Below are 56,629 nucleotides of genomic sequence, written 5' to 3'. Positions count from 1 at the left end.
TTGCGTTCGGCCCAGGGCGACCTGGCCCGCGTGCAGGCGCAATACATCAACGCCCAGGCCAACGCCCGCCGCCAGCAGGAGCTGTTCAACCGGGGCGTTGGCGCCCAGGCCCAACTGGACATCGCCCAGACTGACCTGAAAACCACCCAGGCCACACTCGACCAGGCGAAAGCCTCAGTCAATCAGGCCAACGATCAACTCCGCTATGCCGAATTGCGCACCGACCACGCCGGTATCGTCACCGCCTGGAATGCCGAGGCCGGCCAGGTGGTCAGTGCCGGCCAGCAAGTGGTGACCCTGGCGCGCCCGGATATCAAGGAAGCGGTGATCGATCTGCCGGCCGGCCTTGCCGAGCGTCTGCCGCCGGATGTGGTGTTTCTGGTCGCGGGGCAACTCGATCCGAGCGTGAACACGACCGCCATCGTGCGCGAGATCGAACCCCAGGCCCAAAGCGCCACGCGCACCCGTCGCGCACGCCTGACCTTGACGGAAACGCCGCCCGCTTTCCGCCTCGGCACGGCGATCAGTGTGACCTTGAGCACGGCCATCGCGCCACGCATCGAAGTCCCCCTGAGTGCTTTGCAGGAGGTCGACGGCAAGACCCGCATCTGGCTGCTCGACACTCACAGCCAGACCGTGCAAACGCGCGACATCAGCGTGATCAGCCGTGACGCCGACAGCGCCTTGCTCAATGACGGCGTCAAACCTGGCGAGCGCATTGTTATCGCCGGCGTGAACAGCCTGAAGCCTGGGCAAAAAGTCAAAATCGACGAGGACAGCCCGCGATGAAAAGGAGTTTCAACTTATCCGACTGGGCCCTCAAGCATCAGTCCTTCGTCTGGTACCTGATGTTCGTCGCGCTGCTGATGGGCATGTTTTCCTACATGAACCTGGGCCGTGAGGAAGACCCTTCGTTCACCATCAAGACCATGGTGATCCAGACCCGGTGGCCGGGCGCGACCCAGGAAGAAACCCTCAAGCAGGTCACCGACCGCATCGAGAAAAAACTCGAAGAACTCGACTCCCTCGACTACGTGAAAAGCTACACCCGGCCAGGCGAGTCCACGGTGTTCGTGTTCCTTAAGGACACCACCAGCGCCAAGGCCATCCCGGAGATCTGGTATCAGGTCCGCAAGAAGATCGACGACATCCGTGGCACCTTCCCACAAGGCTTGCAGGGGCCATCGTTCAACGATGAGTTCGGTGACGTATTCGGCTCGGTGTACGCCTTTACCGGCGACGGCCTGTCGATGCGTCAGCTGCGCGATTATGTCGAGCAGGTGCGCGCCGAGATCCGCTCGGTGCCGGGGTTGGGCAAGGTCGAGATGATCGGCCAGCAGGACGAAGTGATTTACCTGAATTTCTCCACGCGCAAATTGGCAGCCCTGGGGATTGACCAGCGCCAAGTGGTGCAAAGCCTGCAATCGCAGAACGCGGTGACGCCGGCCGGGGTGATCGAGGCAGGTCCCGAGCGGATTTCGGTGCGCACCTCGGGGCAGTTCGCCTCAGAGAAGGACCTGGCCAACGTCAACCTGCGGCTCAATGATCGCTTTTATCGTCTGGCGGACATTGCCGACATCAGCCGAGGCTATGTCGACCCAGCGCGGCCCATGTTCCGTTTCAACGGCAAGCCGGCGATCGGGTTGGCGATCGCCATGCAGAAGGGTGGCAATATCCAGTCGTTCGGCAAAGCCCTGCATGAGCGCATGGACGAGTTGACCGCCGACCTGCCGGTGGGCGTGGGTGTGCACAAGGTGTCCGACCAGGCAGAAGTGGTGGAAGAGGCCGTCGGCGGCTTTACCAGCGCGCTGTTCGAAGCGGTGATCATCGTGCTGGTGGTGAGCTTTATCAGCCTGGGCATGCGCGCCGGGTTGGTGGTGGCGTGCTCGATTCCGTTGGTGCTGGCGCTGGTGTTTGTGTTCATGGAATACAGCGGCATTACCATGCAACGGGTGTCGCTGGGCGCGCTGATCATCGCCCTTGGCCTGTTGGTGGACGATGCGATGATCACCGTCGAGATGATGATCACGCGCCTGGAAAAAGGCGAAACCAAGGAACAGGCGGCGACTTACGCCTACACCTCCACGGCATTCCCGATGCTCACCGGTACGCTGGTGACCGTGGCGGGTTTTGTGCCGATCGGCCTCAACGCCAGTTCGGCGGGCGAGTACACCTTCACCCTGTTTGCGGTGATTGCCGTGGCGATGCTGGTGTCGTGGGTGGTGGCGGTGCTGTTTGCGCCGGTGATCGGCGTGCATATCCTCAGTGCCAACGTGAAGCCCCACAATGCCGAGCCGGGGCGGATTGGCCGTGCGTTCAACGGCGGCATGCTGTGGGCCATGCGTAATCGCTGGTGGGCGATCGGCATTACCGTGGCGCTGTTCGTGGCGTCGGTGTTCTCCATGCAGTTTGTGCAGAACCAGTTCTTCCCATCGTCGGACCGCCCGGAGCTCCTGGTTGACCTGAACCTGCCGCAAAACGCCTCGATCAACGAGACGCGCAAGGCCGTCGATCGCCTGGAAGCGATCATCAAGGACGACCCGGACATTGCGCGCTGGAGCACCTATATCGGCCAGGGCGCGATCCGTTTCTACCTGCCCCTCGACCAGCAACTGGAAAACCCCTACTACGCGCAGTTGGTCATCGTGAGCAAGGGCCTGGAAGAGCGCGGTGAATTGATCGCCCGCCTGCAGAAGCGCCTGCGCGATGATTTCGTCGGCATCGGCAGCTACGTGCAGCCGCTGGAAATGGGCCCGCCGGTGGGTAGGCCGATTCAGTATCGCGTGTCGGGCAAAGACACTGACCAGGTGCGCAAACACGCCATCGAACTGGCAACCCTGCTGGACAAGAACAGCCACCTGGGCGAGATCATCTACGACTGGAACGAGCCGGGCAAAGTGCTGCGCATCGACATCGCCCAGGACAAGGCGCGGCAATTGGGGCTGTCGTCGGAAGACGTGGCGCAGTTGATGAACAGTGTGGTCAGCGGCGCCTCGGTGACCCAGGTGCATGACGATATCTACCTGATCAACGTGGTCGGCCGCGCCGAGGACGCCGAACGCGGTACGCCGGAGACCTTACAGAACCTGCAGATCGTCACGCCCAACGGCACCTCGATTCCGCTGTTGGCCTTCGCCACCGTGCGCTACGAGTTGGAGCAGCCGTTGGTGTGGCGCCGCGACCGCAACCCGACGATCACCATCAAGGCGTCGGTGCGTGATGAGATGCAACCTACGGACTTGGTGAAACAGCTCAAGCCTGAGATCGACAAGTTCAGCGCCGGTTTGCCGGTGGGCTACAAGGTCGCCACCGGCGGCACCGTGGAAGAAAGCGGCAAGGCCCAGGGACCGATTGCCAAGGTGGTGCCGCTGATGCTGTTCCTGATGGCGACCTTCCTGATGATCCAGCTGCACAGCGTGCAGAAGATGTTCCTGGTGGCGAGTGTTGCGCCGTTGGGGCTGATCGGTGTGGTGCTGGCGTTGATCCCCACGGGCACGCCCATGGGCTTTGTGGCGATCCTCGGCATTCTCGCGTTGATCGGCATCATCATCCGCAACTCGGTGATCCTGGTGACGCAGATTCATGAATATGAAGTGGCTGGCTATACGCCGTGGGATGCCGTGGTGGAAGCCACCGAGCACCGGCGTCGGCCGATCCTGCTCACGGCCGCAGCGGCGAGCCTGGGCATGATCCCGATCGCGCGTGAAGTGTTCTGGGGCCCGATGGCCTACGCAATGATTGGTGGGATTATCATCGCCACCTTGTTGACGCTGTTGTTCCTGCCGGCGCTCTACGTGGCCTGGTACAAAATCCGCGAGCCCAAGCAAGAGCAGCAGGAAAAACGCGGTTAAAAATGTGGGAGCGGGCTTGCTCGCGAAGGCGGTGGTTCAGCCACTATATCTGGCGACGGACACACCGCATTCGCGAGCAAGCCCGCTCCCACATTTGGAATGTATTGCCAGGTCGGCTCTACGGTTTACGCCAGACGCTGGCTAGCCAAGGCTGCTGCTCCAAAGGCAGCCCAGCCGGGCGGTAGTAATGCTCCAGCTCCACAAAACCCGCCGCCGTCAGCAGTGCTTGCCACGCCGCCAAGTCGTGATAAGACCCATACCGCGGCCCATTCCAGCCTTCCTGGTTTTCTCCGCGTGGATTGGAACTGAACAACACGCCGCCAGGTTTCAGCGTTCCATGCAGTTGCTTGAGCACACGCGGCAACTCCTGTTTGGGAATATGAAACAGCACCGCATTGGCAAACACCCCGTCGAAGCGCTCGGCAGGCAAATCCAGCTTCAGAAAGTCTTGCTGCAACACTTCACAGCCACTGTCTTCCCGCGCCATCTGCGCAAATCGCTCGGAGCCGTCGAGCCCCACGGCGATATGCCCCCTGCGCGTAAAGGTCTGCAAATCCCGGCCCGGCCCGCAGCCGAAATCCAGCACGGTAAACGGCGCTGTACCCTGGATATGCCGCAGCAGCGCGTCGATGTTCTGGCTCACGTCGTGGTCGCGGGTGCCTTCACGGAAGTCCTCGGCCACGCTGTTGTAGTGGCCGAGGGTGGTGGCGGTGATCTGGTTGAGGTCGTCGGGGGCGAGTTTCATGGGGGATGCTTCGAGGGCCAAATGCTGACTATATACCATGTCCAGTCGACTGCGCCTGACGGTGTCAAACCGATTAGATACGCGAAAACGTCACCCAACAACTGTCAGCCTTAACAGGTACAAACGAGTGCTCAGCGCTTGTTCAGCCCCCGCGCCAAGCGGTCCCCGCCCAGCTGAATCACCGCCACCAGCAGCACCAGCAGCACAATCACCGTCAGCATGATCTGCGTATCAAAGCGCTGATAACCATAGCGGTAGGCAATATCCCCCAACCCACCCGCGCCAATCGCCCCGGCCATGGCCGAGGAGTTGATCATGGTCACCAGGGTGATGGTGAAGCCGCCGACGATCCCCGGCAGCGCTTCGGGCAGCAGCACATGCCAGATGATGTGCCAGCGCCGGCAGCCCATGGCTTGTGCGGCTTCGATCAAGCCGTGGTCGACTTCGCGCAGGCTCACTTCGGCGATACGCGCAAAGAACGGCGTCGCGGCGATGGTCAGCGGCACCACCGCCGCCCACACGCCGTAAGTGGTGCCGACGATCAGCCGGGTGAACGGTATGAGCGCCACCATCAGGATCAGAAACGGAATCGAGCGGAACAGATTGACGAACGCTCCCAGTACGCGGTTCAGCGCTGGGGCTTGGTAGATACCACCCTTGTCGCTGGTGACCAGGAACACCGCCAGCGGAATCCCCACCAGCAACGCGATCAGCGACGACACACCGACCATCAACAAGGTGTCGATGGCGCCCTGCACTAAACGATCAAACCACATGGCCCAGCACCTCCACCTGTTGCGCCCAATTCCCAGCGCGGTTGCGCAGTTCTTCAGCCGTGTGCGGCGAGCCGTTCACCGCCAGCAGCAGTTGCCCGAGGGCATGCCCCTGGATACGTTCCACACCGCCTTGCAGCAAGCGCACGCGCCCGCCGAGGGCGCTGAACAACGCGGCCAGGTCCGGCTCGTCGGTATCACTGCCGGTGAATTGCAGGCGCAGCACCACTGCGGCATCGGCGGTCGCCGGTCTGGCCTGCAAACGGCTTTGCAACTCCTCCGGCAGCCCATGTTGCAGCGGTGCCAGCAGGGTTTTGCTGACCGCGTGCTGCGGATCGCCAAACACCTGCCACACCGGGCCTTGCTCGACGATGCGCCCGTGTTCGAGCACCACCACGCGGTCGCAGATTTCGCGAATCACCGCCATCTCATGGGTGATCAACACGATGGTCAGGCCCAGGCGTTGGTTGATCTCGCGCAGCAGGCCGAGGATCGATTGGGTGGTCTCCGGGTCGAGGGCCGAGGTGGCCTCGTCGCACAGCAGAATCTCCGGGTCATGGACCAGCGAACGGGCAATGCCCACGCGCTGTTTCTGCCCGCCGGAGAGTTGCGCCGGGTAGGCCTTGTGCTTGTCCTTGAGGCCCACCAGTTCCAGCAGTTCACGCACCTTCTGCTCGCGCTGCAGCTTGGGGATGCCGGCGACTTTGAGCGGCAATTCGACGTTCTGCCACACGGTCTTGGCCGACATCAGGTTGAAGTGCTGGAAGATCATGCCGATGCGCCGCCGCAGCGCCACCAGGCGGTCTTCGTCGAACGCGCCGATGTCGACCTGATCGATAAGCACGCGCCCGCTGCTGGGTTGTTCCAGGCGGTTGATGGTGCGGATCAGCGACGACTTGCCGGCGCCGCTGCGGCCGATAATGCCGAACACTTCACCGCGCTGGATCGCCAGGTCGATGCCTTGCAGGGCATGCACGGTGCCGTCGTAGGTCTTGCCCAGGTTGATAAAGCGCACATGGGCACGGTTCAAGTCAGGGTGCAGTTCTGTCTGCTCGGCGTCCCTGGGCGGCAAGCCCAGGTCGCGCACTTGGGCGTTGGCGGCGGTCATTTTTTATCTTCCCAGCCGACCTGGTAGAGCTTGCCCAGTGACTTGTCCAACGCCGCACGGACGGCGGGCGAATGCTGGTAGATGTCGACGAACTTGATCACGCGCGGGTCGGTCTTGCTCTTGGGCTGGATCACAAACTGGATCACGTACTCCGGGTGGTCAAGGCCATCGAACAGCAGTGCCGACTCGGCATCGAAGGTCTTGGACAGGCGGATATACGCCGGGTAGCCCTGCACCAGGTCGGCATCGTCATAGGCGCGTACCAGTTGCACGGCCTCGACTTGCAGGATCTTGATCTTCTTCGGGTTGGAAACGATGTCCTCTTCGGTGGCCTTGTAGCCTACGCCCGGTTTAAGGGTGATCAGCCCGGCCTTGGCCAGCAGTTGCAGGCCGCGGCCGCTGTTGATCGGGTCATTGGCAATCGCCACGCTGGCGCCCTGGGGCAGGTCGTTGATGCTCTTGTACTGCTTCGAATACAGGCCGACGTTGTTGATGATGCCCGGCGCGTACGGCACCAGGTCAAAGCCGGCGGCGGCCTTGGCGTTTTCCAGGAACGGGATGTGCTGGAAGTAGTTCACGTCGATATCCCCCGCCGCCAGGCTGACGTTGGGGGCAATCCAGTCGGTGAACTCCACCAGTTCAACCTTAAGGCCTTGCTTGCCGGCTTCGGCAACGGCGGCCTCAAGGGGAATGGCGAAGGCTGCGGTGGTGCCGATCTTCAACGGTGCCTCGGCGGCGAACACCACCGAGCTGAACAAACCCAAGGCCAGTGCCAGTGCTTTGACTGGGTGGGTAAGCAGTGTCTTTTTCATAGTCGATTTCCAGTCATAAGGTGTAGGTACGAGCAATGAGGATCTATTTTTGATTAGTGTCTGTAGGTGGAGCCGGTGTGCTGTTCGGGTAAGCGGGCGCTGCCATGGAAGACCTTTTCGCGCAGCGTGCCGTGCTCATAGGCGGTCTTGTACGACCCACGCTTTTGCAACTCCGGCACCACCAGGTCGATGAAGTCCACGTAGCTTTCCGGCGTGACGATGCGCGTGAGGTTGAAGCCATCCAGGCCGGTTTCGCTGATCCAGGATTCCAGCTCATCGGCGACCTGTTCCGGTGAGCCGACCAAGGTGATGTAGCGTCCGCCCAAGGCGTGCTGTTCCAGTAACTTGCGCCGGGTCCAGTCGTTGTTTTGCAGGTTCTTGGTGGCCGACTGGATCGCGTTGCTCTTTACGTACTGGATCGGCTCGTCCAGCTCGTACTGGGCGAAATCAATCGCGGTGGACGCCGAGAAATGTGCCACGCCGGCTTCCGCGCTGGCGTAGCTCAGGTATTCGGCGTGCTTTTCCCAGGCCAGCGCTTCAGTGGCGCCCACGATTACGTTGAGGCCCATGAACACCTTGATGTCATCCGGGTTGCGCCCGGCCTCCACGGCGCTGGCGCGTACCTTGTCCACCTGGACCTTGGTCGCGGCCTTGTTCTGCCCGCTGATAAACACACATTCGGCATGCCGGCCGGCGAACAGCAAACCACGGTCCGAACTGCCGGCCTGGAAGAGTACCGGCGTACGTTGTGGCGACGGTTCGCACAGGTGATAACCCTCCACCTGGTAGAACTCGCCGTGATGCTCGATTTTGTGCACCTTGCCCGGCTGCGCATACACCCGCGTCTGCGGATCATTGAGTACCGCGCCGTCTTCCCAGCTGCCTTCCCAGAGTTTGTACAGCACCTCCAGGTATTCATCGGCCTGGTCGTAACGGCGGTCATGCTCGACCTGCTCGGTCAGGCCCATGGCCTTGGCGGCACTGTCGAGGTAGCCGGTGACGATGTTCCAGCCGACTCGGCCACGGCTCAGGTGATCCAGCGTCGACATGCGGCGGGCGAACAGATAAGGCGGCTCGTAGGTGAGGTTGGCCGTAAGGCCAAAGCCGAGGTTTCGGGTGACGGCCGCCATGGCCGAGACCAGCAGCAGCGGGTCATTCACCGGAAGCTGGATCGACTCTTTGAGCGGCACGTCGATGGAATTCTGATAGACGTCGTACACGCCGACGATATCGGCGATGAACAAGCCATCGAACAGCCCCCTTTCCAGCGTCTTGGCCAGTTCGGTCCAGTACTCGATCGTCTTGTATTCGGTGGACGTGTCCCGTGGATGGGTCCACAGGCCATGATTGATATGCCCGATGCAGTTCATGTTGAACGCATTGAGCAGGATCTTCTTTTTGCTCATCAGATGGTCCCCCGCAGTGGTGGGTTCTCATCGTTGAGGTAATAGTTGCCCACCGCGTGATACTTCCAGCGCACCGGGTCGTGCAGGGTGTGCACGCGGGCGTTGCGCCAGTGGCGGTCCAGGCCATGTTCGGCCAGGGTCGCCTGGCTGCCTGCGAGTTCGAACAAGGTGCTGCCGGCGGCCAGGGAGATTTCGGTGCTCAAGGCGCGTACTTCGGCGACGGCGATGGAGGCGGCTGCAACAGTCTCGGCGTTGCTGTCGGCCTGGGCGCGGTCGAGGAATTCGCCCGAACGCTCCAGCAGTGCCTCGGCGGCATGCAGGCGGATGCTCAGGTGCCCGAAGCTTTTCAGGGTCAGTGGGTCGTCAGTGGCTTTGTCGGTGCCGGAATCGATCCACGGGCGGGTCTTGGTGCGCACAAAGTGCAGTGCGTCTTCAAAGGCCGCGCGGGCGATACCGGTGTCGATTGCGGCGTGGAGGATCTGCGCCAGCGGGCCGACGGTTGTAGGGCGCTCGAAGGCGCTCTGGAATGGGATCACGTCCTGTGCGGCGACCCACACGTTATCGAACACCACCGAGCCGCTGCCGGTGGTGCGCTGGCCGAAGCCGCTCCAGTCGTCGATCACGCTCAACCCTTCACTGTCACGCGGGACAAAAGCCAGTTGCTGCACGCCCTGTTCATCCACCACCGAGGTGGGGATGCGCTGGGCGTAGATCGCGCCGGTGGCGTAGAACTTGCGGCCGCTGATACGGAAACCGTCACCGTCGCGGGTGATCTTGGTGACGCGGTCGTGGGCAGTCTTGGTGCCCAGTTCCGCCAGGGCGTTGCCGAAGCGTTGGCCAGCGAGGACTTCGGCGTACAGGCGCTTTTGCTGCGCCGGGCTGCCGTTCACGCGCAGCACTTCCAGTGCATAAAAATGGTTCTGCGGGATCTGGCCCAGGGACGCATCCGCCTGGGCGATCAGGGCAATGACCTTGGCCAGGGTGACGTTGGAAACGCCCGCCCCGCCGAATGCCTTGGGTACGCTGATACCCCACAGGCCGGAGCGCGAAAACACCTCCAGTTCGGGCAGGGGAAGGCGGCGCTCGCGGTCACGCTGGGCACTGTCGCGGCGCAAATCTTCGGCCAGGTCGCTGGCGACAATAAGGGCTTGTTCGTCGCTGGTGATGACCGCGACGGGGTGAGAGAAAGTCATGGTGTTCTCCAGATGTCTGGTCGGTCAGATCCAGGAATGACGAGCCGGCAAGGTGCCGTTCAGGCGATAAGCGCCCACCGCGTGATACTTCCAGCGCACCGGGTCGTGCAGGGTGTGTACGCGGGCGTTGCGCCAATGACGGTCGAGGTTGAACTCCGCGAGCGTTGCGCGGCTGCCGGCTAGCTCGAAGAGTTTTTCGCTGACCAGCAGCGACACTTCGGTGGTCAGCACCTTGGCCTCGGCCACGGCAATCGAGGCACGGGCGGCGGACTGCGCAGTGATCGGCGCGGCGCTGACCTGGTCAAGCACCTGGCCAGCCTTGCGCAGCAGGGCCTCGGCGGCGTGCAATTCAATCTTCAATTTGCCGACGTCGGCGATCACATACAGGTCATCGCTGGCGCGTTCGACCTTGGCATCGATCCACGGGCGCGAGTGTTCACGTACGAACGCGATGGTGTCGTCGAGTGCGCCGCGTGCGATGCCGGCGTCGATGGCCGCCTGGATCAATTGGGAGACGGCGCCCTGGATATTCGGTGTCTCGCCGATACGCCAGTTTTCCACGACCTGTTCGGCGTCCACTGGCACCTGGTCCAGTAGCACGGTGCCGCTGGCGGTGGTGCGCTGACCGAAGCCTGACCAGTCGTCAACGATGCGCAGCCCTTCGGTGCCACGACGCACAAACGCCATGACCTGCTTGCCGTCATCGTTTAATGCTTTGACGGCCACCCAGTGCGCAAACAGCGCTCCGGTTGAGTAGAACTTCTGACCGCTGAGCACATAACCATCACCCTCGGCGGTGATGCGCGCCTTGAGTTCCAGGGTGTTTTTGGTGCCGCGTTCCGGGCCGCCATTGCCGATGCGCCAGCCGTCGAGGACGCTCTGGAACAGCAGCTTTTTCTGGCGTTCGGTGGCGGCACCCTGCAGCAGGTGCAGGATGCCGAAGTGGTTCTGCGGGATCTGCCCGAGGGCTGGGTCTGCCGCGCTGATGATTGCGAACACGTCGGCCAGGGTCACGAAAGACACCTGCGGGCCGCCGTACTCACGGGGAATGGAAATACTGCCGAGCCCACTGCGGGTGAACTGTTCGATCTGTGCCCATGGCAGCTTGCGTTGCTGGTCGCGCTTGGAGGCTTGCAGGCGCGCAGCCTGGGCCAGTTCATGGGCAGCTTTCAGTGCCTCAGCATCGTTGCGCAGCACGGTGGCCGGCAACAGCAGGGGAGCAACATCCTGATCGCTCTGGGGGGGTGTTTGAGCCAAGTTAGACATCAGCGCCGCTCCTTGGCTGCACGTAATGCCCTGGCGTTGTGCACCGGGGTGATCCTGACCATACCGACCTCGCATTCAATGAAATAAAAAAGAAAAATCAGCGATGTCCGGTGGTCCGGTGCATATACCCTAAGCTTGTTAAATATATAAATAAACTAACTTTTGGGAATATGCATAGAAGGTCTGTTACCCCGGCTCGCAGGGCGATCCCGGTGTCCGCGGTTGATAGATCAGCACCGTCCCGGCCACAGCGGGCGGCACCCCGGCGGCAATGCGTAGGGTGCGCGAGGGCGCCCAGCGAGAATTGTTGCCGACGCGATCCAGAACGCAGTACGTCACCTCCAGTCGGCAGTCGTCGCCGGCTTCGGTGATCACTGATGAAGGCACCCATACCTGCACCGCCAGACCGACTTCAACGGCCTGGATCTTCGGCAGGTCCAGGCGCACATCGCCCCAGCGCAGGGTGATCGCATCGCCAGTGTCCATGTTCAGGTAGGGCGCGATGGTCAGGGGAATACCGCGCCGTACCTGACTGGCGTTGACGCCAAAGCGGCGGATGGTGTCGGGCAAGCCCACGGGGGCGAGGTTCTGGTTTTCGTCGAGGTACTGTGGCGACGGTTGGCCGCCCGGACAACAGGTCTTCACACGTACTCGCCTGACGGCAGAGCGGGCCGGGCACTGGCCGACTTGCATCACTTGGTAATGCACCCGGGCCGGGCCATCCAGCACGAAACTCTCCGGCACCCGCAGGTGCGTGAACGCGCCGACCTTGCAGGCCGTTATCCGACGTGAAGCGGCGAAACAGTTATTCCAGAACAGCTCGATCAAGTCGCCTTCGTCCATGCCGGGATAGGGTGCGATGTCGACCTGCAGGTGGGTGGCAGCCAGGGCATTGATGCCATTGCCGATGGCCTGAGGCAGTGTCGGCGCGGTGAGCAGGGGGTGCGTCATAAGTAATCTCCTTGATGCAGCCAGCAGCATTCGCTCCGGACCTTTGGCGCAGGTAAGCGCAGTGGGCCGAACAGAACGATTCAGTGAATAGCCGGGATAGGATCCAATCCTCTGGGCGCTAGATAAGAGGGTTGGGCAAGGAGCGTCAATGGCGGCAAAGGGCTAAACGGCGGGTTGGAGCAGATTCAGAAGGGTCTGACTGGGAGCGGGCGTTTCAGATGGATACGACGGGGTGTTTTACAACGTGCAATGAGGCGTTTCTGTAGGAACACGCTTGTGTGGGAGCTGGCTTGCCTGCGATGCAGATACCTCGGTTTATCCGTCATACCGAGGTGTCTGCATCTTAGGCAAGCCAGCTCCCACAGGGTCGGTCAGTGAGCCAGGAATTTGCTCAGGAACTGCTTGGTGCGCTCTTCCTTGGGGTTGGCGAACAATGCCTTGGCTTCGCCTTGTTCCACGATCACACCCTTGTCGAAGAAGATCACCCGGTTGGCCACATCCCGGGCAAAGCTCATCTCGTGGGTGACGATGACCATGGTGCGGTTTTCTTCGGCGAGGCTGCGGATGGTTGCCAGCACTTCACCCACCAGTTCCGGGTCGAGGGCCGAGGTGGGTTCGTCGAACAGAATCACCTCCGGCTCCATCGCCAGCGCACGGGCAATCGCCACGCGCTGTTGCTGGCCGCCCGACAGGCGCCGTGGGTAGGCGTCTTCCTTGCCCGCCAGGCCCACCCTCGCCAGCAACTTGCGCCCCAAGGCGTCAGCGGCTTCACGCGGCATCTTCTTGACCACGGTGGGGCCTTCGATGACGTTTTCCAGCGCGGTGCGGTGGGGGAACAGGTTGAAGCTCTGGAACACAAAACCCACGTGCTGGCGCAGGCGCCGCACCAGGCTTGCCTGCTGGTTGACCGGCTTGCTGCTGTCGATCTCGATGTCGCCCACCTTGATACGCCCGCTGGTGGGTTGTTCGAGGAAATTCAGGCAGCGCAGAAAGGTGGTCTTGCCAGAACCGCTGGGGCCGATGATGGCGACGACTTCGCCTTCCTTGACCTCCAGGTCGATGCCGTTGAGCACCACCTGGCCCTTGAATTGTTTGGTCAGTTTTTCAACCACGATCATGCTTCAGGACTCCAGGTCATGCCGGTTGACCCGGTCTTCCAGGCGATTCTGCAAATGCGCCAGGATGCTCGCCAAAATCCAGTAGATCAGGGCTGCGGAGAGATACATGGTGAAGATTTCGAAGGTCCGTGCCGACACCAATTGCGCCTGGCGGAACAGCTCGGGCACCTGGATAGTGGCCGCCAGCGCCGTGTCCTTGACCAGCGAAATGAAGCTGTTGCCCAGCGGCGGTAAGGCCGTGCGCATGGCCTGCGGCAGGATGGCCCGGCGCAGGGTCTGCGCGCGGGTCATGCCGATACTGGCCGCAGCTTCCCATTGGCCGCGCTCGATGGAACCGATGGCGGCGCGCAGGATTTCACAGGCGTAGGCGGCCATGTTCAGCGAAAAGCCGATCATGGCGGCGGGGATCGGATCCAGCTCGATGCCCACTTGCGGCAAGCCGTAGTAGATCAAGAACAGCTGCACCAGCAAGGGCGTGCCGCGAAAGAACGACACGTAGACTCGGGCGAGCCAGCTCACCAGCTTGAAGCGCGACAGGCGCATCAAGGCCAGGCCGAAGCCCAGCAGCAAACCGAAAAACATCCCGCCGAGGCTGAGGATCACCGTGTAATACGCGCCCTTGAGCAGAAAGGGCGCGGAGTCCAGCGCGAGTTGGAAACCTGCTTCCATTATTGAGTGACGTCAGCGTTGAAGTACTTCTCGGACAGCTTCTTCAAGGTCCCGTCGGCGCGCAGTTTGTCGAGGGCCTTGTTCACGGCGTCGAGCAGTTCTGGCTCGCCTTTGCGCAGGGCAATACCGGCTTCCTGACGGGAGAAGGCGTCGCCGGTCACCGAGGTGTCCTTGGCTTTCTTGGCGTATTCCAGGGCGGCCAGGCGGTCGATCAGGATGGTGTCGATACGGCCGATACGCAGGTCCTGGAACTTGGTCGGGTCGTCGTTGTAAGTCTTGATGATGGCTTTAGGCTGATTGTCCTTGAGCCATTGCTCGTAGTTGGTACCCAGGCCCACACCGACTTTCTTGCCAGCCAGGTCGTCAGCGGTCTTGATGGTGCCGACGTTCTTGGTCAGGACCAGCGCCTGAATACCGGAGACGGTGTAAGGCTTGGAGAAATCGTACTTTTTCTTGCGCTCTTCAGAGATGGTCACTTGGTTGACGACCGCATCCAGACGCTTGGATTCCAGGGCGGCGAGGATGCCATCCCATGGGGTGGCCTGCAGCTTGACCTTCACGCCCAGCTCCTTGGCCAGCGCTTCGGACAGCTCCACTTCGAAACCGCTGAGTTTGCCGCTTTCATCGACGAAGCTGAACGGTGGGTAGGTGCCTTCCAGGCCGATCTTGATCTCGCCCGCTTTCTTGATGTTATCCAACTGCTCGCCAGCCACTGCCTGGCCCAGCAGGCCAGCCCCGAGTGCCAGGCCCAAAGTGCCAACCAACAACGTGCGACGGAATACAGAAATAGTCATGAAGAGCCCCTGTGTTTTTTATGTTGAGCGAAGCAGGTGACGCAGTGGTCGTATCCTGCCTTAAAGCGCGTAGCGCGTCTTCGCCTACGGCGCGACTATAAGGCCGGTTTTTAAGACTTGAAAATAATATAAAATAAATCAGTTATTCGCTTTAAGAATAACTGGGTCCGTTTTTTTAGAATGCCGAGTCATAAGCGAACAACGCTGGCGCGCCACCGGTATGCAGGAAAATGATCGGCCCGTCTTCAAATCGCTGACGCCCGATGCCATCCAGCAAGCCGGCCATGGCCTTGCCAGTGTAGACCGGGTCCAGGAGCAGGCCTTCCTGGCTCGCCAGCAGCTTGATCGCTGCCAAGGTGCCGGCGTTCGGTTCACCGTAGCGCGGGCCGAAGTACTCGTCCCACAGAATCACCTTGAACGCCTCGGGAATCTCCACCCCCAGCAACTCGGCGGTGCGTTCGGCCAGGCCTGCTACTTTCGGGCGCTGGGCTTCGTCGGTGCGCGAGACGGTCACACCGATCACGGGCAGGTTCGGCAGCACTTCGCTCAAGGCCAACGCCAAGCCACTGTGCGTCCCCGCGCTGCCGGAGGCCAGGACGACCGCGGCGAACTCGATGCCGCTGTCTTCGATTTGCCCGGCCAGTTCCAGCCCGGCGCGTACATAACCCAATGCACCGAGGGCATTGGAGCCGCCGATCGGCACCAGGTATGGCTTCTTGCCGTTGTTGCGCAGGCGGTCGGCGAGGGCGTTGAGTTGGTCGTCGACGTTGTCGAGGTTCTCCACCAGTTCCACTTTGGCGTCGAACAGCTCCAGCAGCAGACGGTTGCCGTTGCCCAGGTAATTGGGGTCTTCGGTGCCGGTGGGGTTTTCCAGCAGGGCCACGCAGCCCAGGCCGAGTTTGGCGGCCAGCGCGGCGGTCTGGCGCACGTGGTTGGATTGGATAGCGCCAGCGGTTACAAGGGTGTCGGCGCCTTGGGCGAGGGCATCTGCGGCGAGGTATTCAAGTTTGCGCAGCTTGTTGCCGCCCATGGCCAGCGGTGTGGTGTCGTCGCGCTTGACGTAGAGGTCCCTGCCCAACCAGGCCGACAGCCGCTCCAGTTTTTCCAGGGCAGTGGCGCCGCCCAGCAGTTCCAGGCGGTTAAAACGGTCGAGCTGTTGTTTGATCATGGCTACGCACGGTTGATAAGTATGGGGCGACTATAGGCAGGCACTTTTCATCGGGCAACCGTCAATCGCTTATTCCTGATGGTTCTTGATACCACACCATTGGTTCTTAAGGGCGGCCAGGGTGCATACCGTAAAGTGATGGCCATTTCCTCAGGAGTGAGTACCGTGAGTGAGCGTTCCAGTCATTGGCAATTACAGACCATCGTCAGCCAACTGCGCAGCGCCCGGGACCAGTGGCGAACGCGCAATGGGCGTTTGAGTGGCGAGCATGGCGGCCGCGAGTTGCCGTCCCGCGAGGCGGTCGCGCAGATTCTCGAGTCGTTGTGCGGTGCACTGTTTCCCATGCGCCTGGGGCCGGTGGACCTGCGTGAAGAGAGTGAAGATTTCTACGTCGGCCATACCCTCGATGTGGCGTTGAATGCCTTGCTCGGCCAGGCCCGTCTGGAACTGCGCTACGCCGCACGGCAGGGCGCCAAGGATGACAGCGAAGTCGATGCGCTCGCCATTCGCCTGATCCAGGATTTCGCCCTGGCCTTGCCGTCCCTGCGGAGCTTGTTGGACACCGACGTGCTGGCTGCCTACCACGGCGACCCGGCCGCGCGCAGTGTGGATGAAGTGCTGTTGTGCTACCCCGGCGTCCTGGCGGTGATTCACCACCGCCTGGCTCACCACCTGTACCGCGCCGGCTTGCCGCTGTTGGCGCGGATCAGCGCCGAGATCGCCCATTCGGCCACGGGGATCGATATCCATCCCGGCGCACAGATCGGCCCGAGCTTCTTTATCGACCACGGGACCGGCGTGGTGATCGGCGAGACCGCGATCATCGGCGAGCGTGTGCGCATCTACCAGGCCGTGACTTTGGGCGCCAAGCGTTTCCCGGCGGATGAGGACGGACAGCTGCAGAAAGGCCACCCACGTCACCCGATTGTCGAGGATGACGTGGTGATCTACGCCGGCGCGACGATTCTGGGGCGCATCACCATCGGCAAGGGGTCGACCATTGGCGGCAACGTGTGGCTGACCCGCAGCGTGCCGGCGGGGGCGAATATCACCCAGGCGAACCTGCAGCATGAGGATGGCGCGCAAAAGTAACGAACCCGCACAATCCTCTGTGGGAGCGCGTATTTGTGCCAGTAATCGCTGAACGATTTGCCTCCCGCACCCGTCATACCAGTCCTTGAGCTAGTGTAGGAATTATCTACCACTCGGCCCTGCGATTAGTCCCAGACCGCCTTCCTATGTTTAACTTGAATGCTCGTTCAAGTTAAACCCGGTGGTTCGCTGCCCGCTCACAACAGGAGGCTTACCTTTGCTGAGTCCGTTATTTACAGCCACATCTCATACCCTCGGGGTGCATCGTTCATGAGTGCATCGTCCACCCCTTCCAGCGGCCAGGTGCGCATGAATGCGCCGGTTTTCTACTTTGCCGCGACGTTTATCCTGCTGTTCGGTATTACTGTCATCGCTATCCCGCAACAGGCCGGTGCCTGGCTGCTGGCGGCGCAAAACTGGGCGGCCAATACGGTCGGCTGGTACTACATGCTGGCGATGACCCTGTATCTGGTCTTCGTGGTGGTCACCGCGCTATCGGGCTACGGCAAGATAAAACTCGGTGCCGACCACGACGAGCCCGAATTCAGTTACCTGTCCTGGGCCGGCATGTTGTTCGCCGCAGGGATCAGCATCACGCTGTTTTTCTTCTGCGTGTCCGAGCCGCTGACACATCTGGTGCAACCGCCGCAAGGCGCACCGATGAACGCCGATGCCGCCCGCCAGGCCATGCAGATCCTGTTTCTGCACTGGGGCCTGCACGGTTGGGGGGTGTTCGCGTTTGTCGGCATGGCCCTGGCGTATTTCGCCTACCGGCATAACTTGCCGCTGGCGCTGCGTTCGGCGCTGTACCCGCTGATCGGAAAGCGCATCAACGGTCCGATCGGTTACGCGGTGGATGGCTTTGGCATCATCGCTACGGTGTTCGGGCTTGGCGCCGACATGGGCTTCGGCGTGTTGCACCTCAACTCCGGCCTCGACTACCTGTTTGGCATCGCCCATACCCAGTGGATCCAGGTCGGTTTGATCACGCTGATGATGGGCGCCGCGATCATCGTCGCCGTGGCCGGCGTCGACAAAGGCGTGCGGGTGATGTCCGACATCAACATGCTGCTGGCCTGTGCGCTGCTGCTGTTCGTGTTGTTCGCCGGGCCCACCCAGCATTTGCTCAACACCCTGATCCAGAACATCGGTGACTACCTGGGCGCCTTGCCGACCAAGAGTTTCGACGTGTACGCCTATGACAAGCCCAGCGACTGGCTCGGCGGTTGGACGGTGTTCTACTGGGCCTGGTGGATCGCATGGTCGCCGTTTGTGGGCCTGTTTATCGCGCGTATTTCCCGGGGGCGTACCATCCGCGAGTTCGTGTTCGGCGTGCTGCTGATCCCGCTGGGCTTCACCCTGGCGTGGATGTCGATCTTCGGCAACAGCGCCATCGACCAGGTGCTCAACCACGGGCTGGTCGCACTCGGCCAGTCGGCCATCGATGACCCGTCGATGAGTCTGTACCTGCTGCTGGAAACCTACCCGTGGAGCAAGACGGTTATCGCGGTCACGGTGTTCATCAGCTTCGTGTTCTTCGTAACCTCCGCCGACTCGGGCACCGTGGTGCTGTCTACCTTGTCGTCCAAAGGTGGCAACGCCGATGAAGACGGGCCGAAATGGCTGCGGGTGTTCTGGGGTGCGATGACCGCGCTGGTCACCAGTGCCTTGCTGTTTGCGGGCAGTATTGATTCGCTCAAGTCAGCGGTGGTGCTGACCTCGTTACCGTTTTCGATGATCCTGCTGCTGATGATGTGGGGGCTGCACAAGGCGTTCTACCTGGAGTCGCAGAAGCAGATCGCCCAGCTGCATTCGCTGGCACCGGTCTCTGCTGCACGCAAGGGACGTGGTGGCTGGCGTCAGCGCTTGAGCCAGGCGGTGCACTTCCCTTCGCGGGATGAGGTGTATCGCTTCCTTGAATCGACGGTTCGCCCGGCGATTGAAGAGGTGACGGCGGTGTTCGTCGAGAAAGGCCTGAACGTGGTCACTCAGCCTGACCCGTCCAACGACAGCGTCAGCCTGGAAATCGGCCATGGCGAGGAGCGTCCATTCGTCTACCAGGTGCAGATGCGCGGCTACTTCACGCCGTCATTTGCCCGTGGTGGCATGGGCTCCAAAGAGATCAACAACCGCCGCTACTACCGTGCGGAAGTGCACTTGGCCGAGGGCAGCCAGGACTATGACCTGGTGGGCTACACCAAGGAACAGATCATCAACGACATCCTCGACCAGTACGAGCGGCACCTGCAGTTCCTGCACTTGGTGCGCTGACGCTCAACTCCCCGCAAAGCCCCGTTCTACGGGGCTTTTTTAAACTTAATTTCATCCGTCAAGGCGCTGTTTTGACGCGGAACTGTCATCTGGCCACTGCGTAATTGTGTGAAGCGTTTGACGCTTTCATTTCAGCACAGTGACGGAGACCGGTAACAATGAAGACGTTGATAAGCCCTATGGTGGGTGCCGCCATGGCGAGCTTTATGCTGTCCGCCCACGCCGACTTTATCGATGACAGCCACGCTGATGTGACCTTGCTCAATCGCTACCTGAACCAGCAGGGGCGTGATGTGGTGAACAGCAACGCCAAGGCCCACAGCATTCGTGATTGGGGCCAGGGGTTCGAGTTCAACTTCAAGTCCGGCTACACCGAAGGCCCGGTGGGTTTTGGCCTGGACCTGCAGGCGTTCTATGGATTGAAGCTGGACTCCGGTGGCGACCTCAACGACAAGGATCACCAGGGCCGCTACCCCGGCAGCATGTTTCCGCTGGACAACGGCAAGTCCGCTGACCAGTTCGGTGTGTTGAGCCCGACGTTCAAGATGCGTTTCGCCCAGGATGAACTGCGTGTCGGCACGCTCTACGGCAACAATCCGATACTCGCCAACACGGACGGGCGCCTGTACCAGCAGACCAACACCGGTGTGCAACTGGTGTCCAAGGACCTCAGCGACTTCACTTTCACCGGCGGCGATATCTTCAAGACCAAGATCCGCAACGAAACCGGCGACCAAGGCATGATCACCGCCGGGGGCACCCAACAGAGCGATCGCTTCCTGTTTGGCGGTGCGGATTACACCGGCATCCAGAACACCACGGTCAGCCTGTGGTACTCCAACCTTGAGGATTACTACCAGCAGTTCTTCCTGGGCGCCAAGCGGCATGACGCCTTGTCCGTGGGCGCGATCGACACCGATCTGCGTGTGTTCCGCAGTTTGGGTGTGGGCGGCAACGCGGCTGGCGACAATGACTACGCAGCCTCTGGCCTCTACGGGGACGGCGCGAGCAAGGGACGCATCAACCAGACCACCGCCAGTTTGCTTGAGAGCTACAGCCTGGACGGCCATACCGTCGGTCTGGGTATCCAGAAGAACAGCGGTGACAGCGACTTCCCGTACCTGGATTCCGGCCTGAACAGTGGCGACAACCGCCAGGGGCCAGGCTCAGGCGCTGACACCCCGGCACTCACCAACCTGCAATTGAACAAGTTCCAGCACGCCGGCGAGCGCACTTGGCTGGCGCAGTACAAATATGACTTCGGCAAACTCGGCCTCACCGGCCTGACGTTCTCAGCCGCCTACGCCCACGGCGATGACATCCGAACGGCGCAAGGCACCACCAGCGAATGGGAACGCAACGTCGCCGTGGCGTATCAAGTGCCCACCGGCTCCCTCAAGGGCCTGGGCGTTACCTGGAAAAACGCCCACGCCAGCCCGGATATCAGCGGCGCGACCGTGCAAGATGAAAACCGCTTCTATGTCAGCTATGTCGTTCCACTCTGGTAGGAAATTGCTGTAAAAAGGACGGGCAGACTTAAGCGATTCAGCTGGTTGAAAGGCCTGGGAATAGCCTTATTCCCAGGCCTTATTTGCCGACGTCCAAGAGAGGATTCGATGACTTACATTGCTGCCGAAAACCGCTATGAATCTATCCCGTACCGCCGCGTAGGTCGCAGTGGATTAGTGCTGCCGGCGCTGTCCCTGGGCCTGTGGCACAACTTTGGCGACAGCACCCCGATCAACACCCAGCGCGCCCTGCTGCGCACCGCGTTTGACCTGGGCATCAACCACTTCGACCTGGCCAACAACTACGGCCCGCCCTACGGCAGCGCCGAAATCAACTTCGGCCGTTTGCTGCGCGAAGACTTCAAGCATTACCGCGATGAACTGATCATCTCCAGCAAAGCCGGCTGGGACATGTGGCCCGGCCCCTACGGCCAGGGCGGTGGTTCGCGCAAATACGTGCTGGCCAGCCTCGACCAGAGCCTGCAGCGCCTGGGTGTCGACTACGTGGATATTTTCTACTCCCACCGTTTTGACGCCGACACCCCCCTGGAAGAAACCGCCAGCGCCCTCGCCACCGCCGTACAACAAGGCAAGGCGTTGTACATCGGCATCTCGTCCTACTCGGGTGTCAAAACCCGCGAAATCGCCGCGCTGCTGAAAGAGTGGAAAGTGCCGCTGTTGATTCACCAGCCAGCCTACAACTTGCTCAACCGCTGGGTGGAAAAAGACCTGCTGGACACCACCGAAGAACTCGGCGCTGGTGTGATCGCGTTCACGCCGTTGGCCCAGGGGCTGCTGACCGATAAGTACCTCAACGGCGTACCGGCGGATGCGCGGGTGAACCGTCCCGGCGGTGGTTCGCTGCAGGCCAAGCACCTGTCCGAAGCCAACATCGCCCACGTGCGGGCGCTGAATGAAATCGCCCAGCGTCGTGGCCAGAGCCTGGCGCAACTGGCGTTGGCCTGGACCCTGCGTGATCCACGGGTCACCAGTGCGCTGATTGGTGCGAGCCGGCCGGAGCAGATTATCGAGAACGTCGGTGCGTTGAAGAACCTGAGCTTCAGCGCGGAAGAACTGGCGGAGATTGATCGGTTTGCGCAGGAAGGTGGGATCAACTTGTGGGAAAAGCCATCTACTGCTGAATAACCTGGCGTACACGGTCAATGTGGGAGCGGGCTTGCTCGCGAACGCAGTGGATCAGTCGCTGAATCTGTTGACTGACACTCTTCCTTCGCGAGCAAGCCCGCTCCTACCTTTTGATCGCTGGTTGTCTCTAGAAAGGTACATCCCCAAGAATGGTCGCGCGATGCATCACCCGCCGCTGCGGCCGGTAGTCGTCCACCGCGTAATGCTGCGTCACGCGGTTATCCCAGAACGCCACGTCATTTTCCTGCCAGCGCCAGCGGATGGTGAACTCCGGGCGTGTTGCGTGGGCAAACAACAGCTTCAGGATCGCCTCGCTTTCCGCCGGCTCCAGCTCATTGATCCTGGTGGTAAACCCATCACTCACAAACAGCGACTTGCGGCCGCTCACCGGATGCGTGCGCACCACCGGGTGTGACAGCGGCGGGTTCTTCTTGCGGGTTTCTTCCCAGCGCGCCAGGTCTTCGGCGGTGTTGCCAAAGCGCTCCAGTGGGAAGGACTTGGTGAAGTCATGGGTCGCCGTCAGCCCATCGAGCAACCGCTGCAACGGCTTGGACAACGCCTCATACGCCGCAATCCCGCTGGCCCACAGCGTATCGCCGCCAAATGCTGGCAGCTGCTTGGCGCTGAGGACCGCACCGAGTGCCGGAGTGGGCAGGAAGGTCACGTCGGTGTGCCATACGGCGTTGTCGCGCACGTCGGTGACGGCGGTATCGAGGATCAGTACTTCAGGCTGTTCCGGCACGTTGGGGTAGATCGGGTGGATGTGCAGGTCACCGAAATTCGCCGCGAACCGTGCTTGTTGTTGCGGGTTGATTTCCTGGCCGCGGAAGAACAGCACTGAGTGGGTGAGCAACGCCTGTTCGATGGCGTCGCGCTGTTCGAGGCTCAGCGGGCGGGTGATATCGACGCCACTGATCTGGGCGCCCAAGGCGGTGCTCAAGGGGGTAATGGTGAGGCTGCTCATACTGTTCTCATCACTCAATGTGCCTGGCCATGCCAGGGCACTAATTTACGCTGCAGGGCACGCAGGCCCATTTCCATGGCGAAGGCGATCAGGGCGATGACCAGGATGCCCAGCACCACCACATCGGTCACCAGGAACTGCGCCGCCGATTGCACCATGAAGCCCAGGCCGCTGGTGGCGGCGATCAACTCGGCGGCGACCAATGTCGACCAGCCCACGCCCAGGCCGATGCGGACGCCGGTGAGGATGTCGGGCAGGGCACTCGGCAGGATCACATGGCGAATCAACTGGGCACGGGTGGCGCCCAACGACTGCGCCGCGCGCAGCTTGGCCGGGTCGACAGTGCGCACACCGGTGGCGGTGGCGATGGCAATCGGCGCGAAGATCGCCAAGTAAATCAGCAACACCTTGGACAGCTCGCCAATGCCGCACCAGATCACGATCAGCGGCAGATAGGCCAGCGGCGGGATCGGTCGATAGAACTCGATCAGCGGGTCGAGGATGCCACGGGCGATACGGTTGGAGCCGATGGCGATCCCCACCGGCACGGCGGTCAGCACCGCAAACCCCAGGCCCAGGCCGATGCGGCTGAGGCTTGCACTCAAGTGTTGCCACAAGGTGGAGTCCATGTAGCCCGTGGTCGCCAGCAGCCAGCCTTTTTGCAGTACGGCGGACGGCGGCGGCAGGAACAGCGGTTCGATCACACCGGTAGCGGTCACGGCCCACCAAATGATCAGCAAGGCGACCAGGGTCAACAGGCTGATCCAGCGCGTGCTCAAGCTGCGACGCACTGGGATAGGCGCGTGCGCCGCCGGCTTGACGGTCATGACGGGAAGTTCGTAGCTGCTCATGCGGACACCTGCCGTTGGGAGAACACTTTGCCCAACACGTGTTCGCGGGTTTCGATAAAACGCGGGTCGGACTTGATCGCCCGTGCCGACTCTCCGGCAGCGTAGCGTTGGCCGAAGTCCAGGCTCAGACGCTCGACGATCTGGCCGGGATTGGGCGCCAGCAGGATCAGGTCAGTGGCGAGGAATACCGCCTCTTCGATGTCGTGGGTAATCAGGAACACTGGCTTGGCCGTGCGCCGCCAGACTTGCAGCAGCAGCTCCTGCATCTGTTCGCGAGTGAAGGCATCGAGGGCGCCGAAGGGTTCGTCCATCAGCAGTACGCGAGGATCGGCAGCCAGCGCGCGGGCCAGGCCGACGCGTTGCTTCTGCCCACCGGAGAGCTGCCAGATACGACGACTGTCGAAGCCGGCCAGGTCCACCAGGGCCAGCATTTCCCGAGCGCGCACTTCACGTTGTGCCTTGGACACGCCGGCCAGCTCCAGGCCGAAACCCACGTTGGCCAGCACGTCCTGCCAGGGCAGCAGGGCGTCATCCTGAAACACCACGCCGCGCTCGGCGCTCGGGCCTTTGACCGGCACGCCATCGAGGGTGATGCGCCCGGCAGACGGTTCGACAAAGCCGGCAATCAGGTTCAACAGCGAAGTCTTGCCACTGCCGGACGGGCCGAGGGCCACCAGCAATTGCTGGGGCCCCAGGTCGAGTGAGATGTCGGACAGTACCGGTTCTGTGGCGCCTGGGTACTGTGCGCTGATGCGCTCCAGTTGTAGCAAGGCCATCGCAATTAACTCCTGATCAGTGGGTAATGAACTTGGCGCTGATGTAAGGGGCGTAGTCCGGCAGCACGGCGTCGACTTTGCCTTGTTCCTTGAGGAACGCAGCGGTGTCGGTCACGGCCTGGGTAGTCGGTGCGCCCAGCAGGGTCACCTGGTCGGCGGCCAGCGGGTAGACGTTGCCTTGCAGCAGCAGCGGGATGTCGCTGGCCTTGGCGCCGGAGAGTTTCACCAGTTTGTCGACGTTGCCTTTGTCGGCGAGCCAGGCTTGCGGGTCTTTGCGGTAGGCGGCGTAGGCATCCAGGGTGACTTTGGCAAAAGCCGTGACGATTTGCGGGTGCTTCTCGGCAAAATCCTTACGCACGATCCAGGCATCGAAGGTCGGCGCGCCGAACTTGGCCAGTTCGCCGGAGGTGATCAGCACTTTGCCGTTTTCCTTGGCCACGCCCAGGGCGGGGTCCCACACGTAAGTCGCGTCGATATCACCGCGCTTCCAGGCGGCGATGATCGCCGGTGGTGCGAGGTTGAGGATGGTCACTTTGGACGGGTCGATGTTCCAGTGCTTCAGCGCGGCCAACAAGCTGTAGTGCCCGGTGGACACGAAGGGCACCGCGACCTTTTTACCGATCAGGTCCTGCGGGCCGTTGATCCCCGACCCGTCGCGCGCCACCAAGGCTTCGGCACCACCGATCTGGGTGGCGACGAGGAAGGTTTCCACCGGCACTTTGCGGGTGATCGCCGCGGTCAGCGGGCTGGAACCGAGGTAGCCGATCTGCACGTCGCCGGACGCAATGGCGGCGATGATGTCGGCGCCGTTGTCGAATTTTCGCCAGTTGATCTTGGCGTTAGTGGCTTTTTCGTAGGCGCCGTCGGCCTGGGCGACTTTGGCCGGGTCTACGGTGGTCTGGTAAGCAATGGTCACATCCGCCGCCTGGGCAAACAGGCTGGCACCGGCCAGGGACAATGCGGCCAAGAGGCGCAAAGGGGTAAGCAGTTTCAAGGGGAAGCTCCTCAATCAGGCGGCCGAGGGTCGGCATGCGAGGAGACTAAATGATCTAAGAATCCGAAAATAAATAACGTTTTCGAATTAGCTTATGAGCAGAAAAGTGGGACCCGGTCTTCAGGCTGAGGGGCAAATGTGGGCGCTGGCTTGCCTGCGATGCAGACAACTCGGTATTCCAGATAGACCGAGTTGATGCTATCGCAGGCAAGCCAGCTCCCACAGCGGACCGCGTAAGGATTTAGTTGCTGATCGCCAGAATGCTCGCCTGGTATGACCCGACAAACACATCAAAATCGCCCACTTCGTTCTGTTCCAGCTCCGCCTGCTGCACCAGCGACTGACGCGCCAGCTCTTCAAAGCGTGCCTGCTCTTCAGCCGGCAAGGGCTCCTTGCGGAAGTGCTCGGCATGCAGTTGGCTCTGGTGCAGGGAGAACTGCGCAAAACTATCTTTGCGCTCGGCCATGGCCGCCAGCACCTGTGCCGATGGCGTCAGGGACGGGTCCTCGACCTTGGCCAACTGAGCGTCCAGCGCCTGGCTGTGTTCGGTGATGCCGTGGGCTTCATCGAGCAAAGCAGCCAACGGAGCAATCTGCTCCAGCAGCTCGGCGGCCCATTCCTTCATGTCCACTGCCTGGCCCTGACGCTGCAATTGCAGGCCGGGGCGGCGACCTTCCTTGACCACACTGAGGAAGTTGGAGGTCGCATTGCCGCACTCGTTGTTGGCGAACAGCGGGCTGTCGTTCAACGCGCAGTACAGCAGGAACGCGTCGAGGAAGCGCGATTCCGGCAGGTCGATACCCATCGGCAGGAACGGGTTGATGTCCAGGCAACGCACTTCGATGTACTGAATGCCACGGGCCATCAGCGCCTGGATCGGCCGTTCGCCGGTGTAGGTCACGCGTTTGGGGCGAATGTTGGAGTAGTACTCGTTCTCGATCTGCAGGATGTTGGTGTTGAGCTGAACCCACTCACCGTCCTTATGCGTGCCGACTTCGACGTACGGCGCGTAGGGCGTTGCCACCGCTTCACGCAGGCTATCGGTGTAGCTGCTCAGATCGTTGTAGCACGGCGTCAGGCCCGCTTGGGCGTTGCTCTGGTAACCCAGGTCGCTCATGCGCAGGCTGGTGGCGTAGGGCAGGTACAGCGTATCGGCGTCCAACACCTCCAACTGGTGCGAGCGACCGCGCAGAAAACCGGCGTCCAGCGCAGGCGAAGCACCGAACAGGTACATCAGCAACCAGCTGTAGCGACGGAAATTGCGGATCAGCGCGATATAGGCATTGGACTGGTAGTCGCGGTCAGTGCCGACAAATCCTTCAGTTTCCTTCAACAGCGGCCACAACTGTTCCGGCAGGGAAAAGTTGTAGTGGATGCCGGCGATGCACTGCATGGTCTTACCGTAACGCAGCGCCAGGCCCTTGCGGTACACGTACTTGAGCTGCCCGATGTTGGACGTGCCGTAGTAGGCAATCGGAATGTCTTCCTCGGCCGGCAACGGGCATGGCATCGAAGGGCTCCACAGGTATTCGCTGCCGAGCTTGGTGTAGGCAAAACGATGGATCTTGTCCAGGCTGCTCAGGGTATCGGCCGGGTTGGGCAGGGCGGGAGTGATGAACTCCAGCAGCGATTCCGAGTAGTCGGTGGTGATCTGTTCGTGGGTCAACGCGGCGCCCAGGGCTTCAGGGTGCGGCGTTTGCGCCAGTCGACCCTCACCGGTGACACGCAGGCATTCGCGCTCGATGCCGTGCAAGCACTGCTCTAGCAGGGAGAGGTGTTCGCGCTTGCCGAGCAGGGCCAGGCGGCGGTTGAGAAGTTCGCTCAAGTTGGATTCCTTCACGCGTCAGTCGCCCCAATATGGGGGTGGGCAGGACGGTCTACAAGGGTGAAGTTAAAACTGGCGTGATCGCCTGGTTTAGAGTCGATTTAACCCGCTCTGAAAATGCCGACTTCACTCCATGAATTTGGCTACAGCGCGGCGAGAAAATTCCGACGCCGTGATTGCAGCGCCGAAATTAACTCAAATCGGGGGTGGGGAGCTATAGGACAGCGAAGGTGCCCTGTGCTTTTGCGACAAGTCTTTCGTCCTGGTACACGTCCGCTTCGACCACCAACGTGCGACGACCGGCATGGATCACCCGACTGGTGCACAGCACGTCACCGTCAGACACGGCTCGGATATAGTTGATCTTGCACTCGATGGTCGCACTTTGTTGGTCGAAACCATGGGCGCTGGAGCAGGCCAGCCCCATCGTAATGTCCACCAGGCTGAAAATCGCCCCGCCATGGAGCTTGCCCGCGCGGTTGCGCAGGTGCGGCTCCAGGGTCAGGGCCACCTCGGCAACGCCTTCCTCAAGGCGTTGCAGGCGGCAGCCGATCAGTTCGCTGAACGCGCTCTGGGTCAAACCGGCCGGGATTTCCATCAGCGTTTCTTCAACTGTTTAGCGTTGGCAAACAGCGAGGCCATGGCGTTGTTGCTTGGCGCGGCGGTGGCCGTTTCCTTGCGCGGCGCGTTGTTTTGCGACTGGCGCGGCGCCGAACCAGGACGTGCGCCGCGGGCACCGTCGATTTTCTCGCCAGGGGTGTCGCTCATGCGCATCGACAGGCCAACGCGTTTGCGCGGGATGTCGACTTCCATGACCTTGACCTTGACCACGTCACCGGCTTTTACCGCTTCACGCGGATCCTTGATGAACTTCTCCGAAAGCGCGGAGATATGCACCAAACCGTCCTGATGAACACCGATGTCCACAAAGGCGCCGAAGTTGGTCACGTTGGTGACCACGCCTTCGAGGATCATGCCCAGCTCCAGGTCCTTGAGGTCTTCGACGCCGTCCTGGAACTCGGCGGTCTTGAACTCGGGACGGGGGTCGCGGCCCGGCTTTTCCAGCTCTTGCAGGATGTCGGTGATGGTCGGTACACCGAAGGTTTCGTCGGTGTACTTCTTGGGATCCAGGCGCTTGAGAAACGCGGCGTCACCGATCAGCGAACGGATATCGCGGTCGGTCTCGGCGGCGATGCGTTGCACCAGTGGGTACGCTTCCGGGTGAACCGCGGAGGAATCCAGCGGGTTGTCGCCGTTCATTACGCGTAGGAAACCGGCGGCCTGTTCGAAGGTTTTTTCACCCAGGCGTGCGACTTTTTTCAACGCTGCACGGGTTTTGAACGCGCCGTTTTCGTCGCGGTGGTTCACGATATTTTGCGCCAGGGTGGCGTTGAGGCCGGAAATACGCGCCAACAAGGCGACGGAGGCGGTGTTCACATCCACGCCGACGGCGTTTACGCAGTCTTCCACCACTGCGTCCAGGCCACGTGCCAGTTTCAGCTGCGACACGTCGTGCTGGTACTGGCCGACGCCGATGGATTTAGGGTCGATCTTGACCAGTTCGGCCAGTGGATCCTGCAGGCGACGGGCGATGGACACCGCGCCACGGATCGACACGTCGAGGTCCGGGAATTCCTTGGAGGCCAGTTCCGACGCCGAGTACACCGAAGCGCCGGCCTCGGAGACCATGACTTTGGTCATCTTCATGGCGGGGTATTTCTTGATCAGCTCGGCGGCCAGTTTGTCGGTTTCACGGCTGGCGGTGCCGTTGCCGATGGCGATCAGGTCCACCGCGTGCTTGGCGCACAGGGCGGCCAGGATCGCGAGGGTCTGGTCCCATTTGTTGTGCGGTACATGCGGATACACCGTGGCGTGGTCCAGCAACTTGCCGGTGGAGTCGACCACGGCGACCTTGCAGCCGGTACGCAGGCCCGGGTCGAGGCCCAGAGTGGCGCGCGGGCCGGCCGGGGCGGCCAGCAGCAGGTCGTGCAGGTTGTGGGCGAACACGTTGATCGCCTCTGTCTCGGCGCCGTCGCGCAGCTCACCGAGCAGGTCGGTTTCCAGGTGGGTGTAGAGCTTGACCTTCCAGGTCCAGCGCACCACTTCACCGAGCCACTTGTCCGCAGGACGGTTCTGATTCTGGATGCCGAATTGTTGACCGATCATGCCTTCGCACGGGTGCATGGTGCCCGGCAATTCGTCGCCGACCTTCAGCGCGGAGCTGAGAATACCTTCGTTGCGGCCACGGAAAATGGCGAGCGCACGGTGGGACGGCATGCTTTTCAGCGGTTCGTCGTGTTCGAAGTAATCGCGGAACTTGGCGCCTTCCTCCTCTTTACCAGCGATGACGCGGGCGCTGAGGATGGCTTCTTGCTTCAAATAGTTACGCAGTTTTTCCAGCAAACTGGCGTCTTCGGCGAAGCGCTCCATGAGGATGTACTTGGCGCCTTCGAGGGCGGCCTTGACGTCGGCGACGCCTTTTTGGGCGTCGATAAAGCGCGCGGCTTCGGTTTCCGGGGTCAGCGACGGGTCGTTGAACAGGCCGTCGGCGAGGTCGCCCAGGCCGGCTTCCAGGGCGATCTGGCCCTTGGTGCGACGCTTCTGCTTGTACGGCAGGTAGAGGTCTTCGAGGCGGGTTTTGGTGTCGGCGAGTTTGATATCGCGTTCCAACTGCGGGGTCAGCTTGCCTTGTTCCTCGATGCTGGCGAGGATGCTGATGCGCCGTTCGTCGAGTTCTCGCAGGTAGCGCAGGCGCTCTTCCAGGTGACGCAGTTGGGTGTCGTCGAGGCTGCCGGTCACTTCTTTACGGTAACGGGCGATGAAGGGCACGGTGGAGCCTTCATCCAGTAGAGCGACGGCCGCTTCGACCTGTTGTGGGCGTACACCGAGTTCCTCGGCGATGCGGCTGTTGATGCTGTCCATAAAACCACCTGAAATTCTGAAAAGCAGCTCGAAGGCCCGGAAAACAAGGCCCTGGGAGGCTGGTTGAGCGGCCCGACTGGCGCCGCTGCCTGGGTCAAGAGGCAGCCTATTGACCCTCGAAATCGAAAAAATCACACAAGCGGGGTGAAAAAAGCCTCGGCATCAAACGGTAACGATCGGACGTTGCCCTGCGCGACGGCGCCGCATTATAACCAGCGTTCTGCCCTTGGGGGGGATTGCGCCAACGGTTGTAGGGCGCGGGTTCGCTGGCAGTTGAGGAAAAATCTGCTAACAATGCACACGGTGCGTATAACGGCAGCTAGGCCATAATGCGCGCCGAGATAAGAGGAGCATCTAATGAGCAGCACTGCACAAACTGCTGAAGGCGAAAAAATTCTCATCGTTGACGACGATCCGGGGCTGAGCAGCCTGCTGGAGCGTTTCTTCAACTCCAAGGGCTATCGCGCCCGTGCGGTGCCGAACACCGAGCAGATGGACCGCCTGTTGGGGCGTGAAGTCTTCAACCTGGTCGTACTCGACCTGATGCTGCCCGGCGAAGACGGCCTGACCGCCTGCAAACGCCTGCGCGGCGCAAACAACCAGATTCCAATCATCATGCTCACCGCCAAGGGTGATGAGCTGAGTCGCATCAAGGGCCTCGAACTGGGCGCCGATGACTACCTGGCCAAGCCTTTCAACCCTGACGAGCTGATGGCGCGGGTGAAGGCCGTGTTGCGTCGCCAGGCAGCCCCGGTACCGGGTGCACCAGGCAGCGAAGACGAAAGCGTCACCTTTGGCGACTACGAACTGTCGCTGGCGACCCGTGAGCTAAAGCGTGGCGATGAAGTGCACATGCTGACCACCGGCGAATTCGCCGTGCTCAAGGCCCTGGTGATGAACGCTCGCCAGCCGCTGACTCGCGACAAGCTGATGAACCTCGCCCGTGGCCGGGAATGGGATGCGCTGGAGCGGTCCATCGACGTACAGATCTCCCGTCTGCGTCGGATGATCGAGCCGGACCCGTCCAAGCCGCGGTATATCCAGACGGTGTGGGGCGTCGGTTATGTGTTTGTTCCGGACGGCAATAAAACCAGTTGACCGGTGATTTGCAGGGGCGGGCATCCTGGCGTTTGACTCCATGAGGGGCGACGGGATGCCCGGCGTCTGCAATTCTGCGAGCGCCGCTCGTTTCTGCAAGGTATCTAGCAGTCTTCTATGAAAACCCCGCTGTGGTTCCCCCAAAGTTTCTTCTCCCGCACCCTCTGGCTGGTGCTGATCGTCGTTCTGTTTTCCAAGGCACTCACACTGGTTTATCTGTTGATGAACGAGGACGTGCTGGTGGATCGACAATACAGCCACGGTGTCGCCCTGACGCTGCGCGCCTATTGGGCGGCAGACCCTGAGAACCGCGAGAAGATCGCCAAGGCCGCGACCCTGGTACGTGTCGCCGGTGCGGGTGTGCCGGAGGGCGAGCAGCATTGGCCCTACAGTGAAATCTACCAACGCCAGATGCAGGCCGAACTGGGTGAAGACACCGAGGTACGGCTGCGCATGCATGTGTCGCCGGCATTGTGGGTGCGTGCGCCAAGCCTGGGCGAGGACTGGCTGAAAGTGCCGCTGTACCCGCATCCGCTTCGGGGGCAGAAGATTTGGAACGTGTTGGGTTGGTTCCTGGCGATCGGCTTGCTGTCAACGGCGTCGGCGTGGATTTTCGTGCGCCAGCTCAACCAGCCGCTTAAACGCCTTGTGTTCGCCGCCCGTCAATTGGGCCAGGGGCGCAGCGTGCGCTTGCCGGTCAGCGACACGCCCAGCGAGATGACCGAGGTGTACGGCGCGTTCAACCAGATGGCGGAAGACGTCGAACAGGCCGGGCGCGAGCGCGAGTTGATGCTGGCGGGGGTGTCCCATGACTTGCGCACACCGTTGACGCGACTGCGCTTGTCTCTGGAGTTGATGGGCAACCATACGGACCTCACCGATGACATGGTCCGCGACATCGAGGACATGGATGCGATTCTCGACCAGTTCCTGGCGTTTATCCGGGATGGCCGTGATGAAGTGGTGGAAGAAGTCGACCTGACGGACCTGGTGCGTGAGGTGGTCGCGCCCTACAACCAGAATGGTGAGCAGGTGCGCATGCGCCTGGAGCCGATCCAGCCGTTTGCCTTGCGTCGGGTATCGATGAAGCGCCTGTTGAACAACCTGATCGGCAACGCCTTGCATCACGCCGGTTCCGATGTAGAAGTGGCGGCGTATGTGTCCGGCGACAGTGCTGCACCTTATGTGGTGCTGAGCGTGATGGACCGGGGCGCAGGCATCGACCCGGACGAGTTGGAAGGTATCTTCAACCCCTTCACCCGTGGCGACCGTGCCAGGGGTGGCAAGGGAACCGGCTTGGGGCTGGCGATTGTGCGGCGGATTGCATCGATGCATGGCGGCAATGTTGAGCTGCGCAATCGAGAAGAGGGTGGCCTGGAAGCGCGGGTACGCTTGCCGCTTGGCCTGATGCTACCCCGAGACGCGGTCTAAGCAACAACGCAGGCCATAGGTGGGAGCGGGGTTGTTCGCGAAAGCGGTGTATCAGTCACAGATGGTCTGACTGACACTACGCCTTCGCGAGCAACCCCGCTTCCACATTGGTTTTGCGTTGTTTCAAACGCCGTTTCTTATCAGCCCTTGCCCTTGGTCCTGGTCATATTCGGCCCGCCATTCTTCTCCAGATGCTGAATGATGATCCCTGCCACGTCCTTGCCGGTGGTGGTTTCAATGCCTTCCAAGCCCGGTGACGAATTCACCTCCATCACCAATGGCCCGTGATTGGAGCGCAGGATATCCACGCCTGCCACGCTCAACCCCATCACCTTGGCTGCCCGCAGCGCGGTCATGCGTTCTTCCGGGGTGATCTTGATCAGGCTGGCGCTGCCGCCACGGTGCAGGTTGGAGCGGAACTCCCCCGGCTTGGCCTGGCGTTTCATCGCCGCAATCACCTTGTCGCCCACCACAAAGCAGCGGATATCCGCACCGCCGGCTTCCTTGATGTACTCCTGAACCATGATGTTCTGCTTGAGACCCATGAACGCCTCGATCACGGATTCGGCCGCCGTCGCGGTTTCACAGAGCACCACGCCGATACCCTGGGTGCCTTCCAGCACCTTGATCACCAGGGGGGCACCGTTGACCATGTCGATCAGGTCGGGGATGTCATCGGGGGAGTGGGCAAAGCCAGTCACCGGCAGGCCGATACCTCGGCGCGACAACAACTGTAGCGAACGCAACTTGTCCCGTGAACGGGCTATGGCGACCGATTCATTAAGGGGAAACACCCCCATCATTTCAAACTGACGCAAGACCGCGCAGCCATAAAACGTTACTGAGGCACCAATGCGAGGGATCACGGCATCAAACCCCTCCAGCGGCTTGCCCCGGTAGTGGATCTGCGGCTTGTGGCTGGCAATGTTCATATAGGCACGCAACGTGTCGATCACCACCATTTCGTGGCCACGTTCGGTGCCGGCCTCAACCAGGCGGCGGGTGGAATACAGACGCGGGTTTCGCGACAGCACAGCAATCTTCATGCAGCACCTGGGACAGAAAGAGTAGAGACCGGGAACACCGGCTTGTCTTGAACGTACTTGATGCCGGGGTTGACCACCAGTTGGCCGTCAATCAAGGCTTTGGAGCCCAGCAACAGCCGGTAACGCATGGCTTTGCGGCAGGCCAGGGTGAACTCCACCCGCCACACCCTGTCACCCAGCGCCAGCGTGGTGCTGATGACATAACGCACCTGGGCGTGGCCGTTGGAGCTTTTGATGGTTTTCATCGTCACCAAGGGTGCTTCGCAGCGGCGGTGACGCAGTTGCACAACGCTGCCCAGGTGCGCGGTAAAACGCACCCACTTCTCACCGTCGCGCTCAAACGGCTCGATATCGGTAGCGTGCAGGCTTGAGGTGCTGGCGCCGGTGTCGATCTTCGCGCGCAGGCCTGCCACTCCCAAGTCGGGAAGTGCCACCCACTCACGCAGACCCACAACGGTCAAATGGTCAAATGTCTTCAATATGGGTAACCGGTTAATTCGCCCAGGCCTGAGGAGAAACCTCGGCCAACGCTTTGAATGCGGGCCTGGCGAACCAGTAGCCCTGCATCAGAAATATTCCGCAATCGAACAGGAAGTCGCGCTCGCCGGCACTTTCGATGCCTTCGGCGATGACAGTAACCCCCAACTGCTCACAGATTGTGACAATCCCCTGGACGATCACCTGGCGGACACGGTCCTGGTCGACATCGCGGATCAGCGCCATGTCGAGTTTGATCAAGTCAGGTTGGAAATCGGCCAGCAGATTCAGCCCCGAATAACCCGCGCCGAAATCGTCGATGGCGGTCATGAAGCCGAATTCGCGGTATTCACGCAGAATATTCGTCAAATGGCGATAGTTATCTATGTGCTCGTGTTCCAGAGTCTCGAAAATCAAGCGATCCAGCGGAAAGTTATGTGCCTGCGCCGCTTCCAGGGTGCTGCGAATACAGAGCTCAGGCCGATATACGGCATTGGGCATGAAGTTGATGGATAAGCGGGTTTGCATCCCCAATGCAGCAGCCCCGGCAATGGCCTGTGTACGGCAACGCTGGTCGAAGCGGTAACGGTTGTGTTCATTGACCTGTTCAAGTACCGACAACGCGCCTTCACCTTGCGTACCCCGCACCAAGGCTTCGTGGGCGAAAATAGAATGATCCCGAAGGTCTACGATAGGCTGGTAAGCGAAAGCGAAATCAAAGCCCAAGGGCTCGCTTTGCTGGCAGCCCACGCACCGCTGGTCGGGCGAGGTGAGTGAAATGGGAAAGTCGGTCACGGCGTATCCTCGCGAAAACAGGGTGTACCTGGCGTATCTTAGGTGAGCCTTGGGGTTTATGCGTCGAAGGGTTTCAACGGTAAAGTTGCGACATTTTTCAGAGCGAGGAATTCAAGTGGCTCAAAAGCAGGAAGAGGAAGAAAAGGTCCGATTGGACAAGTGGTTATGGGCGGCACGGTTCTATAAAACCCGCGCCCTGGCCAAAGCTGCTATCGAGAGTGGCAAGGTGCACCATCGCGGCGAGCGCTGCAAGCCAGGCAAGGAACCGCGCATCGGCGATGAATTCCAGATTCGTGTCGGGTTTGATGAAAAGACAGTCGTGGTTCAGGCGCTTTCCATCGTGCGCCGTGGCGCGCCTGAAGCGCAGGCGTTGTACACCGAGACCGAAGCCAGCATTGCCAAGCGTGAAAATGCGGCGGCAATGCGCAAGGCGGGCGCCACAGGCATGACCACGGATGGCAAGCCGAGCAAGAAGCAGCGTCGTGATCTGTTCAAGTTTCGCGGCAGTGGCAATGATGACTGACTGCGACAGTGAGGGAGCAAGCTCCCTCACCCTTGGCCATCATGCTGGGCGAACCACACTCAATAGACCAATCAGCGGCAGGTGTTGAAGCAGCCCAAACACCGGCGCCGTCACCCGCAACAACCCACTCGATACCTTCGCCGCAAACGGCGTGTAGTACCCCCACCCCAACGCCAACAGCGCCAGCAATACACCGCCAATGTAGTCATCCTGGCCCCAATGCGCGCCCGCCACCAGGCGCGGCATCATGAACAACAGTGCCAGGCCCCAGATCACCAGCACCTGGCCGATGCGCTTGGCGAACACCGTCATGAACATCCCCCAGATCAACAGCACCGAAGCGTGATCGCCTGGAAAACTCTGGCTCGAACGGTCCTTCAACTCCCAGGTTTTCTCCAGCCCCGGGAAGAAGTCGCTCATCTGGATCGCTCCGCTGATCACCATTGACGGGCTACTGTGTTGCCAGCCCATATGCGCAGCGAATTTGGAAAACAGCATGCGGATAAACAGCAAGAGCAGCAGAATGCCAATAAAACCTAGCAGTGCCTGGCGCACCTGCACGGCCTTGAATACCCAGTCGCCGCGAATCAACAGCGACAGCAGAATCACTCCAACCACCGCGTCGAACGGTCGCAAACTGGCGACAGCCCATACGTGCAGCCAGGTCGAGTTGCTTGCCAGCGGGTCATTGAGCAGATGAAACAGCCACTCGTCGAAAAGCACACACAGCATCTGCCCCGTGGGCCACAGCCAAAAACACAGCAGTCCGATAGCGAGTAGATTGCAAAAGGCCCATCGCCCGAGGTTCCACTTGGCTTGGAACAAACCCGGATTGTTCATAAACTGTCCCCCACGGCCCTAGAAAATCGCACCAAAATGGTGCTAAAGCGTTTAATTCTATAAACCTTGTAATCAATTTGTCATCAATTCAGATACCCAGACCTATGACTGATCTACCGGATACCGACTTCACCCAACGCTTCATCTTCGACGAGAACGACGCCCGCGGCGAACTGGTCTCGCTGGAGCGCAGCTACGCCGAAGTCCTCGCCAAGCACCCCTATCCGGAGCCGGTCGCGCAATTGCTCGGTGAGCTGATGGCGGCGGCGGCGCTGCTGGTGGGCACCATGAAATTCGATGGGTTGCTGATCCTGCAGGCGCGTTCCGAGGGTCCGGTGCCGATGCTGATGATCGAATGCTCAAGCGAGCGTGAAATCCGTGGTTTGGCCCGTTACGAAGCCGACCAGATTGCCCCGGACGCCACCTTGTCTGACCTGATGGCCAACGGCGTGTTGGCCATCACCGTCGATCCGACCGAGGGCCAGCGCTATCAAGGCATCGTCGACCTGGACGGCGAAACCCTGTCGGATTGCTTCACCAACTATTTCGTAATGTCCCAGCAAGTCGGCACCAAGTTCTGGCTTAACGCTGACGGCAAGCGTGCCCGTGGCCTGTTGCTGCAGCAGTTGCCGGCTGACCGCATCAAGGACGACGATGATCGTGCTGAAAGCTGGCGCCACATCATCGCCCTGGCCGACACCCTGAAAGCTGAAGAACTGCTGGGCCTGGACAACGAAACCATTCTCCATCGCCTGTACCACGAAGAGGCCGTGCGGCTGTTCGACGAACAGGGCCTGCGTTTCCATTGCAGCTGCTCGCGCGAGCGCTCGGCCAACGCCTTGGTCAGCCTGGGCCTGGAAGATGCGCAGGATTTGGTAGTGGAGCACGGCGGGCATATCGAGATTGACTGCCAGTTCTGCAACCAGCGCTACCTGTTCGATGCCGCCGACGTCGCCCAATTGTTCGCCGGTGCAGGCATCGACACCCCTTCCGACACCCGCCACTAAAACGTTTAAGCACAGGTAAATCACCTGACAAACGCCGGATTAGCGCAGTTCTGACGGGAGGGCCCTACTCTTTTTGGGCTTTTCTGGCATAATCCGGCCCACTTTTTTCGCGGTAGTAGTGCGCAACTTTCTACTACAAAACGTTTGGAGCACTCGGCCATAGGCCGACGGGGAACCTCATGACGCAAGCCAACAACGCCGTATACACCGATCTGAGTGTTGACGATCTGGTTAAAGAAGCCCTGCAGCGTGGTGAAGGCGTGCTCGCCGATACTGGCGCGCTGGTCGTCGAAACCGGTCACCGTACTGGCCGTTCGCCGGTCGACCGTTTCATCGTTGAAGAGCCTACTACCCAGGACGCTATCGCCTGGGGCCCGATCAACCGCAAGTTCCCGGCCGACAAGTTCGATGCCCTGTGGGCTCGCGTCGAGGCGTTCAACAACGCGCAAGAGCACTTCGTTTCCCACGTTCACGTAGGGGCTTCCGAAGACCACTACCTGGCTGTGAAAATGACCACCCAGACTGCCTGGCAGAACCTGTTCGGTCGTTGCCTGTTCATCAACCCGGCCCAGTACAACCCGGCCGGTCGTGAAGAGTGGCAAGTGCTTAACGTGGCCAACTTCGAGTGCGTGCCTGAGCGTGACGGCACCAACTCCGACGGTTGCGTGATCCTCAACTTCGCCCAGAAGAAAGTGCTGATCGCCGGCATGCGTTACGCCGGTGAAATGAAAAAAGCCATGTTCTCGGTGCAGAACTTCCTGCTGCCGGCTTCCGACGTGCTGCCGATGCACTGCGCTGCCAACATTGGCGAAGCAGGCGACGTGACCCTGTTCTTCGGTCTGTCGGGCACCGGTAAAACCACCCTGTCCGCCGACGAAAGCCGTTACCTGATCGGTGACGACGAACACGGCTGGGGCGAAGGCGTGGTGTTCAACATCGAAGGCGGTTGCTATGCCAAGTGCATCGACCTGTCCGAGAAGAACGAGCCCGTCATCTGGAAAGCCATCAAGCACGGCGCCGTGCTGGAAAACGTGGTGATCGACGATGCCAAGCACGCCGACTACACCAACGTCAGCCTGACCCAGAACAGCCGTGCCGCCTACCCGCTGGAGCACGTTGCCAAGCGTTCCGAGAAGAACCTGGGCGGCGAGCCAAACGCAGTGATCTTCCTGACCTGCGACCTGACCGGCGTATTGCCACCTGTGTCCATCCTCAGCGAAGAACAAGCGGCCTACCATTTCCTCTCCGGCTACACCGCACTGGTGGGTTCGACCGAAATGGGTTCCGGCGGTGGCATCAAGTCGACCTTCTCCACCTGCTTCGGCGCACCGTTCTTCCCGCGCCCGGCTGGCGAATACGCTGAGCTGCTGATCAAGCGCATCCGTGGCTTCGGCTCCAAGGTCTACCTGGTCAACACCGGCTGGACCGGCGGCGGCTACGGCGTCGGCAAGCGCTTCAACATCCCGACTACTCGCGGCGTCATCGCAGCGATCCAGAGCGGTGCGTTGATCGGTGCAGAAACCGAACACCTCGACACCATCAACCTCGACGTGCCACTGGCTGTGCCAGGCGTTGAGACCGGCCTGTTGAACCCACGTAATACCTGGGCTGACAAGGCTGCGTATGACGAAGCGGCGAAGGCGCTGGCGGGTCTGTTCATCGAAAACTTCAAGAAGTTTGAAGTGAGCGATGCGATCAAGGCTGCGGGTCCTAAGTTGTAAGATTCGAGCGTTGTGAAAAAGCCGCCTCTTGAGGCGGCTTTTTTGTGCGCGAACACTTAGTCGACGATGTGCAAAACCACCGCGCCGACCAGCACCAGCACAACGCCCAACACTTGCACCGCCGACAACCGCTCCTTGAAAAACACAAACCCCAGAATCGCCGCGATCCCGCCCGACAATGTACTGATCACCGTCACCACCGACACCGAACCTGCCATCGCTCCCCACGAAAACGCCGAGAACCCACCCAGGTTCATCAAGCTTGCCCCGGTCAGCGTCGCGCAGTTTTTCAGCGGTGGGATTTTCAGGCCGTCTGTGATCTTCAGCACCATCATCACCAGCACGCACAGCCCCACCAGGTAGCCGAGCCAGAGCATGGTGATCGGCCCAAGCGCTGGCAGGGTGTAGCGGCCTTGCAGCCAGAAGCTGGTGCCATACAGCAAAGCGGCGAGCATGGCGTAGGCGATGGACAGGCGTGGGTTGTTGTGGGGAACACCGTTGTCCTTGTGCAGGCTGGAGAGGATCACGCCGATCACGCACAGGGCGATGCAACCCAGTTGCGTCAGGCTGATGTCCTCACCGCTGGCCCAGGACAGCAAGGTGGTCACCACGCCGTAAGACGTCACGAGCGGCGCGACAATGGCTGCTTTGCCGAGGGCGAAGGCCTTGGACAGCGCCAGGGCGCCGGAGACAGTGAGCAGGGCGGCGGCGATGCCCAGGAGCCAGACGCTCAGCGCAGCTTCCAGGGATTTGAACAGGAGGCTTGGGAGAATGACCAGTAACAGGGTCATGATCAGGAAGCCCAGGGCTTGGCCGAAATACACCGCGCGTTTAACGCCCACGGCTCGGGCATTGAGACCCACGAGAAAATCGGTGCCGCCCCAGAGCAGGGCGGCCAGCAGGCCCATCGTGACGTCCATGTAAGGTCCTTGTGTTTCAGCTCAGGTTTTCCAGCGTCTGCGTGTCCCATCTGTGGGTCTTGATGGCCAGGTAGAGCATGCCGATGGTCAGCGGCACTTTTTCACCGCGCCCCTTGGCGCGACGCTTGAGAAACACGTCGAACCCCGGCGGGTTGAAGTAACGATAAGTGTCGAAGTCGCCCAGGTCGAGCGCAAATTCCTGCTCCAGTGCATCCATCAGTTGCTTGGCCTCACTGCCGTCGCAGCCGAGGTCGAAGTTGATTGAGGTTTGCAGGCGGATCGTCTTGTGTTTCGGCAGGCCGATTTCTTCGTGCAGCAGCTGGAGGAGTTGTTGCATGACGGAGTCTTCGGGGAAGTTGGGGGCGAGGTTCATGGTGGGTGCGCGCAGGAGTGGATGAAGGGGCTGGTTGCGTTGGCGGCGGTATTTGTTTCGAGTGATGAAGAGCGCCAAGCCTATCAGGAATACAAAGACAGGCAGGAGGGGCATTCTGAGGATCACCGCTACATAGGGTAGTAGGAACGTCAAAATAAGGCCTGTTGTAAGACATGTGACTGCGAAGTGCTTTCTGAGCATTGGGTCTGTGATTTGGTGGTGCAGCAGCAAATAGATAATGAGAAAGGAAGCGGATTGAAGGTAAAGGGCCATGTCACTAAGACTCGTCCGAGTAGACATGCATTGAGAGTGTTGACCGCTGAGGCCCTATACCTCCTCTCACACTGGCATCCAGATCGATGCTGATGTCTCCAGCGTGATATCTACGAAGCTTGCCGGGCCGATGTGTTGAGTCCTTTCGATGTTCACAGGTTTCTGCCGAGAAAGTTGAAACCGCGCTATTTTCATTCAGCTACGGGTAACTTCTGTAGAGGGTCAAGCGGGCGTTTGGAGCAGTTTGGGAAGGGGATGTCGCTTTGTTTGGAGGTTTCCTACAGGCGTTTCCGGCGTTTGTGGCTTGGCTGTGATTTAACAGGCAAGCGGGTCAGTTTTAGGCGCGAGCTTGCTCGCGAAAAACGTCAATGACGTCGCGTTTCTTTTGGCTTACCGCGTCATCGTTGGTGATGTGGGAGATGTCTTTGAGGTCCGAGTGTTCGAAGGTCAGTCAGGAGAAGGTTTCCAGTAAGTCAGTGGCAGCGCGGATGCGTTGGTGGGCGGCGGACTGTGCGCTCGGGCAATAAACAGATGGTTTAATCGTTCGTGGTTCGATCAGGCGCTGGCAGGCCTGCTGATACACCGCTCAAAAATCGCCTCCAACCCCCGATAATCACACCCCACCGCGTCAATATTCGCCGGTATCCACGCGGCGTGTTTCACCAGCCACCAATTCACCGAAAACCCTGCATTCACGATGATCTGCTCGAACAAGATCCGCTGCGCCCGGCCGTTGCCTTCGCGGAAGGGGTGGATGACGTTGAGGTCGCCGTAGGCTTCGGCAATGCGCGTTACCAGCTCAGCCTGACTCACACCGACATACCAGTGCGCGTCTTGCATGAGCCGGATGACCTTCGCCGCTTCCGGTGGGATGCGTTCCGGGGTGCAGAACAGCGTGTCGCCCTTCTGGATGTTGACGCTGCGCAATTCGCCGGCCCAGTCGTAGAGGTCGCCGAACAGGGTGCGGTGGATATGTTGCAGACGGTCGAGGTCGTAGGGTGGCGGGAAGAGAGGGAGGTTGCCTACGGCAATTTCGGATAATTCCCGCTCGGCTTGATGCAAGCGGGCTTCGTCGAGCAAATCGAGGCGGTTGCGCAGGACGCTGCTACCGGGATAGCAGTACGGATCCTGGCCCACCCCGTATTTGTCGAGCATCAGCGTGGGCTGTTGCGGTACTTGGCAAGTACGGCTTCGCGGGTCGGCAAGGGTTTGTCGACGTCGGCCGGTTGGGTGTCGAACCCTTCCAGGCGCAGGCTGGCCAGGTAATTGGAACGGCGGATCTTGTGATAGTGATCCTGTTTTTGCTCAAACGTCGGTTCGCTCATGGCAGCGTACTCCTGGTTAGCAAGGCTTGATTGTAGCGCAATGCTTCAGTGGGCAGGCGGGATAAAAACCACGTCACATTCTGTACAAAAAGTCTGCCAGTCGCCCGATTTCAGCGTATGTTTCACCGCAAAATCTTGTAGGGCGATTCCGCCCACTACTTAAAGGGAGTTAAGCATGGGTTTGCTGCGTGTCGCCTCGGCGATGTCATTGTGTGCGGTGGCGTTTTCGGTCCAGGCCGAGCAATTGCCGATTGAAGTACTCAGTGCGGTGGTCAAGGACCAGAAAATTGCCGACGCCGAAGTGTTGCTGCAACGTAACGGCACGCAGAACGTGGTGGGCCGCACCAACGGCCAGGGTCAGGTCACGCTGAACAGCGAAGCCGCTGACGACGCCTCAAACCTGCTGATCATCAAGAAGCCCGGCTATTCCAACCTCGTGGTGAAATGCCCGTGCAAAGGCATGACCTACGCTATCAGCCCGGTGATGGAGAACCTCGACGGCCTGCGTGTGGTGCTGACGTGGGGCAAGACGCCGAGCGACCTCGACTCCCACATGATTTTCCCCGGCAATAACATCTATTTCGAGAACCAGAAGGGTACCGACGCCGAGTTGGATGTGGATGACACCGACAGCTACGGCCCGGAAACCATCACCCTGCAGAAAAAACACTACGGCGAAAGCTACGTCTATGCCGTGCACGACTACAGCAATGGCGGCAACCCAGGCTCGCGCCAGTTGTCCGACAGCGAAGCCAAGGTGTTCGTGTACATGGGTCAATCGCTGGTGCGTACCTACTACGTGCCTAAAAACCGCAGCGGCAACCTGTGGACGGTGTTCCGCATGACCGGCAGCGGCGACTTCCAGGACATCAACACCTTCAGTGGCGTGACAGTGAATGCCGCGAATGTTCTGAACGAAGTCAAACCGCTGCTGGATGACAGCGTGGCGGTCACCGCGGTCACCGTCAGCTCTTCCGTACAAACCGATGCGAAGCGCCTGAACCTGCAGGGTGAAGCGGCCTACCAGGAGGGCAAGTTGGACGAGGCGATCGACCTGTTCCGCCAGGCCATCGAACTGGACAATGGCTTTGGCAAGGCCTACGGCAACCTCGGCCTGGCGTATCAGAAAGCCGGCAACACTGCCGAGTCGATCTGGGCTAACCGCAAGGCTATCGCCCTTGCCACCGGCGCCAATGCTGCCACCGTGCGTGCAGGTGCTTATTACAACATTGCGCGGATCTACGAAGCGGCGGGGCAGTTCCCGGATGCGTTGCGTCACTACCAGTTGGCCAAGGAACAGAAGGCCAACCCGGTGTATGACACGGCGATTGAGCGGGTGCAGAATCGCTGATTCAGCTGTAGTGCAGTTCTGAAATGTGGGAGGGGGGTTGCTCACGATAGCGTTGGATCAGTCAGATATGTGTGTCTGATCCATCGCAATCGGGGGCAAGCCCCCTCCCACATTTGGTTTGTGGTGTTCCTACAGCCACAGTCGAACTTGTCGAATTTGGCCCAAGGCCATTGCTGCACCCTGTGTATCATCCTGTCTCTTTTTTCCTTGCGACCTTTCTCGATTCGCTGAGATTCCCAGGCTATGTTTTTGAGCCTACTCAGCGGTCAATGGAGTGACAGCTTATGCACGACACCCTCCAGCAGGTCTTCGGTTTTTCACAGTTTCGTCTGGGCCAGGAAGAAACGGTCAGCGCCGTACTGGCCGGCCGTTCGGCTGCGGCCATTTTTCCTACGGGGTCAGGCAAGTCCCTGTGCTATCAGCTGTCGGCGGTGTTGCTGCCGCACCTGACGCTGGTGGTTTCGCCATTGTTGGCATTGATGCAGGACCAATTGGGCTTCCTGCAGCGCCATGGTATTTCGGCGGGCAGTATTGATTCGGCACAGAGTCGCGATGAGGCGAATGATGTGATGGCCCGCGCGCGTTCGGGCGAGTTGAAGATCCTGATGATTTCCGTGGAGCGTTTGAAGAACGAGCGCTTTCGTAACTTCCTGCAAAGCGTGCAGATCTCGCTGTTGGTGGTGGACGAGGCGCACTGTATTTCCGAGTGGGGCCACAACTTCCGTCCGGACTATTTGAAACTGCCGGACTACCAGCGTCAGTTCAATATCCCACAAGCGCTGTTGTTGACGGCTACAGCGACGCCCAAGGTGATTGCCGACATGCAGGCTAAGTTCGCCATTGCTCCGGGCGATGTGGTCACCACGGGCTTCTACCGGCCCAATCTCAACCTGTTGGTGGAGCCGGTCAGTGGTGCGGACAAGCGTCGTCGGCTGGTGCAGTGGATGAGCGAGCGTGCCGGCCAGCCGAGCATCGTCTACGTCACGTTGCAGAAAACCGCCGAGCAGATTGCCGAGCACCTGAACCGCAACGGCATCCAGGCCGAGGCCTATCACGCGGGTTTGCCTCACGATAAACGCGAGGGTATCCAGCAGCGCTTCATGAGTGGGCGCTCCCATTGCATCGTCGCCACCATCGCGTTCGGCATGGGCATCGACAAGAGTGACATCCGCAATGTGTTGCACTTCGACCTGCCCAAATCCATCGAGAACTACAGCCAGGAAATCGGCCGCGCGGGGCGTGATGGGCAACCTTCCGATTGCCTGGTGCTGGCCAACCGCGACAGCCTCAACGTGCTGGAAAACTTTGTGTATGGCGATACGCCGGAGCAGGAGGGCATTCGGCGGGTGCTGGAAGAGTTGCAGGCTGCTCGGGCCGATGGGCAGTGGGAGTTTTTGCTCCGATCCCTGTCGGACCACAGCAACATCCGCGAGCTGCCGTTGAAGACGCTGCTGGTGCAATTGGAACTCAAGGGCGTCATTGCGCCGCGCTACGCTTTTTATGCCGAGTACCGCTTCAAGTACTTGGTTGAACCTGAGGCTTTGCTCGCGCGCTTCTCCGGTGAGCGGCAGCAGTTTGTCGCGGCGATCATCGACGTGTGCAAGCGGGCGAAAACCTGGGCGACGGTGGATTTCGACGCGCTTTATCAACAGCACAATGCCGAGCGCGGTCGAGTGGTGAAGGCGCTGGATTACTTCCAGGAGCAAGGCCTGATCGAGCTTGAGAGCAAGCAGATGACTGAGGTTTACAGTCTGCTTGATGCCGATTTTGACGCTGATGTATTGAGCAAACAGTTATACACAGGCTTCAAGCAGCATGAGGTGGGCGAAGTCGCGCGGATTCACGCCATGTTGGATCTGTTCGCCACAGAACGCTGCCTGGGCCAACGCCTGGCACAGTATTTTGGCGATGAAAACGCGCCCCAACGTTGTGGGCATTGCTCGGTGTGCCACGGCCATGTTGCGCACCTTGCGCCACCGCCCGGTTTGCCAGCGCTTGTGGATAAAGACTTCATGGGGCTGTGCGGTGATTTTATCCACAGGCATCATGAGCACACCGGCCATTTGCCTGGGGCGGAACGCCTGACGCGTTTCCTCGGCGGCATCAGTGTGCCGTTGTTTACCAAGTTGAAGGCGCGAGGCATTCCAGGCTTTGCTGCACTGGAAGATTATCCGTATGCCGAGGTGCGCGAGTGGGCCCAGGCCCATTTGAATGACCTGTAACTCACTTTAGCGAGATGACCCGATGCCCGACTCAGTGCCTCAACGCGCCGATTACCTGCACTTCCAGCCGATCATTACGCGCTGGCACGACAACGATGTGTATGGTCATGTGAACAACGTGACCTACTACAGTTTCTTCGACACGGCGGTGAATACCTACCTGATCGAGCAAGGTGGTCTGGATATTCATGACGGTGAGGTGGTGGGATTCGTGGTGAGTTCGGCGTGTGATTATTTCGCGTCGATCGCCTTTCCCGAACGCATTGAAATCGGCTTGCGGGTGGGCAAACTGGGTAATAGTTCAGTGCAGTACGAATTGGCAGTGTTCAAGGCTGGCGAAGACGAGGCCTGTGCGGCGGGGCGCTTCGTGCATGTGTTTGTGGATCGGGGTTCGAACCAGCCGGTGACGATTCCGGGGATGTTGCGCGAGGCGTTGCAGCGGTTAGTGGTGTAGGCGCGAACGCCTACACCCTCAGCCCTTACCGGTGACGGTAGTGATGCTTGTTCTTGCGATGACCATAGGCATGGCCGCGGCCCGGATGGTCATCACGGTCGTAACGACGACCATCACGGCCACGCGAACGACGATCATCGTCATCGCTCTTGTTGCCCATGTAGTTACCCAGCGCGCCACCTGCACCACCGCCGGCCGCCGAACCGATCAGTGCACCGGTGCTGCCGCCGACACTGCGGCCTACCACGTTGCCGCCCGCCGCGCCCAGAGCGCCGCCAATGGCGGCTTCACCACGGCTGCGTTTGTCCGCACCCACCGCGCTGCCGCCTGCGCCGCCCAGGGCGGCGCCGATGGTCGAGCCGGTGTTGCCGCCGATCTGCTGGCCGACAACCGAGCCTAGAACCCCGCCCAATGCGCCGCCCACACCGGCTTCGGTGGTGCCACCGGCCATGGCTGCGCCACTGACCAGGCCAAGGGACAACAAGAGAATCGAGGAGAACTTCATTAGGGGAGACCTCAAGAGGATGACGGCGCGATCCTGAGGCTGTATCGAGAAGGTGACAATAGAAATCCGACCAGTAACACGAGTTGTACACAATTCTCTAAGTTACTGTTTTGGCTAGGGAACTTAAGTCGATTTAGTGAGTCTTTAACTACTTCGGAAAGGCCGCTTTTTATGCAAAAGCGGCCTTTTTTGTGCCCGGAGATTTATGCAGAGCGCGCCATGATCAGCCCATTGTCGCTCGCCGCTTCCAAGCGGATCGCCACGAACTTCGACGTCGGCGTATGGCTGCCATCCCCCGTGCTTTCCAGCGGCACCAGCGGGTTCACTTCCGGGTAGTAGGCTGCAGCCTGCCCAGCCGGAATATCAAACGCCAGCAAGGTAAAGCCCTTCACGCGGCGCTCGCGACCGTCTTCCCACAGCGACACGATGTCGGCCTTCTGCCCCGGCTTGAAACCTAGGCGGATGATGTCGGCTTCGTTGACGAACAGCACGTCACGCTGACCCTTGACCCCACGGTAGCGGTCGTCCAGGCCATAGATGGTGGTGTTGTACTGATCGTGGGAGCGCATCGATTGCATGATCAGGTCCGGCACCTTGCCCGTCGCGTGGGTGCGTTCGTGGATCAAGTCCTTGGGCAGGATGTTCGGGCGGAAGCTGGCGCGACCCGATGGCGTGTTCCAGCGGCGTGCACCGGCGGAGTTGCCCAGGTAGAAGCCGCCCGGATGCTTGATCTTCTCGTTGAAATCCTTGAAGCCGGGGATGGTGTCGGCGATCAGGTCGCGGATGCGGCTGTAGTCGGCCACCAGCCAGTTCCAATCCACTGGCTTAGTGCCCAGGGTGGCGGCAGCGATACCGGCCAGGATAGCCGGCTCGGATTTCATCAGCTTCGACAGCGGCTGCAACTGGCCGTTGGAACCGTGGACCATGCTGAACGAGTCTTCCACCGTCACCGCTTGCGGGCCTTCGGCCTGGATGTCGATGTCGGTACGGCCCAGGCACGGCAGGATCAGCGCGTCTTTGCCGTGCATCAGGTGGCTGCGGTTGAGTTTGGTGCTGATCTGCACCGTCAGGTCGCAATTGCGCAGTGCTTCGAAGGTGCGCGGGCTGTCCGGCGTGGCTTGGGCGAAGTTGCCGCCCAGGCCGATAAATACTTTAGCGCGGCCTTCGAGCATGGCGTGAATCGCTTCGACCACGTTGTGGCCGTTGACACGTGGCACCTGGAACTGGAAGCGGCGCTCCAGGGCGTCAAGAAACGCTACGGGCGGACGTTCGTTGATGCCCATGGTGCGGTCGCCCTGTACGTTGCTGTGGCCACGCACTGGGCACAAGCCGGCGCCTGGGCGGCCGATGTTGCCGCGCAGCAGCATCAGGTTGGCGATTTCCTGGATGGTCGGCACCGAGTGGCGGTGCTGGGTGATGCCCATCGCCCAGCACATGATCACGTTCTTGCCTTTGGCGTACATGCGCGCCGCTTGCTCGATCTCGACCAGGGTCAAACCGGACTGCTCGACGATTTCTTCCCAAGAGGTGTCGTCGATCTTGCCCAGGTAATCCAGCACGTTGGTGGTGTGTTCGTTGAGGAAGTCGTGATCGAACACGGCCTCTTTGCCTTCGGCCTGGGCCTGGCGTTCCCACAGCAGCAGGAACTTGGCCATGCCGCGCAGGATCGCCATGTCGCCACCCAGCGCCGGGCGGAAGTAGGCGGTGTTGGTCGGTTTGTCGCCGTTGGTGAGCATTTCCAGCGGGTGTTGCGGGTGCTGGAAGCGCTCCAGGCCGCGCTCTTTCAGCGGGTTGATGCACACCACCTGGGCGCCACGCTTGACCGCTTCACGCAACGGTTCGAGCATGCGCGGGTGGTTGGTGCCGGGGTTCTGGCCCCAGACGAAAATCGCATCGGCGTGTTCGAAGTCATCAAAGGTCACGGTGCCTTTGCCGACGCCCACGCTTTGCGCCAGGGCAACGCCGCTGGCTTCGTGGCACATGTTCGAGCAGTCCGGGAAGTTGTTGGTGCCGTAGGCGCGCACGAACAGCTGGTACAAGTACGCTGCTTCGTTGCTGGCACGGCCCGATGTGTAGAACTCGGCCATGTCCGGGCTGGGCAGGGCGTTGAGATGTTTGCCGACCAGGTCGAAGGCTGCCTCCCAACTGATGGGCTTGTAGCGGTCGGTTTCGGCGTCGTAGCGCATCGGCTCGGTCAGGCGGCCCTGATATTCCAGCCAGTAGTCGCTCTGCTCCAGCAAGGCGGTGACGCTGTTCTTGGCGAAGAATGCACCATCCACGCGGCGTTTGGTGGCTTCCCAGTTGACCGCCTTGGCGCCGTTTTCGCAGAACTTGACCATGCCGCTTTCCGGCGAGTCACCCCAGGCGCAGCCCGGGCAGTCAAAGCCGCCGTTCTGGTTGGTCTTGAGCATCATGCGCAGGTTTTTCAGCGCGTTGTCGCTGGTCAGCCAGGCCTGCGCCACGCTGATCAGTGCGCCCCAGCCGCCGGCCGGGCCCTTGTAGGGCTTGTAGCGCGGGGTCGGGGTTTGGTCGGCTTGGTGGTGCTGGCTCATGGCTGGTTCTCCATCGCAGGGCTGTAGACCCGCGGCGCACTTTTCTGCGGCAGGTGGATGAGATTGAGGTTATGCCGGCGGGCCCATTGCAGGGCCAGGCCGGTGGGCGACGACAGGCTGACCAGCGTCTGGATGCCAGCGCGCAGGACTTTCTGGATCAACTCCAGGCTGCAACGACTTGTCACAATCGCCAGGCCGCCTTCGGTCGGAATTTTTTGGCGGATCAACGCGCCGATCAACTTGTCCAGCGCGTTGTGTCGGCCGATATCTTCGCGGCCCATCAGCAATTCGCCCTGGCCGTTCATGAACAGCGCCGCATGCACAGCGCCGCTGTATTGGCCCAGGGGTTGAAAGGCACTGATGCGTTGGCGCAGGCCATCGAGCCACTCGGCGGGCGGCAAGGGCGCACCGGGCAATACCTGAAGGTCTGGCAGGGCCTGCTCAACGGCTTCCACGCCGCACAAGCCACAGCCACTGGTGCCGGCTAACTGGCGGCGCTGCTGCTTGAGGTTCCAGAAGGCGCGGCTGGAGATTTGCACCTGAGCATATTGGGCAGAGCCCGAGCCGCTGAGTTTCAGGTCATAAATGTCGCTAACGTCGGCGATAATGCCGCTACCGATGCTGAAGCCAACAATGAAGTCTTCCAGGTCCGTCGGCGTCACCAACATCACCGCTTGGCTGATGTCGTTGTAGGCGATCGCCAACGCCACTTCTTCCGCCAAGGCTGTGCTGGCAGATTCAGTGTGTTCGAGATTGCAATACTGGTAGCTGTGGCTGGCGACGGGCGCTGGCGTTTCGAGAGCGGGCGCCGCGCAGACAGGACGCTTGGCGTTCATGGGGCAGTACCACCGGCGGATTGATCAGTGGTTAGACTAGGCGCGACAAAGCGTCGCGTCTAATTGCCAGTATTGATCTACCGATAGATGACGTCGATCAAGATTGGATTTGCGATTTCTGATACAGCGCGAAACACGCCTCGGCCAGTGCTGAACGCGGGGCGCTGCGACGCATGATCAGCCCCAGGCGCGCGAGGGTGTGGGCGTCTTCGATCGGTTGCAGGCGCAAGTGCTCGGTGAGTGCATCCAGGCCCCCATCCAGCGGCATTACCGCGCAACACAGTCCGCCGTGTACCGCTTGTAGCAACTGATGGACGGCATCGGTCTGTAACAACGGTTGCGGGATGAGCCCACGGCTGTGGAAGTTGTGATCGATGGACTGGCGAAAGTGCATGCCACTGGTGAGCATGCCCAGCGGCAGCTTGATCAACGCTTCCCAGCTCAACGGCGTGTCGCCGAAAGTGAAGAAGCGCTGGTCGTAGAGCAGGCCCATGCGGGTTTCGCCCAAGGCCAGCGAGTCGAAGCGTTCGTTATCCAGCCGTTCCAGATAAGACACGCCCAGGTCCAGCCGGTTACTCGCCAGTTGTTCAAGGATCTGCTCCGAACTGAGCGCCGAGAGCTCAAAGCGCAGGCTTGGGTGTTCTTTATGCAACTGCTGCATTAATGCCAAGGGATCGAAACTCGACAGCGGCACCACGCCCAGGCGCAACGTCCCCACCAGGTTGCCGCGACAAGCCGCGGCTTCGGCCTGCAGGCCGTCATACGCCGCCAGCACTGTGCGTGCCCACGCCAGCACCCGCTCACCGGGTGCGGTAAAGCCTTCGAAGCGCTGGCCGCGATTGACCAGTGGCAGATCAAGCTCCTCCTCAAGGTTACGCAAGCGCATCGACAGGGTCGGTTGGGTAATGTGGCAACGCGCCGCCGCTTGGCCGAAGTGACGGGTATCGTCGAGGGCGATGAGGAATTTCAGCTGTTTGATGTCCATCTTCGCTCCAGGTCTTATTCCAATGGCGGGGGGATTCTAGCGCGTTTGGATCTTTGGCCGGGTCGGAACCCAAATCCACAGGACTGGTCTAGTCTTGGGCATCTGGAAATCAAAAACCAAGGAGAGCGCACTATGAGTATTTTCAGCTTTATCAAGGAAGCCGGCGAAAAGATTGTCGACCTGTTGACGCCGGGTAATGCGAACGCCAGTGAGCAGTTGAAAGATCACGTGTCCAAGGTGGGTCTGGGTAATCCGAACGTGCAGACCACAGTGGATGGCGACAAGGTGACCGTGACCGGTGAAGTCGCCACTCAGGAGGAGAAAGAGAAGATTTTGCTGGCGCTGGGCAATATTGCCGGTGTGGCCAGTGTGGATGATCAGATCACTGTAACGGGGCCGGCTGTCGAGGCTGCGACTTTTGTCGTCGTGAAAAAGGGTGACACGCTGAGCGCTATTTCTCTCTCGGTGTACGGTAACGCTAATCTGTATAACAAGATTTTTGAGGCGAACAAGCCGCTTTTGTCCCATCCGGACAAGATCTATCCAGGCCAGACGCTGCGTATTCCCAAGTAATACGAAGGCGTCAATGTGGGCGCGGGTTTGTGTGGGAGCCGGGCTTGCCCGCGATAGCATCGCCTCGGTTTGAGCTAAACACCGCGGTGCCTGCATCGCGGGCAAGCCCGGCTCCCACAGAGATCTTCTCCCACTTGGCGTTCAGAGTCCGGCGATGAGTTCTCTGTAATCCCCGACTGCCGCGAATTCTGCGGTGTCTTTAGGCCCCTTCTTGCTATCCGGTTCTTTCACCGCCAGCAAATGCCCCACGCCAAATGCCTGGGCACTGCGCAGGATGGGCAGGGTATCGTCGATAAACAGGGTGCGGGCCGGGTCGAAGCGGAGGTCGGCTTGCAGGGCGTCCCAGAACTGCGGGTGTTCCTTGGCGAAACCGTAATCGTGGGAGCTGATCAACCGTTCGAAATGCGGCGCCAGTTCAATGCGTTCCAACTTCAATGACAGCGAATCACGATGAGCGTTGGTGATCAGAATCACACGCTTGCCGGCCTGTTTGATTGCCGCCAGGAAGGTGTCGGCATCCGGGCGCAGGGCGATGAGGTGGGCGGTTTCCAGTTTGAGTTCGCGCACCGGGATCTTCAGTTCTGCGCTCCAGAAATCCAGGCAATACCATTGCAACTGTCCGGCGTTACGCTCGAACAGCGGCTGCAGCTCCATCTCGGCCATCGCCCGGCTTACCCCGTGCAGTTCGGCGTATCGCTGGGGCAGGTGTTCCATCCAGAAGTGGTTGTCGTAATGCAGGTCGAGCAGGGTGCCGTCCATGTCCAGCAGGACAGTGTCGATGGCGTGCCAGGGCAAAGAGGGCATGGGGCGTTCTCATGTAAGTAAAGATATCCGACACAGACAATCGGAAAAGCCACGGTATAGTAACCCGATCACGCCAAGGAGCCGCTTATGCGCCAGAAACCCACCGTCCTCGCCCGCGAAATAGTCGCCAGTAGCCGTTTGTTCCGCGTGGAGGAAGTGCAACTGCGCTTTTCCAATGGCGTCGAGCGGACCTACGAGCGCCTCGTGGGTCGCGGTGCCGGTTACGGCGCAGTGATGATCGTAGCAATGATCGACGCAGACCATGCGTTGCTGGTGGAAGAGTACTGCGGCGGCACCGACGAATACGAATTGTCCTTGCCCAAGGGCTTGATCGAACCCGGCGAAGACGTATTGGCGGCGGCAGACCGGGAACTCAAGGAAGAGGCTGGTTACGGCGCACGTCAGTTGGAACACCTCACCGAACTGTCGCTGTCGCCTGGCTACATGAGCCAGAAAATCCAGGTGGTATTGGCCACCGATCTTTATGAAGAGCGCCTGGAAGGCGATGAACCTGAGCCGATGCGTGTGGACCGGGTCAATCTGCGCGAGCTGTCGATGCTCGCGCAGAACGAGCAATTCAGCGAAGGCCGTGCCCTGGCCGCGCTGTACCTGGTACGAGACCTGTTGACCCAGCGTGGAGCGTTTACCGCATGAGCGAACTTTTTTTAGGCCACCCGTTTATTGCCCCTGTGATCGAACTGGCTCGTCAGGCTGGTGAAGTGATATTGCCGTTCTGGCGTGCCGACGTGGCCGTCACCTCCAAAGCCGATGATTCGCCGGTGACGGCAGCGGATTTGGCCGCCCATCACTTGATCCTGGCGGGCCTGACCGCACTGGACCCCAGCATTCCGGTGCTGTCCGAGGAAGACGCCGACATCGACCAGAACGTGCGCGCCGGCTGGCAGCGCTGGTGGCTGGTGGACCCGTTGGACGGTACCAAGGAGTTTATCTCCGGCAGCGAAGAATTTACCGTGAACATCGCGTTGATCGAACAAGGACGCGTGGTGTTTGGCGTGGTGTCGATGCCCACCAATGGGCGTTGCTACTTCGGTGGTGCGGGCCTGGGCGCCTGGCGCTCCGATGTGAATGAAGCACCCAAGCAGATTCAAGTGCGCGAGGCGCCAGCAGCGGGCGAGTCGTTTACCGTGGTCGCGAGTCGCCGGCATACCAGCCCGGAGCAGGAGCGTCTGTTGGACGGCTTGAGTGAAGGCCTGGGCGCGTTGAAGTTGGCGAATATCGGCAGCTCGCTGAAGTTCTGCCTGTTGGCCGAGGGCAGTGCGGATTGCTATCCGCGCCTGGCGCCGACCTCGCAGTGGGACACGGCCGCGGCTCAGGGTGTGCTGGAAGGCGCAGGAGGGGAAGTGCTGGAATTGAGCGGTGAGCCGTTCAGCTACCCGGCGCGGGCATCGTTGTTGAACCCGTTCTTTTTAGCGTTGCCGGCCAAAGCCGCATGGCGCGAGCGATTGCTGACCCTCGCCCGTTCCTGACGCCTTGTGTAGGCGCGAGCTTGCTCGCGAAAATCGTCAACGATAACGCAGTGACCCTGGTTGATCGCGGCGCTCTCAGGTTTTTCGCGAGCAAGCTCGCTCCTACAGTGGGCGGTGCCGGAGCTTTTAGCGGTGCAGGACGTATTGGCCGGTGAAAACGACTGCTCGCGCTTCACTGCCCTCATTCACAACCCACGTCTGCAGCGTCAGCCGCGCGCGGCCATAGCGCTTGTACGTCGCCACAAACCGCTTCCACACCTTTTCCTCCGGCGACGGGCACACCACCGTCGCATCCCGCGTAACCGGCAACGGGTAACTGATCTGGCCTTCCTGGATCACGATATGCCCGTCTTCAATCCCTTCTTCACGCAACTGCAAGTGCAGCCAGCCCCAGCCCGCCAGTACCGCGCCGCAATACAGGCTACCGCCGAACATGGTGCTCTTGTGATTGATGTTGGCTTGCAAGGGCAGATGCAGTTCCAACTGCCCCTGTGTCCAGTCGAGCACCTTGAGGCCCATGTCCCGTGTGAGGGGGATGTCGTGGTGAAGGATGGATTCCAGGTAACGGCTGTCGCGGCTCATGGGGGCCTCTTGGCGGGTGGGGGCTGTCATTCGTCGTCGCTGCTTTGGTTGGCGAAGTTCAGGCCATGCTTGCGTAGCTTGTCGTGCAGGGTCTTGCGCGGGACGCCCAGGGCTTCCGCGAGGCTGCGCATGGAGCTGTGGGGGCGGGTCAGCTCGGCGGCAATCAGGCTTTTTTCGAACTGCTCGACTTGCTCGCTCAAGCCACCGGGCGTAGGGGTCAGGGTGCCAGCTGATGGATTGTCCGGCGTGTTATCCAGCGCCAGTTCCAGGCCCAGGGCAAAGCGCTCTGCCGCGTTCTGCAATTCGCGCACATTGCCCGGCCAGCTATGGCGCAATAACAGCGCGCGCTGCCCCGGTTGCAGTTCATGCAGCGGCAGGCCGTGGCGGCTGCTGGCTTCGTCGGCGAAGTGCTGGAACAGCATCAACGCATCTTCGCCGCGCTCGCGCAGGGGTGGAATGCGCAGCGGCGCCACGTTGAGGCGGTAATACAGGTCGGCACGGAAGCGGCCCTGGTCGGCGGACTGGCGCAGGTCTTCCTTGGTGGCGGCGATGATGCGGATATCCAGTGGGATCAGCTGATTGCCGCCCAGGCGTTCCACCACGCGCTCCTGCAACAGACGCAAGAGTTTGACCTGAACATCCAGGCTCATGCTTTCGATTTCATCGAGGAACAAGGTGCCGCCGTTGGCGAATTCGAACTTGCCGATACGGCGTTTCTGCGCGCCGGTAAAGGCGCCCGGCTCATGGCCGAACAGTTCGCTCTCCACGACCGACTCGGCCAGTGCCCCGGCGTTGATTGCCACAAAAGGCCCGCTACGGCGGCTCGACAAATCGTGCAGCGCGCGGGCGACCACCTCTTTGCCGGCGCCGGTTTCGCCGAGGATCAGCACGTCAGCCCGGGTCGCGGCCAGCGCGCCGATCTGCTCGCGCAGGCGCAGCATTTGCGGCGAGTGGCCCACCAGTCGCGTGCTCAACTGCTGACGGTCGCTAAGGGCCAGGCGCAGGCTGCGGTTGTCCAGCACCAGGCGGCGCAGGGCCAGGGCGCGGCGCACACTGTCGAGCAGGGCGTCGCTGGCGAAAGGTTTTTCCAGGAAGTCATAGGCCCCGGCGCGCATGGCCTGCACCGCCAGCGGCACATCGCCGTGGCCGGTGATCAGCAGCACCGGCAACTCCGGGTCCTGCCCGTGCAGCTCGGCGAGCAGCTCCAGGCCGTCCATGCCGGGCATGCGGATGTCGCTGACCACCACGCCCGGCCAGTCCCGCGACAGGCGCGCAGTGAGGCCGGTGGCTTCGCCCAGGGTCAGGACGTTCAGCCCGGCCAGGTCCAGGGTCTGGCACAGCGCCTGACGCAGGTGTGGATCATCGTCGATCAACACCACCTGAATCTGGTTATCGATACTCATACACTGCGGTCCTCGGACGGTTGCAGACTGACGCCCGGCGCACCGGCACGCAATTTCAAGGTTAACAGCGCACCGCCTTCCTTGTGGTTGGCAAACAGCAGTTCGCCGCCAAAGGCACGCATCAGAGTGTCGCAGATCGCCAGCCCCAACCCCAGGCCCTGGGTGCGCGTCTTGGTGGTGTAGAACGGCTCGCTGGCGCGGCCCAGGGCTTCCATGCAAAAGCCCGGGCCGTTGTCGCGAATGTACAGGTTGACGCCCTGATCGGTGGTTTCGGCACTCAGCCACAGTTTGCGCGGCGGACCTTTTTCGGTGAGGGCGTCGAGGGCGTTGGCCAGCAGGTTGCCCAGAACCTGGCGCAAACGGGTTTCGCCCGCCTGTACCCAGAGGGTGGCTTCGGGCAAGTCACGGACCAGCTCCACCTCCATCGACCGCCGCCGCTTGGCCAGCAGTGCCAGGGCATCGTCCAGCGCCGGTTGCAGGGCGACGCTCTCGGGCGCATGGCGATCGCGACGGGCAAAGGCGCGCAGGTGGGCGATGATCGAGGCCATGCGTCCGGTCAGTTCGCTGATCAGCTTGAGGTTGCCCCGCGCATCCGTGGTGCGCTCATGGTCGAGCAGGATTTCAGCGTTCTCTGCATAGCTGCGAATCGCCGCCAGGGGCTGGTTGAGTTCATGGCTGATGCTTGCCGACATGGTGCCCAGCGCCGACAATTTGCCCGCCTGCACCAGGTCATCCTGGGCACGCACCAGTTCCTGCTGCGCGTGTTCGCGCTCCAGCACTTCCTGCTTCAGGCGCCGGTTGAGGCCTTCGAGGTCACTGGTCCGCTCGACCACTCGCGCTTCC

At 60.8% G+C, this 56,629-nt stretch carries 52 protein-coding genes (2 of these 52 only partly in view); 17 read left to right on the top strand and 35 right to left on the bottom strand.

The genetic code is table 11. From position 1 onward, the window contains the following. Window positions 1-789 carry the 3' portion of an efflux RND transporter periplasmic adaptor subunit gene (locus AB4O08_RS11500; protein ID WP_010214131.1) on the top strand. 282 nt of this gene lie to the left of the window's left edge, so the window shows 789 of its 1,071 coding nt (coding positions 283-1,071); its start codon lies beyond the left edge, outside the window; it ends in the stop codon at window positions 787-789. Next, window positions 786-3,851 (top strand): efflux RND transporter permease subunit, encoded by a 3,066-nt coding sequence (locus tag AB4O08_RS11495; RefSeq protein ID WP_460114133.1) that lies wholly within the window; start codon window positions 786-788, stop codon window positions 3,849-3,851. Before AB4O08_RS11500 ends, AB4O08_RS11495 begins: the two co-directional genes overlap by 4 nt. A 118-nt stretch (window positions 3,852-3,969) precedes the next feature. Here AB4O08_RS11495 and AB4O08_RS11490 read toward each other — a convergent pair whose 3' ends face one another. The 12 genes from AB4O08_RS11490 to AB4O08_RS11435 form a co-directional block, all read right to left on the bottom strand. Then, entirely contained in the window at window positions 3,970-4,596 is a 627-nt protein-coding gene (locus tag AB4O08_RS11490; protein WP_010214127.1) for a class I SAM-dependent methyltransferase, read from the bottom strand. 131 nt (window positions 4,597-4,727) lie between these two features. Continuing rightward, the gene (locus AB4O08_RS11485) at window positions 4,728-5,372 is read right to left on the bottom strand and encodes a methionine ABC transporter permease (RefSeq protein WP_010214125.1); all 645 of its coding nucleotides are present in this window, start codon (window positions 5,370-5,372) and stop codon (window positions 4,728-4,730) included. Beyond that, a complete protein-coding gene (locus AB4O08_RS11480; RefSeq protein WP_010214124.1) occupies window positions 5,362-6,477 on the bottom strand; it encodes a methionine ABC transporter ATP-binding protein in 1,116 nt (371 codons plus the stop codon). Before AB4O08_RS11480 ends, AB4O08_RS11485 begins: the two co-directional genes overlap by 11 nt. Continuing rightward, the gene (locus AB4O08_RS11475; protein ID WP_010214122.1) at window positions 6,474-7,289 is read right to left on the bottom strand and encodes a MetQ/NlpA family ABC transporter substrate-binding protein; all 816 of its coding nucleotides are present in this window, start codon (window positions 7,287-7,289) and stop codon (window positions 6,474-6,476) included. Before AB4O08_RS11475 ends, AB4O08_RS11480 begins: the two co-directional genes overlap by 4 nt. A gap of 53 nt (window positions 7,290-7,342) precedes the next feature. Beyond that, on the bottom strand, window positions 7,343-8,695 hold the full coding sequence (locus tag AB4O08_RS11470; RefSeq protein ID WP_010214121.1) for an LLM class flavin-dependent oxidoreductase: 1,353 nt from the start codon (window positions 8,693-8,695) through the stop codon (window positions 7,343-7,345). Beyond that, window positions 8,695-9,888, bottom strand: coding sequence for an SfnB family sulfur acquisition oxidoreductase (locus AB4O08_RS11465; RefSeq protein WP_047544209.1), 1,194 nt, complete (start codon window positions 9,886-9,888; stop codon window positions 8,695-8,697). Before AB4O08_RS11465 ends, AB4O08_RS11470 begins: the two co-directional genes overlap by 1 nt. A 24-nt stretch (window positions 9,889-9,912) precedes the next feature. Continuing rightward, window positions 9,913-11,154 (bottom strand): SfnB family sulfur acquisition oxidoreductase, encoded by a 1,242-nt coding sequence (locus AB4O08_RS11460; RefSeq protein ID WP_010214117.1) that lies wholly within the window; start codon window positions 11,152-11,154, stop codon window positions 9,913-9,915. A gap of 186 nt (window positions 11,155-11,340) precedes the next feature. Then, on the bottom strand, window positions 11,341-12,105 hold the full coding sequence (locus tag AB4O08_RS11455; protein WP_010214115.1) for a hypothetical protein: 765 nt from the start codon (window positions 12,103-12,105) through the stop codon (window positions 11,341-11,343). 371 nt (window positions 12,106-12,476) lie between these two features. Beyond that, window positions 12,477-13,223 carry an L-cystine ABC transporter ATP-binding protein TcyN gene (gene tcyN, locus AB4O08_RS11450; protein WP_010214113.1) on the bottom strand — a complete coding sequence of 249 codons (747 nt, stop codon included), beginning with the start codon at window positions 13,221-13,223 and terminating at the stop codon, window positions 12,477-12,479. A 3-nt stretch (window positions 13,224-13,226) separates the two neighbouring features. After that, window positions 13,227-13,892: a cystine ABC transporter permease gene (gene tcyL / locus AB4O08_RS11445; RefSeq protein WP_010214112.1), complete on the bottom strand. Its 666-nt coding sequence runs from the start codon at window positions 13,890-13,892 to the stop codon at window positions 13,227-13,229. After that, on the bottom strand, window positions 13,892-14,686 hold the full coding sequence (gene tcyJ / locus AB4O08_RS11440; protein ID WP_010214111.1) for a cystine ABC transporter substrate-binding protein: 795 nt from the start codon (window positions 14,684-14,686) through the stop codon (window positions 13,892-13,894). The genes tcyL and tcyJ overlap by 1 nt, the downstream gene beginning before the upstream one ends. A gap of 175 nt (window positions 14,687-14,861) precedes the next feature. Continuing rightward, window positions 14,862-15,854 carry a D-cysteine desulfhydrase gene (locus AB4O08_RS11435; RefSeq protein ID WP_154847479.1) on the bottom strand — a complete coding sequence of 331 codons (993 nt, stop codon included), beginning with the start codon at window positions 15,852-15,854 and terminating at the stop codon, window positions 14,862-14,864. A gap of 165 nt (window positions 15,855-16,019) precedes the next feature. Here AB4O08_RS11435 and epsC point away from each other — a divergent pair, with 165 nt between their 5' ends. The 4 genes from epsC (at window position 16,020) to mgrA (ending at window position 21,871) form a co-directional block, all read left to right on the top strand. After that, entirely contained in the window at window positions 16,020-16,946 is a 927-nt protein-coding gene (epsC, locus tag AB4O08_RS11430; RefSeq protein ID WP_021491621.1) for a serine O-acetyltransferase EpsC, read from the top strand. Window positions 16,947-17,255: 309 nt separating this feature from the next. Further along, window positions 17,256-19,217, top strand: a complete 1,962-nt coding sequence (gene betT / locus AB4O08_RS11425; protein ID WP_206759194.1) for a choline BCCT transporter BetT — start codon at window positions 17,256-17,258, stop codon at window positions 19,215-19,217. A gap of 179 nt (window positions 19,218-19,396) precedes the next feature. Beyond that, a complete protein-coding gene (locus AB4O08_RS11420; RefSeq protein ID WP_021491620.1) occupies window positions 19,397-20,725 on the top strand; it encodes an OprD family outer membrane porin in 1,329 nt (442 codons plus the stop codon). A 108-nt stretch (window positions 20,726-20,833) separates the two neighbouring features. Then, window positions 20,834-21,871, top strand: coding sequence for an L-glyceraldehyde 3-phosphate reductase (gene mgrA, locus AB4O08_RS11415; protein WP_460114132.1), 1,038 nt, complete (start codon window positions 20,834-20,836; stop codon window positions 21,869-21,871). Between the two features lie 127 nt (window positions 21,872-21,998). On the opposite strand, the gene tauD is transcribed toward mgrA, so the two are convergent. The 7 genes from tauD to AB4O08_RS11380 all read right to left on the bottom strand — a co-directional run bounded on the left by tauD (window position 21,999) and on the right by AB4O08_RS11380 (window position 30,203). Further along, window positions 21,999-22,835 (bottom strand): taurine dioxygenase, encoded by an 837-nt coding sequence (gene tauD, locus AB4O08_RS11410; RefSeq protein ID WP_010214103.1) that lies wholly within the window; start codon window positions 22,833-22,835, stop codon window positions 21,999-22,001. A gap of 14 nt (window positions 22,836-22,849) precedes the next feature. Continuing rightward, entirely contained in the window at window positions 22,850-23,686 is an 837-nt protein-coding gene (gene tauC, locus AB4O08_RS11405) for a taurine ABC transporter permease TauC (RefSeq protein ID WP_431480242.1), read from the bottom strand. After that, window positions 23,683-24,462, bottom strand: a complete 780-nt coding sequence (gene tauB / locus AB4O08_RS11400; protein WP_021491618.1) for a taurine ABC transporter ATP-binding subunit — start codon at window positions 24,460-24,462, stop codon at window positions 23,683-23,685. The genes tauC and tauB overlap by 4 nt, the downstream gene beginning before the upstream one ends. Before the next feature lie 16 nt (window positions 24,463-24,478). Continuing rightward, window positions 24,479-25,456 carry a taurine ABC transporter substrate-binding protein gene (gene tauA, locus AB4O08_RS11395; protein ID WP_010214099.1) on the bottom strand — a complete coding sequence of 326 codons (978 nt, stop codon included), beginning with the start codon at window positions 25,454-25,456 and terminating at the stop codon, window positions 24,479-24,481. Window positions 25,457-25,697: 241 nt separating this feature from the next. Then, on the bottom strand, window positions 25,698-27,281 hold the full coding sequence (gene gshA / locus AB4O08_RS11390; RefSeq protein WP_460114131.1) for a glutamate--cysteine ligase: 1,584 nt from the start codon (window positions 27,279-27,281) through the stop codon (window positions 25,698-25,700). Window positions 27,282-27,495: 214 nt separating this feature from the next. Then, window positions 27,496-27,879 carry a PaaI family thioesterase gene (locus tag AB4O08_RS11385; protein WP_021491616.1) on the bottom strand — a complete coding sequence of 128 codons (384 nt, stop codon included), beginning with the start codon at window positions 27,877-27,879 and terminating at the stop codon, window positions 27,496-27,498. Further along, a complete protein-coding gene (locus AB4O08_RS11380; protein WP_021491615.1) occupies window positions 27,879-30,203 on the bottom strand; it encodes a Tex family protein in 2,325 nt (774 codons plus the stop codon). The genes AB4O08_RS11385 and AB4O08_RS11380 overlap by 1 nt, the downstream gene beginning before the upstream one ends. 357 nt (window positions 30,204-30,560) lie before the next feature. Here AB4O08_RS11380 and ompR point away from each other — a divergent pair, with 357 nt between their 5' ends. After that, window positions 30,561-31,301 (top strand): osmolarity response regulator transcription factor OmpR, encoded by a 741-nt coding sequence (ompR, locus tag AB4O08_RS11375; protein ID WP_010214095.1) that lies wholly within the window; start codon window positions 30,561-30,563, stop codon window positions 31,299-31,301. A 117-nt stretch (window positions 31,302-31,418) separates the two neighbouring features. After that, window positions 31,419-32,732 (top strand): ATP-binding protein, encoded by a 1,314-nt coding sequence (locus AB4O08_RS11370; protein WP_021491614.1) that lies wholly within the window; start codon window positions 31,419-31,421, stop codon window positions 32,730-32,732. Window positions 32,733-32,872: 140 nt separating this feature from the next. Here the strand turns inward: AB4O08_RS11370 and rimK are convergent, their stop codons facing one another. From rimK to rimA, 3 genes are read right to left on the bottom strand one after another with little or no spacing between them, the layout of a single operon-like run. Continuing rightward, window positions 32,873-33,778, bottom strand: coding sequence for a 30S ribosomal protein S6--L-glutamate ligase (gene rimK / locus AB4O08_RS11365; RefSeq protein ID WP_010214091.1), 906 nt, complete (start codon window positions 33,776-33,778; stop codon window positions 32,873-32,875). Then, on the bottom strand, window positions 33,775-34,257 hold the full coding sequence (gene rimB, locus AB4O08_RS11360) for a retropepsin-like aspartic endopeptidase RimB (RefSeq protein WP_016979043.1): 483 nt from the start codon (window positions 34,255-34,257) through the stop codon (window positions 33,775-33,777). The genes rimK and rimB overlap by 4 nt, the downstream gene beginning before the upstream one ends. Window positions 34,258-34,270: 13 nt before the next feature. After that, window positions 34,271-35,050 (bottom strand): S6 modification regulatory phosphodiesterase RimA, encoded by a 780-nt coding sequence (gene rimA / locus AB4O08_RS11355; RefSeq protein ID WP_010214089.1) that lies wholly within the window; start codon window positions 35,048-35,050, stop codon window positions 34,271-34,273. 115 nt (window positions 35,051-35,165) lie between these two features. Here rimA and AB4O08_RS11350 point away from each other — a divergent pair, with 115 nt between their 5' ends. Continuing rightward, the gene (locus tag AB4O08_RS11350) at window positions 35,166-35,573 is read left to right on the top strand and encodes an RNA-binding S4 domain-containing protein (RefSeq protein ID WP_010214088.1); all 408 of its coding nucleotides are present in this window, start codon (window positions 35,166-35,168) and stop codon (window positions 35,571-35,573) included. 39 nt (window positions 35,574-35,612) lie between these two features. Here the strand turns inward: AB4O08_RS11350 and AB4O08_RS11345 are convergent, their stop codons facing one another. Beyond that, entirely contained in the window at window positions 35,613-36,413 is an 801-nt protein-coding gene (locus AB4O08_RS11345; protein ID WP_460114130.1) for a phosphatase PAP2 family protein, read from the bottom strand. A 104-nt stretch (window positions 36,414-36,517) separates the two neighbouring features. On the opposite strand from AB4O08_RS11345, the gene hslO reads away from it, so the two are divergent. Then, window positions 36,518-37,420, top strand: a complete 903-nt coding sequence (hslO, locus tag AB4O08_RS11340) for an Hsp33 family molecular chaperone HslO (RefSeq protein WP_010214086.1) — start codon at window positions 36,518-36,520, stop codon at window positions 37,418-37,420. Window positions 37,421-37,599: 179 nt separating this feature from the next. Then, a complete protein-coding gene (locus AB4O08_RS11335) occupies window positions 37,600-39,141 on the top strand; it encodes a phosphoenolpyruvate carboxykinase (protein ID WP_045791411.1) in 1,542 nt (513 codons plus the stop codon). A 56-nt stretch (window positions 39,142-39,197) separates the two neighbouring features. On the opposite strand, the gene AB4O08_RS11330 is transcribed toward AB4O08_RS11335, so the two are convergent. The 4 genes from AB4O08_RS11330 to AB4O08_RS11315 all read right to left on the bottom strand — a co-directional run bounded on the left by AB4O08_RS11330 (window position 39,198) and on the right by AB4O08_RS11315 (window position 42,032). Continuing rightward, complete coding sequence (locus AB4O08_RS11330) at window positions 39,198-40,061, bottom strand: DMT family transporter (protein WP_232920570.1); 864 nt, start codon at window positions 40,059-40,061, stop codon at window positions 39,198-39,200. A 16-nt stretch (window positions 40,062-40,077) separates the two neighbouring features. Next, window positions 40,078-40,434, bottom strand: a complete 357-nt coding sequence (locus AB4O08_RS11325; protein ID WP_029529275.1) for a DUF1493 family protein — start codon at window positions 40,432-40,434, stop codon at window positions 40,078-40,080. An 828-nt stretch (window positions 40,435-41,262) separates the two neighbouring features. Then, window positions 41,263-41,862: a putative adenosine monophosphate-protein transferase Fic gene (locus AB4O08_RS11320; RefSeq protein WP_460114129.1), complete on the bottom strand. Its 600-nt coding sequence runs from the start codon at window positions 41,860-41,862 to the stop codon at window positions 41,263-41,265. Further along, on the bottom strand, window positions 41,862-42,032 hold the full coding sequence (locus AB4O08_RS11315) for a YhfG family protein (protein WP_010214072.1): 171 nt from the start codon (window positions 42,030-42,032) through the stop codon (window positions 41,862-41,864). Before AB4O08_RS11315 ends, AB4O08_RS11320 begins: the two co-directional genes overlap by 1 nt. Window positions 42,033-42,207: 175 nt before the next feature. Between AB4O08_RS11315 and AB4O08_RS11310 the strand changes: the two genes are divergently transcribed. From AB4O08_RS11310 to AB4O08_RS11300, 3 genes are all read left to right on the top strand, one after another. Further along, window positions 42,208-43,383 carry a tetratricopeptide repeat protein gene (locus tag AB4O08_RS11310; RefSeq protein WP_460114128.1) on the top strand — a complete coding sequence of 392 codons (1,176 nt, stop codon included), beginning with the start codon at window positions 42,208-42,210 and terminating at the stop codon, window positions 43,381-43,383. A gap of 284 nt (window positions 43,384-43,667) precedes the next feature. Next, a complete protein-coding gene (locus AB4O08_RS11305) occupies window positions 43,668-45,605 on the top strand; it encodes a RecQ family ATP-dependent DNA helicase (protein WP_047544200.1) in 1,938 nt (645 codons plus the stop codon). 22 nt (window positions 45,606-45,627) lie between these two features. Beyond that, window positions 45,628-46,059 carry an acyl-CoA thioesterase gene (locus AB4O08_RS11300; RefSeq protein WP_010214067.1) on the top strand — a complete coding sequence of 144 codons (432 nt, stop codon included), beginning with the start codon at window positions 45,628-45,630 and terminating at the stop codon, window positions 46,057-46,059. 25 nt (window positions 46,060-46,084) lie between these two features. Here AB4O08_RS11300 and AB4O08_RS11295 read toward each other — a convergent pair whose 3' ends face one another. The 4 genes from AB4O08_RS11295 to AB4O08_RS11280 all read right to left on the bottom strand — a co-directional run bounded on the left by AB4O08_RS11295 (window position 46,085) and on the right by AB4O08_RS11280 (window position 50,937). Beyond that, window positions 46,085-46,564, bottom strand: a complete 480-nt coding sequence (locus AB4O08_RS11295) for a glycine zipper domain-containing protein (RefSeq protein WP_010214066.1) — start codon at window positions 46,562-46,564, stop codon at window positions 46,085-46,087. Window positions 46,565-46,767: 203 nt separating this feature from the next. Further along, on the bottom strand, window positions 46,768-49,116 hold the full coding sequence (locus AB4O08_RS11290; protein ID WP_010214065.1) for an FdhF/YdeP family oxidoreductase: 2,349 nt from the start codon (window positions 49,114-49,116) through the stop codon (window positions 46,768-46,770). Beyond that, complete coding sequence (gene fdhD / locus AB4O08_RS11285; protein WP_010214062.1) at window positions 49,113-49,952, bottom strand: formate dehydrogenase accessory sulfurtransferase FdhD; 840 nt, start codon at window positions 49,950-49,952, stop codon at window positions 49,113-49,115. The genes AB4O08_RS11290 and fdhD overlap by 4 nt, the downstream gene beginning before the upstream one ends. Before the next feature lie 97 nt (window positions 49,953-50,049). After that, window positions 50,050-50,937, bottom strand: a complete 888-nt coding sequence (locus AB4O08_RS11280; RefSeq protein ID WP_460114127.1) for a LysR family transcriptional regulator — start codon at window positions 50,935-50,937, stop codon at window positions 50,050-50,052. Between the two features lie 132 nt (window positions 50,938-51,069). Here AB4O08_RS11280 and lysM point away from each other — a divergent pair, with 132 nt between their 5' ends. Next, the gene (lysM, locus tag AB4O08_RS11275) at window positions 51,070-51,510 is read left to right on the top strand and encodes a peptidoglycan-binding protein LysM (RefSeq protein WP_010214059.1); all 441 of its coding nucleotides are present in this window, start codon (window positions 51,070-51,072) and stop codon (window positions 51,508-51,510) included. 141 nt (window positions 51,511-51,651) lie between these two features. On the opposite strand, the gene yrfG is transcribed toward lysM, so the two are convergent. Beyond that, entirely contained in the window at window positions 51,652-52,314 is a 663-nt protein-coding gene (yrfG, locus tag AB4O08_RS11270) for a GMP/IMP nucleotidase (RefSeq protein WP_010214058.1), read from the bottom strand. An 87-nt stretch (window positions 52,315-52,401) separates the two neighbouring features. Between yrfG and nudE the strand changes: the two genes are divergently transcribed. Then, window positions 52,402-52,968, top strand: a complete 567-nt coding sequence (gene nudE / locus AB4O08_RS11265; protein WP_010214054.1) for an ADP compounds hydrolase NudE — start codon at window positions 52,402-52,404, stop codon at window positions 52,966-52,968. Next, the gene (gene cysQ, locus AB4O08_RS11260; RefSeq protein WP_010214052.1) at window positions 52,965-53,801 is read left to right on the top strand and encodes a 3'(2'),5'-bisphosphate nucleotidase CysQ; all 837 of its coding nucleotides are present in this window, start codon (window positions 52,965-52,967) and stop codon (window positions 53,799-53,801) included. Before nudE ends, cysQ begins: the two co-directional genes overlap by 4 nt. 126 nt (window positions 53,802-53,927) lie before the next feature. Here the strand turns inward: cysQ and AB4O08_RS11255 are convergent, their stop codons facing one another. The 3 genes in view from AB4O08_RS11255 to AB4O08_RS11245 are tightly spaced (at most 26 nt apart) and all read right to left on the bottom strand, a layout consistent with a single transcriptional unit that may run on beyond the window. Further along, entirely contained in the window at window positions 53,928-54,383 is a 456-nt protein-coding gene (locus AB4O08_RS11255; RefSeq protein ID WP_021492342.1) for a YiiD C-terminal domain-containing protein, read from the bottom strand. Window positions 54,384-54,409: 26 nt separating this feature from the next. Next, entirely contained in the window at window positions 54,410-55,786 is a 1,377-nt protein-coding gene (locus AB4O08_RS11250; protein ID WP_305378110.1) for a sigma-54-dependent transcriptional regulator, read from the bottom strand. Next, window positions 55,783-56,629, bottom strand: partial view of a sensor histidine kinase gene (locus AB4O08_RS11245; RefSeq protein ID WP_021492341.1) — the end only. It continues 962 nt past the right edge of the window; only the last 847 of its 1,809 coding nucleotides appear in the window; its start codon lies beyond the right edge, outside the window; it ends in the stop codon at window positions 55,783-55,785. The genes AB4O08_RS11250 and AB4O08_RS11245 overlap by 4 nt, the downstream gene beginning before the upstream one ends.

Source organism: Pseudomonas sp. H3_E07, from assembly GCF_054668895.1.
This window is presented reverse-complemented; position numbering and strand designations above follow the sequence as displayed.

What these genes read in the sequence shown, in the direction of transcription:
- AB4O08_RS11495 (WP_460114133.1), top strand. Translation starts at nt 786, where the DNA reads ATGAAAAGGAGTTTCAACTTATCCGACTGGGCCCTCAAGCATCAGTCC.
- AB4O08_RS11490 (WP_010214127.1), bottom strand. Translation starts at nt 4,596, where the DNA reads ATGAAACTCGCCCCCGACGACCTCAACCAGATCACCGCCACCACCCTC.
- AB4O08_RS11485 (WP_010214125.1), bottom strand. Translation starts at nt 5,372, where the DNA reads ATGTGGTTTGATCGTTTAGTGCAGGGCGCCATCGACACCTTGTTGATG.
- AB4O08_RS11480 (WP_010214124.1), bottom strand. Translation starts at nt 6,477, where the DNA reads ATGACCGCCGCCAACGCCCAAGTGCGCGACCTGGGCTTGCCGCCCAGG.
- AB4O08_RS11475 (WP_010214122.1), bottom strand. Translation starts at nt 7,289, where the DNA reads ATGAAAAAGACACTGCTTACCCACCCAGTCAAAGCACTGGCACTGGCC.
- AB4O08_RS11470 (WP_010214121.1), bottom strand. Translation starts at nt 8,695, where the DNA reads ATGAGCAAAAAGAAGATCCTGCTCAATGCGTTCAACATGAACTGCATC.
- AB4O08_RS11465 (WP_047544209.1), bottom strand. Translation starts at nt 9,888, where the DNA reads ATGACTTTCTCTCACCCCGTCGCGGTCATCACCAGCGACGAACAAGCC.
- AB4O08_RS11460 (WP_010214117.1), bottom strand. Translation starts at nt 11,154, where the DNA reads ATGTCTAACTTGGCTCAAACACCCCCCCAGAGCGATCAGGATGTTGCT.
- AB4O08_RS11455 (WP_010214115.1), bottom strand. Translation starts at nt 12,105, where the DNA reads ATGACGCACCCCCTGCTCACCGCGCCGACACTGCCTCAGGCCATCGGC.
- tcyN (WP_010214113.1), bottom strand. Translation starts at nt 13,223, where the DNA reads ATGATCGTGGTTGAAAAACTGACCAAACAATTCAAGGGCCAGGTGGTG.
- tcyL (WP_010214112.1), bottom strand. Translation starts at nt 13,892, where the DNA reads ATGGAAGCAGGTTTCCAACTCGCGCTGGACTCCGCGCCCTTTCTGCTC.
- tcyJ (WP_010214111.1), bottom strand. Translation starts at nt 14,686, where the DNA reads ATGACTATTTCTGTATTCCGTCGCACGTTGTTGGTTGGCACTTTGGGC.
- AB4O08_RS11435 (WP_154847479.1), bottom strand. Translation starts at nt 15,854, where the DNA reads ATGATCAAACAACAGCTCGACCGTTTTAACCGCCTGGAACTGCTGGGC.
- betT (WP_206759194.1), top strand. Translation starts at nt 17,256, where the DNA reads ATGAATGCGCCGGTTTTCTACTTTGCCGCGACGTTTATCCTGCTGTTC.
- AB4O08_RS11420 (WP_021491620.1), top strand. Translation starts at nt 19,397, where the DNA reads ATGGTGGGTGCCGCCATGGCGAGCTTTATGCTGTCCGCCCACGCCGAC.
- mgrA (WP_460114132.1), top strand. Translation starts at nt 20,834, where the DNA reads ATGACTTACATTGCTGCCGAAAACCGCTATGAATCTATCCCGTACCGC.
- tauD (WP_010214103.1), bottom strand. Translation starts at nt 22,835, where the DNA reads ATGAGCAGCCTCACCATTACCCCCTTGAGCACCGCCTTGGGCGCCCAG.
- tauC (WP_431480242.1), bottom strand. Translation starts at nt 23,686, where the DNA reads ATGAGCAGCTACGAACTTCCCGTCATGACCGTCAAGCCGGCGGCGCAC.
- tauB (WP_021491618.1), bottom strand. Translation starts at nt 24,462, where the DNA reads ATGGCCTTGCTACAACTGGAGCGCATCAGCGCACAGTACCCAGGCGCC.
- AB4O08_RS11385 (WP_021491616.1), bottom strand. Translation starts at nt 27,879, where the DNA reads ATGGAAATCCCGGCCGGTTTGACCCAGAGCGCGTTCAGCGAACTGATC.
- AB4O08_RS11380 (WP_021491615.1), bottom strand. Translation starts at nt 30,203, where the DNA reads ATGGACAGCATCAACAGCCGCATCGCCGAGGAACTCGGTGTACGCCCA.
- ompR (WP_010214095.1), top strand. Translation starts at nt 30,561, where the DNA reads ATGAGCAGCACTGCACAAACTGCTGAAGGCGAAAAAATTCTCATCGTT.
- AB4O08_RS11370 (WP_021491614.1), top strand. Translation starts at nt 31,419, where the DNA reads ATGAAAACCCCGCTGTGGTTCCCCCAAAGTTTCTTCTCCCGCACCCTC.
- rimK (WP_010214091.1), bottom strand. Translation starts at nt 33,778, where the DNA reads ATGAAGATTGCTGTGCTGTCGCGAAACCCGCGTCTGTATTCCACCCGC.
- AB4O08_RS11345 (WP_460114130.1), bottom strand. Translation starts at nt 36,413, where the DNA reads ATGAACAATCCGGGTTTGTTCCAAGCCAAGTGGAACCTCGGGCGATGG.
- hslO (WP_010214086.1), top strand. Translation starts at nt 36,518, where the DNA reads ATGACTGATCTACCGGATACCGACTTCACCCAACGCTTCATCTTCGAC.
- AB4O08_RS11335 (WP_045791411.1), top strand. Translation starts at nt 37,600, where the DNA reads ATGACGCAAGCCAACAACGCCGTATACACCGATCTGAGTGTTGACGAT.
- AB4O08_RS11330 (WP_232920570.1), bottom strand. Translation starts at nt 40,061, where the DNA reads ATGGACGTCACGATGGGCCTGCTGGCCGCCCTGCTCTGGGGCGGCACC.
- AB4O08_RS11325 (WP_029529275.1), bottom strand. Translation starts at nt 40,434, where the DNA reads ATGAACCTCGCCCCCAACTTCCCCGAAGACTCCGTCATGCAACAACTC.
- AB4O08_RS11320 (WP_460114129.1), bottom strand. Translation starts at nt 41,862, where the DNA reads ATGCTCGACAAATACGGGGTGGGCCAGGATCCGTACTGCTATCCCGGT.
- AB4O08_RS11315 (WP_010214072.1), bottom strand. Translation starts at nt 42,032, where the DNA reads ATGAGCGAACCGACGTTTGAGCAAAAACAGGATCACTATCACAAGATC.
- AB4O08_RS11310 (WP_460114128.1), top strand. Translation starts at nt 42,208, where the DNA reads ATGGGTTTGCTGCGTGTCGCCTCGGCGATGTCATTGTGTGCGGTGGCG.
- AB4O08_RS11305 (WP_047544200.1), top strand. Translation starts at nt 43,668, where the DNA reads ATGCACGACACCCTCCAGCAGGTCTTCGGTTTTTCACAGTTTCGTCTG.
- AB4O08_RS11300 (WP_010214067.1), top strand. Translation starts at nt 45,628, where the DNA reads ATGCCCGACTCAGTGCCTCAACGCGCCGATTACCTGCACTTCCAGCCG.
- AB4O08_RS11295 (WP_010214066.1), bottom strand. Translation starts at nt 46,564, where the DNA reads ATGAAGTTCTCCTCGATTCTCTTGTTGTCCCTTGGCCTGGTCAGTGGC.
- AB4O08_RS11290 (WP_010214065.1), bottom strand. Translation starts at nt 49,116, where the DNA reads ATGAGCCAGCACCACCAAGCCGACCAAACCCCGACCCCGCGCTACAAG.
- fdhD (WP_010214062.1), bottom strand. Translation starts at nt 49,952, where the DNA reads ATGAACGCCAAGCGTCCTGTCTGCGCGGCGCCCGCTCTCGAAACGCCA.
- AB4O08_RS11280 (WP_460114127.1), bottom strand. Translation starts at nt 50,937, where the DNA reads ATGGACATCAAACAGCTGAAATTCCTCATCGCCCTCGACGATACCCGT.
- lysM (WP_010214059.1), top strand. Translation starts at nt 51,070, where the DNA reads ATGAGTATTTTCAGCTTTATCAAGGAAGCCGGCGAAAAGATTGTCGAC.
- yrfG (WP_010214058.1), bottom strand. Translation starts at nt 52,314, where the DNA reads ATGCCCTCTTTGCCCTGGCACGCCATCGACACTGTCCTGCTGGACATG.
- nudE (WP_010214054.1), top strand. Translation starts at nt 52,402, where the DNA reads ATGCGCCAGAAACCCACCGTCCTCGCCCGCGAAATAGTCGCCAGTAGC.
- cysQ (WP_010214052.1), top strand. Translation starts at nt 52,965, where the DNA reads ATGAGCGAACTTTTTTTAGGCCACCCGTTTATTGCCCCTGTGATCGAA.
- AB4O08_RS11255 (WP_021492342.1), bottom strand. Translation starts at nt 54,383, where the DNA reads ATGAGCCGCGACAGCCGTTACCTGGAATCCATCCTTCACCACGACATC.
- AB4O08_RS11250 (WP_305378110.1), bottom strand. Translation starts at nt 55,786, where the DNA reads ATGAGTATCGATAACCAGATTCAGGTGGTGTTGATCGACGATGATCCA.